The following is a 57,671-nucleotide window of genomic DNA, read 5'->3' on the forward strand; positions in this document are numbered from 1 at the left end:
CATTTCGATAAAAATAAAAACAATCCTGTTTTTTATTCAATACTCAAAGAAGAGATGGCTTTTAAACCAACATCATTTTCAAATAAACCACAACGATGTGAATTAATATACGATACTTATTTGCAATATGCGGATCATATAAAGAAGTTAGGTCATTTCAAGAGTACCCCTTTTTTTGAAAGTGCTACTAATCTGGATTTAACACTTTTTCATGAAAAAAATAATCAAGTGACTAATAATCTATTTAAATTGCCTAGAGAGACAATTTTTTCTTATGATTCTCGGTTTTTAGAAGTAACAGATAAACTTGGTTATTCAGTAGATCAGTTCCCTTCTAAAACAACATTTTTAGTAGGATGCTTTGGTATTAAATACAATGAAAATAAAGACACTGTTATGCATTGATCCCCTCCAGGATTATGAGCTAATTGATTGTGATCTACTAGTTCAGCTAGGAATTTCCCCGATTTTTTTGATTAAAGAAGAATCTAAGTTTGTTAAGGACAGAGAAAATGTATTAGTAAGCTCATTTTCATTTGAAGATCTGCTCGCTATTTGTGTTTCGATTCGCCCTAATTATATAGTCTGTTTTTCGGAAGATATGTTTGTTGATGTAGCAAGAGTCAGGGAAAAACTAAATATAGCAGGCATGGGTTTGAATACATCGATGCTATTAAGTCATAAAGATCTTATGTATCAAAAATTGGATGGTTTATTTTTATATCCTAAAACAACAACATTGATTGAATCTTCAAACCTAAAATCAATCAAAGAAAGGATAGGTGATCAAGAGATATTTATTAAACCTATTAATTCATCTGGCTCGTATGAGACATATCATATTAAAACCGAGAAGGATTTTTGTGATTTTTTGGCCAATAAAAAAGAGAGCGAGGAAAAGTATATCGTTCAAGCTTATGTTGCAGATGATTTATACCATTCAGAATTGGCAGTATTTGATGGGAATATATTGTTTGTAGAAGCCAGAAAATATACGCATCCAAATCATTTAATGGTCAGTAAAAATTTGCCTATATTTAGTCTGAATATTTTAGATGAGCATCAGCGACAATTAATTTTGGATGCTTCAGTTAAGATTTGCCAGTTATTAGAATTCAATAACGGGGTGCTTCACACCGAGTTTTTCATGAGTGAGGATAGTTGTATTCAGTTTATTGAAACTAATGCTAGACCTCCAGGTATTGGTCTAAATAAGTTATACCAAAAGAAATACTCCTTGAGTCTTGAAACAATTTTATGTTGTATTGTTTGTGAGGTTGACCCTCCTCGCTTGGTAAAGAATAAAAGCCATTACATTTGTGGTTATTTTCCTAGAAAGAACGGTGTTATAAAAAAAATTCACAAGCCAGAACTCCATGTACAAAACGAATGGACACTTTTTGTTAGGCCTGATGATACCAGTGAGGAAATGGCGCATATGTCTAAGTCAGCGATGGTGATTTGTTGGGATGACTGTATTACTGAAGTCAACCAAGCAGGTAGCTTTCTTGCAGAGCAAGATATTGTAGAAATATATTAATTCTAAAAATCGATTATAACCTCATTTTGGCTGCTGATGAGTTTTTAGTAAGGTCTTTAAACAGTTGTTCGTTCATATTTTCGTCACAATTGTTAAAAATATAAGTAAATTATATATGTCGTTTATACAAAAATCTACAGGTTATAAGAATGCATGAATATCAATTAATAGAGTTTAATTCAGATAGAAAACAAACCCAATTGGTTTCCAGTAAATCAAACTTGCAACAAGTATTAGCAGAATTTTATAAAGAAAATTTTGAAAAGATGTTTGACGACTTTGGTTGTTCAAAAGGATACATTTCCGTATTTGTTAACTCAGAACAGATATCATCCATTAAAGACATTATTCTTAACCCAAATGATGAAGTGTGTATTGTGACTTCTATTTCAGGAGGGTAGGAGAGTGGATAGATATAAACGTCAAATTTCCGTTATTGGAGAGCAAGGTCAAAAAATAATAAATAACGCAACAATTATGATCGTTGGACTCGGCGGGATAGGAAGTCCAGTAGCGCAATATCTTGCCGCAGCTGGTGTTGGAAAGTTAATTCTTGTCGACGATGATAAAGTAGACCTTTCTAATTTGCATAGACAGATCTTATTTAATGAATGCGATATAGGGTTCTATAAGGCAGAAAAAGCGAGAAATGTTTTAAGTAAAATTAATAAAAATATTGTCATAGAGGTTCACACTAAAAGGTTTGATGTGGATTTCGGATATTCCTTAGTATCTGATATTGACTTGATCATTGACGGAACAGATAATTTTGAAACAAGATACCTTATTAACGATATTTGTGTTTTAAAGAATAAAGTATTTATCAGCTGTAGTATTTTGGTCAATATCATTCAACTTGCTTTATTTGATACAAAGCACTTTTGTTATCGTTGTCTATACCCAAATCCACCACCTATAGGTGTAATACCTAATTGTTCGGAAGCGGGTGTTTTAGGCACTGTGACAGGAATGGCAGGAACCATGGCTGCTAATTTGGCATTAAATTATTTACTCAAGATAGAGAATGAAAAAGTACCACAGATACGAATAATAGATGCGAAAAACTTCAATATCTCTTCAATGCCTATAAAGCAAAATAATAACTGTTTTGCATGTAAACAAAGAAAAATCAGCTTAAGTTACCTGCAGAATCAGGGCGCTGATTATGGAATTTCCCTGGGGCAACTTGATAGAACCAAACATTTTCTAGTTGATATAAGGCAAAAAGAAGAACGAGAGATTACCAAATTAGAAGATGATCTATTTTTTCCTGTTAAAGAGAATACTGATTATTCATTTTTCTTATCCTATAAAGATAAGAAGTTGGTATTTTATTGTGCATCAGGATATCGAAGTAAATTGTTTGTATCAGAACTAAGAAATTTAGGTGTTAATGCCTATTATCTTAATGAAAGGCTTTCTAAATGATTTTTGAGCATCAAGAAACGTCTTTAAGAGCTCGCAATTACTGCGAAACACTAGGTTTATTGACTTCTTTAAAGAAACTGGCAGGAATTACACGCTTAGCCGATTTAACCCATTTAGATTACACCGCTCTACCTGTCTATACTGCAATAAGACCTAGAGCAAAATCGTTAACCACGAGTCAGGGAAAAGGATTAACAAAAGAGGCCGCTCAGTGCTCGGCATTGATGGAGTCCATTGAAGTATATTTTGCCGAAGAATTAATACCACAACTGACTAATAAGTCAGAGCTTGAGCTAGCTCAAGACAAAGCTATTTTTATACCGCTAAACGATCTTTCAAAGTCTGTACACTTTAGTGATTCTTCACGGCCAATGAATTGGGTACAAGCTGAATTAATATTTGCAGAAAAATCCATTCTTGTGCCTTTTGCTGAGTTCTCGCTAAATTCTTATTTGCCAGAAGTATTGATTTACTCTCCTGATACCACTGGACTTGCGGGGGGAAATAACTTTAAAGAGGCCCTTTTACACGGAATTCTAGAGGTAATAGAACGACAAAATGCTCTAAAAATATCCGAAACTGCTTTTGTTAATTGCGAAATGGTCAAAAATATAACAAAAAAATTTGATTGTCATATTTACTTTCATGAAAATATTTATGAAATTCCTTCGTTTGAGGTATGGATTAAATCAAAAAATCCTTTTGAAAATCAAATTCTATTTAAAGGCGGTGGATGTCATCTCGATAAACAAATAGCTTTAAATCGTGCACTGACTGAGGCTATTCAATCGCGAGTAACTACAATAGCAGGTTCCCGTGATGACTTGATTCATACAAAGTATGATTTTCAAACTAGTGAGTTTCCTGTCGTCAAAGATAAGAAGGATTTTTCTGAGTTGCCTAATTATTCGGTAAAGACAATAGAAGATGCACTTTCAGCTCTGTTTGAAAAGATTAAGGGAAACAATCAGGATATTTTAGTTTATAAATACTATGACAAAGAAATATGCATTTTAAAAGTAAAACTAATTTCTATGGATTTGATAAGTCATGTATGAAACAGTAGTTTTTTTAGAAACTTCGTTAACCCACCAAGAAGCGATGCATCTACTTCCCCATGCGGCGTATTTACCTTCAATCAAAAAGGGAGATGTGCTTAAAGCAATAAAATCAGGGTATAAACGGATAGTTATCATCGATGGAAATTTTTCCTGGGTTCCTTCTGTGTGGCATAAAGAAATATTAACAGCATTAGACTACGGTATTGAGGTTTGGGGTGCAGCTTCAATGGGGGCTTTGAGAGCAGCCGAGCTGGATTCTTTTGGCATGCGTGGACATGGGCGTATATATGAGATGTATAAGAATGAAGAAGTAGATGGTGACGATGAAGTGGCAATTGCTTATTCTAAATTCAATAACGTGCAAACTATTCCTTTAATCAATATCCGTCTAACGCTTGAACGACTAAATAGTATTAATAACGGAACTGTTTTAAATTCAATACGATCCATTTTTTATGCTGAAAGAACTTGGGAGAAAATTGCTCAACACGTGTCAGAAGATCTTTATCATTTGATTAAATCTAATTATATAGATGCAAAAAAAGAGGATGCAAAGTCGTTATTGTTTTCTTTAAATCAACAACACATTCTTTCTACGGTTTCTGATTTAAATAGAAAAAAAAGAGAGTTTACTCTTTTTGAAAAAAAATTAATTGAGTCCACTTTGTCTCCTGTTTGGTTGCGTGCCCCGGTGCATGAGCAGACAGAATGTTCAGTGTCTCTAAAGAGAGTGGAAAATATTCTTAAATTACTATCAATTCCTGAAACAAAAAAGAATAGGCTCCGTTATCAATACTTACTATCTCTTCTTGATCAACAAACGTATGCAATTACACAATGCGAGCTTATATATCAAGTCGAACAATTTAGAGAGGAGCATAACTTGTTAAAAGGAGAGGATTTTTTTAACTGGTTAAAGGACATGGGATTGCATGAGTCTAACCTGGAACAACTCTTTACCGATTATGTAAAGTTGATGAAATATTTGATAATTACCTACGATTTCAATAGTTATTTTAATTAGTCTATTCATTCTAAGAAAAAATTTTCACTTTTTTCTTATCCTTGCACCTAGGTGAATGCACCTTCACTTAAATAATGGTTCAATAACCTTATCGCTCATCAAAATAATCCATTATGAATGTAGAACAAGAAGTATTTGATATTTTAGAGAGTTGTATTTCCTGCTTGCAACAGGCGGCCCTGAACATAGGTGGCTTTGATTTTGATAAGAATGCACAAGCAGCAATATATGCTTATTCATTACTAAGAAGGCAGCAGTTGTTTTTAATGTATCCGATTGAGAATGAAACAGTGCATTAACTGATAAAAATAAGCCAATAGAAGAGGGGTACTTTATGAACGCAATTAAAACACTCATGCTATCGATGACCTTCATGGTCGTAAGTGGAATTATTTATGCAGAGCCCGTAACACTGCCTGAAAATAACGTTAAGCTCAATCAGATACTTGCAGTTGATGCAGCAATGAATAAGGAACATGATTTCGAATATTTTAAACACGTTCTGACTGGTGGAGGACTTTATGCACTTGTTTTAGCCCTGAATACCGAGGTTCCTGACGTAGCCAAATCAGTTGAGTATGTGGCTTTGTTCAAAAAACTGGATTTAGCAAATCACCTACTGACGCAAATTTTAGATGAACTGAAAAAGAGCAATCACCTATTAAGTCAAAACATGCCCAATAAAGGAGTAGCCATGGATGAGTAAGCACTCTTTTTAAAACCACAAAAACACGATTTATTAAATAAAAAGAATAAAAAATGAGCACAAATTGGGGCTCAGGGGATTTTTTTAACCAAAAAAGGAGAATGTGATGAACTATAGAACAGCAATGAACGATTTGAGCATTAAAGGATATCTGTATGCCAGGCAGCTGCTCCCTTTTTTAATGATTAGTTTGGCACTGTTGTGTTTGATGCCTGACTCTTGTTTCGCTGCTGAGAATCGGCTTTCTGGATTAAAAGAGGAAGTAAAGGCAACCTTTGGAGCGGATTCAGATCTTCCTTATTTTCTTTTGTTAGCAGAAGGGCTTGCAGGGGCTTATGCCTACATCAAAACCAAAAATATCGCAGTCCTTGCGGGTGTTCCGGTATTGATGGTGTTTACTCACTGGGCATTGAAATAATGGCTCGCAACTACCAAACCTTTATGCTCTCTGATGAACCAAAAATTGCGGGTATTCCTGTTACCACAGGCCTGCCCATTTTTTTACTCACGGGAATTGGGCTTTTAACAGGACTTGCCTATCAGCTTTTTATGATAGGCGCAGCCCTAAGCGTTGCGATGCATATCAAGTATGGCGGACTGCCTCTGCGGAGTCTGTTTGCCATCGTGTACTGGTCGCTGCCTCACAGGTTAACGTCCCTTTTATTTCGAGCTTTGCCCGATTCTGCCAACCGAATTTATATCAGGTGATTTAATGGATACTTCATTTCGTGATAATGCGATTGCAAAAAACAGACTGTTATTCAAGCTGACGCTGATTTGGGCGCTATCGAGTACGTTTGCAGTTATTGTTCTGTGCGCCTTAAATTTTTATACCTTACTGCATAAGCAGGTTCACTGGCTTCCAGTGTGTACTGGTCTAGAGTTTAGCATTGGCGATAAAGGTTATTCACCCGAGTACCTGAAAGAAATGACGCAGAAAGCTGCTGACTTACGCCTGACCTACAACCCTGAGACCATTGATGCACGCTACACCATGCTGTCTCATCTGATTCCAGCGAAATACCAGGAATCGTTTTCCAAACTATTGGATGCCGAGCGAAAAACAGTACATGAAAAAAATGTAAGCTCCGTTTTTTATGCTGAAAAAGTATCCGTGGATGTCTCTAAAAATCAAGGTCAAATCGAAGGGCAATTGTATCGCACAAGCCATGGGCTTCAATTAAAGCCACAACACAAAATGTATCGAGTGCAGTTTTCATATCAATCAGGCCTTTTAAATCTTGTGTCCATTCAGGAGATACACCATGACTAACTCAATTTATGATAAAGCTAAAAAAACCATTCTTCTTATAAGCTGTTTGTGCTCAGGAATTGTTGGTGCAAGCACCGCTCCTTCGGTCATCGCTTTTGAAGAAGGAGAGCAGTTTAATCTGACCTTATCGAGTATTAACTTTAATCGTGTGTTTGTTGAAGGGGAATCGATCACTAAATTAAGTTACCCAGAGCATGCTATTACAGTAGATAAAAGTGAGATGGATAACCCTGAAAGCACCGATTCTTCGGTGTATATAAAACCCAATTTTCAAGTTCCCATTACCCTGTTCCTAACTACAGATAAAGGACATCACGTATCACTTACCCTGACACCTGATGAATCGGTTGGAAAAACCTTAAGGCTTGTGCCGCGCGCTCAAACAAAATTGAAATTTGTGAAACTGGATACCCCTGATGCTAGTGAAGTAGATGAGGCAATCGCTGCCATGAAAGCAGGGGAGACTCCCAAAGAATTTAATGAAAAACGGGTTATTCCACGAACTTTTTACATTAAAAAAAACATAAAGGTAACCCTTGAAAAGCAATATCAGGGTAAGCGTTTCTCAGGCTTTATCTATCGGTTAGAAAATACATCAAATCATGAACTAGCGCTTACAACAGCCTTATTTGCCCATAAGGACGCAGAATCCCTTTCATTAAGTGAAGAGGAACTTCCTCCCAAAAAAATCGCTTATTTATATGGGTTATACAGCAATCAGGGATAAATCAGACGCTGCTTAAAAAGAGTTGGAAGGAGAGTAGGTAATGTTTAAAAAAATAAAACAATGGCTGACGCTAAAGCCTCAAAACGCCAATAAACTGGCTAAAAAGGAACAATTGAAGCACGCGGCCATTTTATTCCTAGTAGGTGGCGCATCCTATGGATTTTATTGTTACTCATCAGCTGAGAAAAAAAAACCAGTCCACCAGGAAGAAGCTCCGTTCGAGAGTATTTTTGAAAGTACTTTTAATCAGGGCAGTGACGAAGCACTCCTTCTGCAACAGCAGCAACAAATTGATTCTTTAAAAGAGTTAGTGGCAGAACATCATAAAAATCAGCAGAAAGCAGCACCTGTGAATACAGAAGATTCGGAAACAAAAGCCTTGGTACAGGCCATGAAAGAACAGCTTGCACACCTTGAAGAAGAAAATAAAAAAATGAACGAACAATTACAGGTTGCTCTGGTTTCTACCCGTCAGGCAAGCCTGGTCACTGTTAGGCCGCCAACTCGTGAAGAAATGGAAGCACAGCAAAAGAAAAAGCATCTGGCAGAGCGCGAACTGCTAGCAAAATCAGGTCTGGAAACAGTGCAATTTAACAACCGGAAGAAAAGAAACAAAGAAGTACGAACCGCTAAAAATTACGTTTGGGCGGGAACCTTTGTTGAAGGGGTGTTGCTGACTGGGGTTTTAGGTGATGCAGGAATAAACGGCTCAAAAAACATGGGAACTGCTTTAATCCGCCTTACCAGCGGAGGAATCATGCCCAACAACCAGCATTCTCATCTGGAAGATTGTGTCGCCCTGGTATCCACTTATGGTGATTTATCAGGAAGTTCCGTGGTGATGCATTTAGAAACACTGTCTTGCGCAGGAAACAACATCAATTTTGAACAAAAGGCCTACGGCTCTGTATTTGATTTGGATGCCATGCAGGATTTACGCGGAACTTCCATTTTAAAAACAAAACCTCTGTTAACCTATTCGGCAGCGGCAGGCATGCTGGCAGGATTTGGTGATGGGTTAAAGAATTTAAATACCGCTCAAACAATCAATCCCGGGGCTGGCACCATTACAACCTACGGGCAGGCATCAACCCTTGCTCAATCGGCTGCTGGTGGCGCGCTTAGTAATCCTGCCAACCGTATTTCAGATTATGTAATGCGCATTGCTGATATTTATCATCCACTGGTTGTGGCACGTGCTGGTCGTCGTGTTTCAGTTTTATTTACTAAAGGCTTTTGGATAGACAAAGAACATCAGGTGTACGAGTCAGGACGCGCTATCAACGAAGGACATGCCCAAAACGAGTCTGGGGTTACAACCACTGTAAGCCGTGCCTATGAATTAAATACACACCCTGTGAATGGCACTTCATTGAAGCAGCCCAATAATCAAGAGCCCATGGTTCAAACCGTTAATCCTGTTGAGAATCCCCTCTTAAATCAACCAGGACAACCCTCTACCCCATTATTTTCAACCGTACAAAATGAGGAGCCACTTCATGACTAAACCTCTATTTTTATTGAGTACCCTTTTCTTAGTGTCGCAGTTATGTGCCTGCTCGAAATCCATCCTCGACAATCAGGATGCAAGATGTCCTTTTTCTGACAGGGGTGGTTGTCAAAGTATGGAAATGGTGAATCGTATGGTGCAGGAAAAACGCTATACACCCGATGGTCAATTCGTGCAGCAGGCAAGAATTCAAGATCTGTATTCAGATTATAAATAGGCGCTGGCACGAATACAGGAGAGAAGCAATGCTTACAAACGCTATAGAATGGGTTCAAGATACTTATCAGTTGCTAAAGGAGACCTGGAATGACAAAGGGCTAGCCGATAACGGAGCCGCTTTTGACCTCAAGGCGCATCAATATCCTTCTTTTACTGAGGAGCTATTACCTTATCAATATTTTGATGAGGAATCGAAGCTGTTTTTTAATGAACACAATGCGGGTTTAATTTATCGCATTGTCCCTTTAACGGGTGCGAATGAACACATAGCAGAGCAGCTGGATGCGCTGCTTCAATCTAAAGTGTCTCATGAGTTCACCTTGCAGTTGATTTGCGTCAAACACAATCAGGTAGGGAAAGATATTGAGGCATTTACTTCGCAGTTCACAAAAAGCGAATTTGAAAATTTAAGCCTGTTAGGAGAGAACCTTAAGGCATTTTATCAAAAAGCCGCCATACACGGTTTTAAAACCAACACGATGCTTGCACCTCGATTAACGCATACGGATTGCTATATCGTCATTGATAAAATCAAAAAAGAATCTGAGAACGATTTAAAAGCCTGTTTTGGCCAGTTTCGCGTTTCATTTGAAGCATCCTTAAGTGCTGCAAAAATTGGATTTAAGCAAGCAGATGCGACTGATTTTTTGCATTTGCTTCAGTTTTATCTGGATAATTGCCCTGATGCAATTACCCCACGCCCTGTTATATACGACAAAACCAAATTACTTAAAGAGCAGGCACTGTCTCATGACTTTGATATTGAAATTAAAAACAATGAAGTAGTAATTCAAGGGGCTAATGAAACTGGACATGCTTATGAAACAGCTGTATCTGTTCTGACCATTGATCGCCTCCCTCGTCAGTATTGTTTATGGGAGAACATCAATAATACCAGCAACATTTTTCATCCTGATAAAAGAATATCCTGTAATCACATCATCTCGGTCATCTATCTGGTTGAAGAGCAGGGACGTGCTCAGGGTAGAGCGAACCGCAAGACCCGTGATTTGGATAAAAAATCTAAAAGTGATTATGCCTTGAATGTAGCGGGAACTGAGGAGCAGGCAAGAGTATGGCGTACTTTTCGAGATGATTTATCCTCACAGAAGACTCGTTCTGTAAAGATGCTTTATAACGTGGTTCTTTTTTCAAGACCTCATGAAAAAGAGCGTGATGTGGAGGCTGCTCGCACGGTATTTGCGTTCAATGACATTAAATTGGCATTGTGTAAACGTATGCAATGTCCGTATTTTTTAGTCTCGATGCCGTTTTTTTTCACAGGAAATCTGGCTAAGGATTTTTCTCTTCCAACCATGATGTGGCCAATTTCTTCATGGAATGCAACCCAATACATGCCAATTCTTTCTGACTGGCGCGGGGTGGGCAAGGGTATTTTGTTGCCCACCATGCGCGATCAGTTTGCCTGCATCGATCCTTTCTCGGGTGCATTTGGCAGCAATTACAATATGGCTGTAACCGGAACATCGGGCGGTGGTAAAAGTTTTTTCATTCAGATGCTGATGCTCAATATTTTATTTAATGGCGGGGATATTTTTATTATTGATGTAGGTGGAAGCTACAGAAAACTGTGTGAGGCGCTTGGTGGGACTTATCTTGAATACAGCAATTTGGCGATGAATCCCTTTACCCATGTTACGGACATTTTACGAGAGATTGATGACATTATTGCCTTGTTTGAATTATTAACTTGCCCGACCAGCGGTGCTACAGATGACGACAGAGGCACTTTAAGAGAAGCCATTTTAACCGCTTTTGGAACAACTCAGAATCAAACGCGCATTGATGAGGTTGCAGGAGTCTTATTGTCATTGTACGAGCACGACCGCGAAACCTATCCTACAGCGCGCATTTTGTCTAAAAACCTTCAGCGTTACTGTTCTGCCTCAGAGCATGGAAAGGCGTTTAATGAACCATCCCAGTTATCGCCTGATGCCCGCATAATTGTAGTTGATTTGAAGGAAATTGAAGACAATCAAAGCATTCGCGCACCGGTTCTCCTGTCCGTTATTTCTCAGTTTCAAAGACGTATGTTCAACTCGGACAGGAACAAACAAAAGATGTGCATCATTGATGAAGCCTGGTCTTTTTTTACAGGGGATTTAATTGCAGTGAACTTTATTACCAAAGGCTTTCGTACTGGTCGGCGGCATAAAGCATCATTTGTCACGATTACTCAGGGGATTGAGGATTATTTTGAATTTTCAGAAGCTCGTGCCGCATGGGAGAACTCCGCTTTAAAGCTTGTTTTTTTACAAGAAGAATCACCGCTTTTAGAGCATCAAAAAAAGCATGAGACTTTTTCGGACTACGAGATGACTATTCTGAAATCATTCCCAATAGCGAAAGAAGCTGGTTTTTCGCAAGTTTTGTTGCGCGCCAACGGTATTTCCTCCTTTCATCGCTTGTTCGTTGATCCATTTACTCGCGTGCTTTTATCTTCTGATGGAGATGATTATCAGGCGGTCATTAATTATGTGGCACAAGGGATTGCATTTCTTGATGCGGTATCGCATGTCGCAGAACTGCATTATGGGAGGGGTTATGCCATTTAATCGCTTAAACACCACATATTGGGTCATTGCAGGAGTTTGTGGGTTCATTGGAGTCCTGGCGGGTATGTTTATGATGTGGCCTAAGCCGTTACCTCTTTTGGTGGTTGATATGAATCGTGCCATAGAGGCACCTTCGGTGCTGCTTGCCCGTTCTAAACTGACTCATGAAGAACAATTAAACATTATGGATCGCTTTTCACGAGCCCTTCCAGAAGTCATCAAGGACTATGGAAGGTCTCACCGGGTAACCTTAGTCAGTGCACCTGTATTGACTGGTTACAAACCCTCCCAAGTGGATGTAACAGACGAGCTCATTGCTTTGACCATAGCAAGGATAAAGCATGAAGCGCACTAACAAACGGTTTTTAGCCCTGATTCTTGGTCTGGCCTTCTTATTAGAGCCTGTAAGTCATGCAAAAAATATTGGTCAGTATGGCCAGACATTCCCTGTTAGAGAAGAGGATATAAGAAAAGTCATTATGAACAAACTCAATGCATTACAGCAAAGTGGTGATTTAGAGCATGTTCAGCGTGATTTAGAGCAGAAAGCAGCGCGTCAGGCGATGAGACCACACCCTTTGGCATTGAGCACGACTCGCACGCCTAAGACGTTTCGCATCTCACCGGCAGTGACTGTATCTCATGATATCTGGACTCCTGATGGGTATTTAATTGCAAAAGCAGGAACGCGGATAAACCCATTTGAGCGCGTTCACTTCCTCAAAACCCTGATTTTCTTTAATGCGGATGATGCAAGACAGGTTGCCTGGGTTAAGAACCATTACACCGATTTTAAGCACGTTAAGTTCATTTTAACCGGTGGTGATGTTCGAGTTGCTGCAGAGCTTTTTGGTCGAATTTATTTTGATGTGAACGGCATCATTTCATCTCGGCTGCAGCTTCAACACGTTCCAAGCATAGTCAGTCAGGTAGGTCTTGATTGGCAAATTAAAGAAATTGGAGTGAATGATGAATAAACGACTTTTCTGTTCAATTGCTGCAGGCTTATTCTTCATCTGTTCATTGCACGCATCGCAGTGTAAAGGGCATTTTGTCAATCCTATTACCGACATTTGCTGGGATTGTTTGTTCCCTTTAACCATTGGTTCCTCCGAAGTAGTAAAAAGCCAGTATCCTGATACTAAAAATCCTGGGAACCCTATCTGTTCCTGCCCAAACAAATTACAACTTTTAGGAGTTACTATAGGTTATTGGGAACCCTTTGCGTTAGTCGATGTGACACGAAAGCCATATTGCATGGTGAATCTTGGGGTGCAACTACATATTAAAGACCAGGGTCTTGGTGGTTCACAAATGCCCGATACGGATGGGCGAGGCGCATTTTATTACGTGCATTGGTACAAATACCCTCTGATGTATTGGCTGCAGGTACTTACATCCATCGGCTGTATGGAGACAGAAGATTTTGATGTGATGTATTTGAGTGAACTTGATCCAACATGGAATGACTCTGAGTTTGCTTTTGTTCTTAATCCAGAGGCCACCTTATTTACCACATCGCCAGTACGGGCGTCTTGTGCAGCAGATGCAACCAAAGCATTGGCAGGAACGGCCATGGATTCTCTATTCTGGTGCCAGGGCGCTCAAGGATCTACCTATCCGCTCAATGGTTTTGTGGCAAATCAGGCAAGTCCCATCAGTGCCGCAACGCTCCTGGCAGAACGCACCGACTTTAAGCTTCATCGCCTTGGAGCAATTAAAGATTCGGTCGGTAAAGATTGGCCTGCACTTTGTCGCACCTATCACTCTTCCATTTTGCCTAAAAGCCGGTATCGCTATCAGTTAGTCAATACATTACCTGATGCGAAACGCTGCCAGCCCTTTGGCCGTTCAGTCATTACCTGGGAGGCCGGACATACCTACCCTGGAGATGGGGATAATTTTGGCTTCATGATTTGGCGCAAGAGAAATTGTTGTTTTTTATAAGGAGGCCTTTAATGGCGCACTACATTAAAATCATTATCCTGTTTCTGACCGGGATTGGCGGATGTTTTGCAAACACTAATGATGAATTAAGGCAGTATCAAGAGGAGGGGGCTCACCAAGTATCAACCATTTCGAGTAAGACAATCGAAATGCTAAATCGTACGTCCTCACGGAATCAATCAGAGCACCAATCATTGATTGATACACTCATGCAACGCAGCGCGGACGGTTTACAAAGCAATCAAAAACCGCAGAGAGTAGAAGGTGCCATTTTATTTGTATCCTTTTCCATGCCCGACTCACTTCTATTTGCATTGAGCGATGAAGCAGCACGGTTTCATATTCCCGTGGTCATTAATGGCTTAGTGGATGGTGATTTTAAACAAACCATAGAAACATTTAAACGCCTTAATAGCGAAGCTCAAAAGCAGCATTTAAACTTTAAGGGAATTTCTATTGATCCGGTCTGGTTTAGTCAATTCCACATTACAACGGTTCCAGCGCTTGTAGTCACAGAGCCCTCCAAGTCTTGCGGTTCAGGGCAGTTCTGTGCCAATCAACCCTTTGATGTAGTCTATGGCAATGCAAGCATAAAAAAAGGACTGGAGCTCATCGCCCAGAAAGGAGATGCAGGAGCCACATTAGCGGCCACCATATTGGAGAAAGGCCATGTTTAGATGCATGTTGGCCATCGTCTGTATTTTTGGATTTGGCACGTTCTCAGCTGCCAATACAACAGCGCAGGACTTTCAGAAATTAAAAGAATACGCAAAATCTTTGGGGAATCAGCCACTGAGCGCCATGAATGAATTTAAGCCCCAGAATACCTTCAAAGACTATACGGAAAATCCCTCGCAATCGCTTCATTATCAGGGGGTTGAAACTGAAAAAACGGATTTAAGTACCTTGGCTGCGAATGCCTTAAAAAATGATGCCGGTGGACATACTGTGACCGAGCATTTTGGTCAGCGCCAGTTTGAAATCAATACTAAAAATGAAGCGATTAAAAACGCCAAATTAATTGAAGAAGAAAGTTATGCGATTACCCATGGACAATCTAATGAGCGGATTAAATGCGATGAAAAGCCACAGGCTTGTGAGATTAAGTCGCATGAGGAAATCTGTCATACATCAAGGCAATTACCAGAACAACAGTGTTTAAAAAAACGCAAAGTAACCGTGAACACAGAACGATGGAGTCAAAGAGCTGACTTTGAGGTATGGGTTCATAAAAAATGGACTGGACTCATAGCGGTTAATCTTATAACGGGTGCGATGACCAATAGCGCAGGAGGACATTTAACCAATCCTGTTAAATTAAATCATCCCTGCGAGGAGATGAAAGCCACAGTACACTCCATTCTAAATAATGGTGGTTCTGCTCATTGGGTGCGTGTTGTGGGACTTCCAACCTGCCAGAATGGAGGAGTAATCACCCTGTATATTTCAGATAAGTTCAGTCGCTATTACCCAATTCAAGTGGCATTGACGATTAATGCTCATTCTAAATCCTATGTGGAAGAAGAGCACTGGGATAATGAATGCGCTGCTCTTGAGACAAACAACCTATGTCAAAAAACACAAGAGCAGTGTACTGATTCCAATCCAACCCGTGTCATTAATGGCCTGCCCGTCACCCGCGATTGCTGGGAGCTTAATGCACGATATCAATGCGCATCCGCTGCAGCTGATGAATGTAAAACGCAACGTGAAAAAGGATGCTTACAGGCAAGCTCGCGCTGTACATTAATGAACAATAATGCCTGTTCACTCTATGAGCAGGTATATCGTTGCGATGAGACAGTCTGCCCACAGCCTGTGGCTTGTGTGCGTGATCTCTTTTGTGCCGATGGAGACTGCACGGAACATGCTGCGACTCAGAATGATGGTTTTGGAGAGGCCATGGCACCCATGGCCGTTGCAGGAGCTGCTGGCGCTGAGTTTGGTAAAACGCAGGCCACCTTATTTTCAGGCCATCCCGTTCAGTGCAAAATCTGGGTTTGGGACATTATTGATTGTTGTTCGAATGAAGGCTGGGCTGACAAACTCCATATCGATTTGTGTCGTGAAGAAGATAAGGCTTTAGGCAAAGCCAAACTCAATTATCTGGCTCATTACGTAGGCGAATTCTGCAGTCAGAAAGATCCCATTTTTGGCACCTGTCTGGAGCACAAACGCACCTATTGTGTCTTTGACAGCAAAATGGCGCGCATTATCCAGGCCGAAGGACGTTTAAGACAATTAAATCCCAATGCTTTAGGAGATGCGGAGCATACACGCTGCGCGGGGCTCAGTGTGAATGAATTACAAAGCCTTGACATGGGGCGCATCGATTTTTTAAACCCTGTCTATCCATTTCCCCAAGGACAACCAACAAAAGAAGCAGGAATTGTAGGCGATGTCGTTTTAAATAGCCCCGACGCTTCAAAAGCAATGGATGAAATCAAACGGCGAGTCCAGAAAAAGGCAGAACAAAAATGAGATTATTTACTATTATTTTAATGTTACTTTCCATGCCGGCCATGGCTGATTTAGTAAGTCCACCTGCTCATGGGTTTCATTGGTACAGTACAGAAAACAAAGAACCTCAGATGAAACCTGTTCAAATTCCAAAGGTGTCAAAGCCTGCGCTGACTCCATATGAAGAGCTCATGGAAGTCCGCAAAGCCACCATGAATAAGCTCGCAACGGCATTAATTGCCCCATCATTTGATGCAACCTATGAGTACATGAAAGCCCAGCAGGTGTATGCCAAAAACAATCAGAAATTTGTCCAGTACTGGCAACAGGTGCTGTTGTCTCATCCTGAGCTGGATCATTCCTTAAATTTTCCAACTGACAATACGGCTGTGGCCATTCGCAATGATTCAATGAATCTTTTAATGGAGAGGGTAGTCCGAGAAGGGGCTAAACGTTATGGATTAATCCTTTTTTACAAAGGGAACAGTTCCATTTCGCAAAAATTCATCACTCATCTTGTGCCATTCGTCAATCAGACCCACTTTTCAATGATTTCGGTCACAACAGATGGACAACCCATTGAAGGTTTGCCTAATCCTAAAAACATACCTCTTCATGAAATACAAAAAACAATGAATTTACAGTCACGCTACATGCCCGCACTGTTTCTTGTTGATTTAAAAACACAAAAAATGTCGCCTTTATCTTATGGTTTCGTCTCCACAACCGAGTTAAAAGAACGCCTGCTGGATGTGGCGACTCATTACAAACGATACAGCTATGAGGGGTTTGAAGCATGATTGTCCGCATCATTTTTTTACTGCTTTGTTCTGTAATTAATCCATTGCACGCCAATGTGGCAGTTGAAGAACTCAATGCACTGTTATTGAAAAAGCAAGCCCCTAAAGCTTTTGCACAGAAGGAATCAGCTGAAGCTAAAGATTTATCCCAAAATTATTATTTTGCATTTATTTATCGAAGCACCTGCCCACATTGTAAAAAATTCTCCCCTGTTTTAAAGGATTTTTCAGAAACATTCCATATTAAGGTTCGTGCTTTTAGCCTGGATGGAGAGTCCCTGGATGGACTCGATACCACACCATTAACACCTGAGCTTTTTCAAACATTCTATGTATCAGGAGGGTATAAGCCTACGGTTCCCGCCTTGTTTTTAGTCAATCGACATACCCTGGAGGCCTACGCTGTCTTGTTTGGAGAAGCAACTCCTTATCAGCTGGCACAAAGAGTACATGAATTAAAGCAACACATTGAGGAGAAATTTAATGATTAGAGCTCTTGTGCTAACCGTTGTTGCGTCTTTTACTTGCGTGACAGGAAATGGTGTTCATGCATCAGCCAGTGCCGATTTAAATCATTTTTTTAATAATCTTGGTTATTCTGCGAATGTCACGGGTAGCCATTCCTATGAATCACAGGCAGCAGGATTTGCATCATTAGGCTCTGTCTATGCCAGAAATCAGGTGCGTTCCATTCAGATAGCTCACGTTGATGTACCTGGGTTTCGCTCAGGATGTGGCGGAATTGATATTTTTGCAGGTGGTTTTTCCTTTATTAAATCAGAGCAGATTGTTTCCTTCATGCAGAATATTTTAAGTAACGGGGCAGGCTATGCAATGAACCTTGCACTGGAGACCGAGCTGCCTGAAATTGCTCATGCCATGCAATACATGCAAAAGCTGGCAAATGACATTAATGGGACAAATTTTAATTCGTGTGAGATGGGAGAAAACCTGACTGCAGCGCTTTATCCCAAAAATAGAGCGGCACATCAGCGTTTGTGTGAGGACATCGGGCGTAATCGTAATGTATACACCGATTGGGCAGAAGCCCGACATAAATGTTCGACAGGAGGGGAGATTGAAAAGCGATTGGAACAGGCAAAAAACGATTCAGAATATAAAGACAGGGCTCTTTTGAATACCAACGTAGTTTGGGATGCATTACAACTGAATGAATTCATCAAATCAGATACAGAAATTTCAGAAGTCTATATGTCGATTTCAGGAACACTGGTATTTGATGCCAAAGGAGGGATGCAAACGTATCCCTCTTTAGCGACTAATCAGGATTTTGTAAAAGCCTTGCTCTATGGAGGCAAATTACCCAGCTATAAGTGCACTGATTCAAACAAACCCATAAAATGTGTTGCCATCAATGTGAAAGGAAGCCAGGAGATCAGCAGCAAAGATGCTCTGGTTTCTCAGGTACAAGCCATCCTGCAGGGAGTTTATGAGAATATCAAATCAGGGACGGCCTTAACGCCACAACAAAAAGGGTTAATTGAACTAACCCAGCCGTCTGTATTTCAGCTCATTTCAGCCAGTGCACAACAGAATATCGGCATACAAAGCAGTTATGAACTTGCTCAGAGTGTAGCAACGGATTTGCTTGCCCAGTATCTTGCAAATTCACTTGAAGTGATTCGAGCATCCCTTGCAGGGCGTGATTTAGGTAGTGATCATGAAGAGAAATTATTTAAAAACCTGCAGGTAGCCCAACAATTTGTAGATAATTTTAATAGCGAATCACGAGCACGTTTTAATGCCGCACTGACCACCAATCAATTGGTTCAAAACAACGTGAAGCAGGCGCTTAATGCCCTTAATCCCATCTTAAGAAAATCATATACCGGAGGGGCACAATGAGCCCATTATTAATCTACACCCCACAAAATGGGATTTATTTAAAAGAGTTGCTTGATGGTATGGCCGCTTTGCTTACTGAATCTACCTTTAGTACGGCGTGTGACATTATCATGATTCTATCCGTTGGTATGGTCGGTTATCAGTACGTGATGGGGAAAAAGCTCGAATCATTAACTCGCTTTGTGCTGACCACCTTTTTAGTCATGTATTGCGTGCTAGGCATTAAAGTGCCTGTGGCTATAATTGACATGCAGACAGCCGAAGGAGCAGGAGAGGCCTTAACAGTTGATCATGTGCCTTTAGGTGTTGCATTACCTGCAGCAGTCATTAGTGGCATGGGGTACGGAATAACAACTGCTTTTAGTGATGTATTTCACATGCCAGATAGCCTGGAGTACAACAAAACCGGAATGATTTTTGGTGCAAGAACCTGGCTTGCGGCAACCCAGACAAGGCTCTCCATGTCGCCTGATTTGGCACAAGACCTATCGTCCTATATCCGTCAATGCGTGTTTACGGCAAAACTTTTGGCAAGTCACCAATTAAGCCCTCAGGAGCTTACCCAAAGTGCTCATCTATCTAAAACCTATTTTGAGAGCCCATCGCCTATTTATCGGGTGATTCTGCACAATGGAGACAATTTAAGTTGTGCTGATGCAGCAGCCAATTTAAAAACTCGATTGCCCGTTGCAGCCAAATTAGAGTTGGAGCGTCTTAATCATCTGGTAACCACAGGTGCTTTAGGATCACGCAACACGGACAGCAGTTCTTTACCAGGCGAAAAGACTTTTGGTGACCGGCTGCAAGCTGCTCACAAATATTACATGAACATTACCGAAGATGCGGCTGAAACACTTACGCAGAATATCTTAATTAATGCGACCCGAGATGCTGCTGCCGATGCTTTTGCTTTTTCAGGAGCTGATGCGGCACTCATGAATTACACCAATACGGACAGCACTCAAAAAATGCACATTGCCGAAGCCAATAGCTTTTGGCTTGCAGGATTTCGCCTGCCTTACTATATGACCGTGATGTGGATGCTAACGCTGTGTATTTTTCCATTAGTTGTTTTAATTTCATTTTTCCCGACCCTGAGTAACGCTTATTTCTTGTGGGTACAATCTCAAATCTACCTTTGGTCATGGCCGCCGATGTTTATTATTTTTCATTGGTTTGTTTCTATGGCCTCAAGTACTACCATTACTTTGTTTGGTCAAAAAACCGGAGGTGTGACCTTCTCTAATATCGATTCATTAGCGAGCATGCACAGTAATTTCGCCTATACGGCAGGCGCATTGGCGGCAAGTGTTCCTGTTATTGCCCTGTACATCACGAAAGGATTGGGACAGATTTTAAGTACCTCCTCCCAGCATTTTGGTGGTATGGCACAATCTTTGTCAGTCAGTGAAGCACAATCTGCAGCTGCAGGTAACATCTCAATGGCAAGTTACAGCGGTTGGAATATGAACTATGAAAATACCAGCGCCAATAATGTTTCGGCTAACAAGCACGATACCAATTGGACGAACATGCATGGGATGCACACGGAACAATTGGGAAGTGGAGTGCTTAAGACGACCACAGGCCATGGAGATGCTGTTTTTGATGTAAGTCCTGGGATGTCACGAGGACCCGTACACATTTCAGATACAAAGGCCTTAAGTGGCTCTTTAAATCAGGCTTTTGAGGAATCCAGGCAGGCTGCAGCCAATGAAAGCCAGCATTATCAAACGTCCTTATCCAGTTTTGCGCACAGTGCCGTACAATTATCGAAAATGCAGGGACATGATATGCGTTTAGGCGATGGAGTATCTGAAAGCGAATCCGGTCAATACAGCCAGGCCTTATCGACCATGACGCATATTGCCTCGGATGTAGCTAAGCGCGAAGGGATAAGCCAAGAGGATGCGCTGGCTCATATGACCTCAGCTGGATTAAATGCCCACGTCGGAGTCGCAAGTGAAAAAAGTATGCTGGGAAGTATTGGGCGATTTGCTTTTGGAGCAACAGGAGGTGCTGATAGTCATGCCAAGTTCGATAGGTCATCAACGAGTAGTGATCGTTACCATGAGGGTACGGACAGCAGCATGTCAGCGAAGGAAGCAGAAGACTTTAATCAGGCGCTTAATTACGTGAGCCAGTTTGCACAAAACCATCATTTTGATAACAGCCATTCGGAAGGGGCAAGCCTTTCGAATCAAATGGGTACTGACTTGCGGGAAGCACAAACGGCAAGTCAAAACTACGATGCCTCGATGTCTAAAGCCGCTCGCATTAGCACGGCCAGGAGTTATGTGGAATCAAACTCCGATCAGATTACAACCGATCTTAATCAGGCATTTCCTGGCTTTGTGGCACACCGCATTGGAGAAAAGGCACGAGATGAATTGTATTCTAATCCTTCAGATCTGGCTTCATTAAAACAATTACAAATGCTAGCTAATGAGTTTATCAGTGAACAACGAGAAGGTTTAATCGCACGATACGGCAATGCTTCTAAAAATGCTCGGATTGACTCCTTTTATCAGGATGCAGCAAATCCATTAAGTACCAAAGAGTCACAAATGAGAGCGGACTACCACAAAAACAGTAATGCATTGGAGGATTCTGGAAGGACTCTGGGAGTTGGCATGGATGCATCAAGAGCCGAAAGCATGCAGCAAAAAATTAATAATCAGGTCGATGCGGCGGTAAATAAAACAAGCAGTGGAGGAGGGCGTTTAAAGAGTCAATACCAGCAAGCGGTTGAAACAACGAACAACGATGTAGGCGAGGGGAAAAAACTGGGGCAAAGTAACGTCAACGCAGTTATACCTCGCCTATTTTACTAAATGGGTTGATCATCATGATAAATCAGCCCCAAAGAAGGAGCTTATCCATGAATAATGAAGAAATGAATTCACAAGAATTAAAAGAGGCCATCGCCTTGGATATAGAAACATTAAAAACATTGGACGTGGATATTATGCCGGCCAAGGAGTATTACCAGGCGAACAGGCGTTTGTTTTTGCATGTTTTTTTTAAACTATATGGAACAATACTTCTAGGATTTTTACTTCCACTCCCTTTTTATTGGAACGTATTGATGGTGGAGATTTCAACGCACGAGCTCATCTACATGTTTTTCTGGCTGCCATTAATGGCTCTAGGACTATGCCTTTTTGTTTTTCTATTCATTTACAGCACATTAAATCAATACATTTTGATTGACTATCAATTGAAACACAAACTAAGAACAGGCTCATTGATTGTAAAACAAATAAGAAGGGCTGGAACTATAGCCTATCGAATATTTGCGGGGATTGTTTTGATTCCTTCACTGTTCTTGTTTCCCAGTGCTGCCTTCTTCATATCCTTTGGCGCGTTTTTCATCAGCGGGATTTTAACGAGCATCCTTGTTGAAATGGAGCTCAATAGGATAGGCATCAGCGTGCTGTTTACTCTCATAAAGAATTATTTTGATAAGGACAAAAATGCCAGTGCGGCAATACCCTTAAAATAAACAAAACACATCAAAAAGAATAATTTTTAACCACAAATACAAGCAGTGGAAGCCGCTGCTTTGCCCAAAACAAGCTGGAGGAAGATATAATGCGCCATGAATCCAATTACAAACATTATACACGGGGCGGCCAGATCTCATTCCATAATCTGCGGATGTGGTTTCAGATTAACAAAGCGCTCTTTCATGTTTACTTATTCATTTGGGCAGGGTTAAGCATTGTAATGACCTGTATCTTTGCGCCACATGGAATGATAAGACAGACTGTGTCCTATCATGCGGCTCATTTTTATCACCTGGCAGGGGTGCCACATGTATTTTCTATCCCTGTTAAAGGGGGGTATGCATCACAAACTGTCGAACAGCTTCTCCACAATCACTATTTTTCTGCTACCTCCGATCGTTTACTGACACTCCTGTTACAGTCAACTCTATGGAGTTTTCCCCTATCGTTGATTGTGGCACTTTTGGTGAGCCGATATTTCATTTATCGAGGAAAGGTACAAACACAAAACCAATTTATACGAGGGGCTAGTTTAGTCCCATCAGAAACACTTAAAAAACAGATCATAAAGCAAAGAAAAGCATCTGATTTACATCTTGATGGATTTCCCCTGTTGCAAGGTGCAGAGGTGCAGCATTTATTGGTTCATGGCACGGTTGGGATGGGGAAAAGTCAGTTCATTATGAAATTGATGGATTGTTTACGTGCACGAGGCGACCGAGTCATTGTCTATGACAAGGGATGCACGTTTACTCAGGCTTATTTTCAGGAAGATCATGATGTTTTACTTAATCCTTTTGATGCACGCTGTGCTAATTGGGATTTATGGCTGGAAGCCCCAAAAGATGAATTACTGGAAAACATGGCAGAAAGCCTCATCCCCATGCATGGAGAAAACGATCCATTTTGGGTTAATGCAGCACGCACCGTGTTTGCCTGTCTTGCAAGTCAAATGCGTGAGGATAAGGAACGTTCCCTATCCAAGCTGTTAGGGTTACTGGTAACGGGCGAGTTTAGTGAGTTGGAACCTTATCTCAACGGCACGGCTGCAGCGACTTTGGTCAGTAATAAAATAGAAAAAACAGCCATCTCCATTCGCTCCGTCATCACAACCTACCTTAAATCAATGCAGTCGTTAAGTGGGCTTGATGAATCTGGTAAGCCTTCCTTTTCCATTCGTGATTATCTGTTAAATAAAGATTTGGAGGGCTGGCTTTTTATATCAAGCAATGGGGAACAGCATAAATCTTTAAAACCATTGATTTCGATGTGGATTGCCATGGCATCCCTGACACTTTTGAGCTTGCCAGAAGATGCGAACAGGCGAATTTGGTTTATTTGTGATGAATTACCAAGCCTGCACAAATTACCCTTATTGGGTGAAACCATTGCTGAAGTCAGGAAATTTGGCGGCTGTTTTCTGCTGGGAATGCAGAGCTTTAGTCAATTGGAGAAGGTATATGGGCGTAGTGGGGCGGCTGAAATTTTTGACTTGCTGAATACCCGAGCCTTTTTTGCAAGTCCAAGTCATGAAATGGCGCAACTTGTCAGTAAGGAACTTGGGGATGAGGAAATTGATGATACCCGAGAAAATTATTCTTATGGAGCTAACTCCATTCGTGATGGGATTTCCTTAGGAAAAAACCGTATTACACGACCCTTGGTGACTTATCCTGAAATTATGGGGCTTGATCCGCTTACTTGTTATCTGCGATTGCCAGGTCAATATCCTATAACAAAATTGGAGCTTCATTATCAAAAAAGAAGCGCGAAGGCTTCAGGTTTTCTACCTCGTGCCATACCGTCTCTTCCTGTTTCTAATACCAGCATTAAACATGTGCCTGTTGTTAATGAGTCCTCAGACAGTCGCTTTAATGCGCAAGAGTCGACTAATTCCAAGCGTTTCCAAGGTGAATACGAGATTGAATCTATTTTTTGATAGAGGAATAAATTATGTTAAGTCTGCGAGTTAAACCGATTAAAATGCCAGGTTATTATTTTGATAAGGAAAATTATTACTTTTCAAATCAATTGACCACCGAATGGGTGGGGTTAAGTGCTGAGCGACAAAACCTTTCTGGAGAGGTTAACGTACTATCCCTTGAGGCCGTTGTTCGTGGTGCATTACCGAGCGGCGATGTCATTGGCCTCAAAACCCAATCCGGCGAAATCAAGCATCGTGGCGGATATGATCTGACCTTCTCCGCGCCTAAATCGGTGTCCTATCTTGGTTTGGTTTGTGGCCATAAAGAGTTTATTGATTTGCATTTAAATGCCGTAAAAACGGTATTAAAACTCATTGAGAAGGAAGCTGCCGAAGCACGCAAATCAGGAAAAGAGGGTATGGAGTATGAAAAGACTGGCAATCTGTGTTTTGCGACCATCCTCCATGACACCTCCCGAGAGCTTGATCCTCAGCTCCATGTGCATGCACTTTTGATGAATTTTACTGAACGTCTTGATGGCAAGTGGCGTGCTTTAGCCTCTGATATCAGTCGTAATCACGGCACTATGGAATGGATTATGGACAACCAAATCTTTTTAGGGCTTGTGTACCGGTCTGAAATTGCTCTTGGTTTAAAAGAAATGGGGCTCGAAATAGAACATACAGGCGATGCCCATGGTTTATTTGAAATCAAACATTTTGATAAGACATTGCTGGAACGAATGTCTAAACGCCGTACCCAGGTTGAAGAACACATTAAAGGGATGCACTCAAATTCGTTAAAAGCATATGACAGAGCAACTCTGGATTCAAGAAAGTCAAAGGAAGTGGTTTCCCCAGAGGAATTACGCATGCGATGGAAAGCAGAAAGTGAAGCGCTGGGAGTAAATCCTGCCACCTATCTGGCCACTTTAAAGGATAAAACCAAAGAATCGCATACGCCTAAAGAAGCCATGTCCAATAATCAAGAACTCGATAGAAGTGTTCTTGATGCAATTGCGCATTTAGAAGAGAAAAAACTTACATTTACCTATCAGGAAGTGTTACAGACAAGTCTCTATTTTTCCTTAGGTGAACAGGGCTTTGAAGCGCTGATGTCACGGATTGATCAAGAAATTGATGCACAAAATCTGATTGCTCTTAATGCAGAAAACTCCTCTTTTACAACGAGTAAGCTCATTAACAAAGAACAAGAGCTCATAAAAAAAATCGTGAACTTCACACACCAAAAAAAAGGCATCGAACGAAATATGGATAAAGTGTGCAAACTCACCGATAATGAGTCCATTCAAAAGGCAGTAACTCAAGCCTTATTTAATAAAGATGGAGTTGTACGCATCAAGCAGCAAAGCGCTACCTCGCGTGAGCTTTTAAGTACTTTAATTGATTATTCACAGGATTCCAAAATAATTCGTATCCTTTGTCCCTCTGCTTTTTCTGCCAATACAATCAATAAGGATATGGCCAAATCAGCGCCTACACTGTGGCAATGGATTTTATCTATTGGGAAACAGGATTTGTGTGAAACAGTAGCAGGCTTTAATTATCGTCATGGTTCAGAACATAAATTGCCCTTTTTTCATAGTAAAAAGGAGCGCGAAGTACTGATTGTGGATGAAGCACAGCGCCTGGCTCCTGACGAGATGAATACTTTATTATCTATTGCCGATAAGCGATGTGCCAAGGTCATTTTTCTGGAAAAATCACAATCTCTGTCTGGCTTTAAATCCGATATTCCCGACTTGCTTGATAAAGCCTGTATAAAATCATTTGAGGTTGATGACAGAAAGGTGCCGGCCACCAGCATCAATCTTATAGAAGCCCAAACCGTTGAGGGACGTATTCTTAAAACAGCGCAAATGTACTGTAACTTGCCAGTAATCCAGAGGCAAAATACAAAAGTCTTTACTGTCTCAAAGCTCGAAGCTAAAGAAGTCAATGAAGCAATCCGTACTCAGTTAAAAGAGCAGGGAGAGATTTCATCAGATGAAAAGACTATAAATACATTAACCCGTATTCCCTTGACCCTCAGTGAAAAAAAACTGGCTAAAAGTTATCAGTCCAATTGGATATTAATCCATAACACCCGTACGGAATCAAAAAAATTCACGGTACTCGGTATTAATGAAAAAGACAATCAATTGATTGTTCGTAATTCCAATGGGGCAAGATCACTACTTGCTGCTAAAAATATTACAGATTCCATGCAGATTTATGAACAAACACCTTTATCGGTAGGAATCGGGGATCAATTAGTGGCCACTGCCAGTTTATCCTTTGAAGGATTAAAAATAGGAAACCAATATGAGGTTACTGCATTTACCCGACATGGAATAAAAATAAGAGATGGGAAAAGAAGCATTCATCTTATCACGAGTAACGAAAAGCATTTCCCATTGAGCCATGCCTATGCCAAAACCATGTATTCCGATGATCTTAAACCCGTGAAACAAACCATTATGACACTGCCAGCCTATGCGCTCAAACAAAATACCATGTCGCTTTTATGCGAATCCAGTAAAGAAAACGTAATGATTATTACGGATAATGTGGACAAGGCAAATCGATTTGCCATGAAAAGTGCGACAAAATCCTCCGCGATATCGCTGACTTTGGATGCCGCCAAAACAAATCATGGTGCACAGATTATTGACCATAGAACCACGAGTGATCTACTCAGTTCACTAGAGCAGGCCTTAACCCTATTAACCGCTAAAAAACCCCAAAAAAGTGATGCGGAAAAAGCGCTGCACTTTGCAATTGCTCACCTTTCAGAACGAGAGGCAGCCTTTACTCGATCAGATTTACTTGAAGTGGCCGTTCATCAGGCTATTGGAAAAGCAGGTCTTAATGAAATAGATAACGTCCTGGGTAATGCCATAAACAGTGGCGACTTAATATCTGGAGGGAACGAGTTTTTGACCACCAAAGAAGCGGTGGCATTTGAAGAATCGATTATAAAGAATGTTAAAGCGGGTATTAACATTCTTAAGCCATTGATGAGCAGTGATGAAGCGCAAAAACAACTAGAACTGACAGATCTTACCAAAGGCCAAAAAGAAGCTTGTGAGTTAATCACGACTACATCCGATCAGTTTATTATGATTCAGGGGTATGCAGGAACTGGAAAAACAACCATGACTCGCAGTGCTATTGATACCATCAAGCATGCCCAATCAATGACTCATGAAGAGGTTGAACTAATTGCGGTTGCGCCCACTCACCAGGCTGTAAAAGAAATGAGGGCTCTGGGAATTGAAGCCCAAACATTAAAGAGTTTCCTTATTGAACAAGAACAGGAATCGACATTAAGCAAAAAAACACTTGTTCTTATCGATGAATCATCCATGGTCTCTAATCGAGATTGCGCAAACCTCATGCAAAAAATTCATCATTCTGGCGCTCGTTGTGCAATGCTTGGCGATATTAGCCAACATCAAAGTATTGAAAGCGGTAAGCCAAGTAAGATATTAATTCAAGAGGGAAGCATCAGGGTGGCCTGTATGGATGATTTGGTAAGACAACAAGTTATCGAATACAAAAAAGCAATCGAAACATTAATCGCCGGTGATATTGACAAGGCCTTAGCTCAGTTAGCCAATCAACCCTTAGACTCAATCACCCGCACTAAAGCGGATAGTCCTTACCATAGCATTACCTCTTCAATTATTGAAACAGGCGATTCGACCAAAGACTACCTGCAACTGGAAAACACACAACAGCAATCAATAGATCCATTCCAGGAAGAATTAAAGCAAAAGAACCCCATCGAAATGGCTGTAGGAGATTATTTATCTCGTACACCATCATGCCGTGATAACACGATTGTTATCATTCATGAAAATAAAAAACGGGAAGTTGCAAATGGTTTGATAAGAGATGCCCTTATGAAAGAATCTACTTTAGGCTCCGAAAACAAAGAATTTCCGAGACTGTTAAGCACTAATTACACTACTGCAGAGCTTTATTATTGCGAAACATATCGGGATTGCTTAAAAAAGCAAGAGGAGTATTTTTTAAAGAAAGCGGAGCACTATTTCAAAGTGGTTTCAGTAGATGAATCAGCGAAAGTGGTAGTATTAAACGATGCGAAAGGAAATAAATGCCTCTTTGTTCCTGAAAAAGAAAATAAAGACTGGAAAATTGAATTGTTTCAATCGATGCCAGGAAGGGTTTCAGTTGGTGAAAAAATTCATTTTAAAAAATCCGATAAGACTCTAGGTCGATTCGCTAATGAAAGGGTACAGGTGACGGCGGTAAATAATGAGTCATTTACCGTAAAAGACAGTAGTGGTGTGGAACACGTGCTGCAAAAAAAATTGATGAGCGACTCCCATTGGGATTATAGTTATACGGCTACCAGCTATTCAATTCAAGGAGCTTCATCCCCATTTGTTATTGGGGTTGCTGAGACTAAAAATGCGCAAGTAAATCACCTGCGGTCGTTTTATATTATGGTAACGCGAGGCTCCTTGCAGGCAATGATTTATACAGACGATCATAAAAAGCTGCAAAAACAACTTCGCGTTACTCCTGAGAAAACTTCTGCATTGGAATCACTTAACCATCTGAATGTCCAAACAAAGCCCCCAATACCCAATGCACCATCAACATCACTCAAAGCAGCGCAAAGAATGCCCATAATGAAGAACCAGGAGCCTCGTTATGATGCGAATATGCTGTCACAACACTTATCCGAGCAGGCAGAGCTGGTAATAGAATCATTGCTAGGGCAGCCTAATCAAGCGCTTTCTTCCAAAACAGAATATCGATATGGTACTCACGGCAGCTTAAGCCTCTGTTTAAGCGGAGAAAAAAGAGGAGTTTGGCATAACTTTGAAACACAAGAAAAAGGAAACATGCTTCATTTGATCCAAAAAACATTGAATCTAAATTTTAAAGAAAGCCTTGAATATGCCGCCAAATTAACAGGTGATGACCTAAAGGAACGTATTAAAATAGCAAACAAAAACCCCAATAATTTTCAAGTGAAAGACACTGATAAGAAAAGAAAAACATCAGATTATGGTTTGCAATTGGTGCGAGAATCCAAACCTATATCAGGCACTATAGCAGAAAGGTATTTAAAAGAAATTAGAAAGATACATAATGTATCTGGGGAAAATATTCGATTTCATCCTAATGTCTATACCAAAGATACTGAGGAAGTACGCTACAGGCCAGCACTGTTAAATATTGCACGAGACAAAGACAATAAAGTGGCCTGCGTTGAAGTGGTATACCTGGATAATGAAACAGCAAATAAAGCAATAATGAAGATAAAACCCAAGAAATCTTATGGCTCAAAAGCAGGCGTTGGCGTCGTTTTAAGCGAGGGTAAAGGACATGAAAGTGTCACCTACATTACAGAAGGGGTGGAAACCGGATTAAGCGTTAGAGATGCAGTTCAAAATGAACGGGTTATAGCGACTCTTGGGAAAGAAAATTTTGTAAATATCGATATGGCATTACTTACAGATAAAATAGTCATTTGTATGGATAATGATGGCAAATCAATTAAAGAAGATAAGGTAATCATTCAAACCATTGAACGATTAAAACAGCATGGAAAAACTGTAGAAATTGCCATTCCGTTACATCAAAAAGACTTTAATGATGTGAATAAAAGCAGTGGGGTTCAAGGAGTGGTAGATATATTAAATAAAGCAACGAATGTCGATAAATTTATTGGCTGCCCTAATAAAATAGATATGAATCAAGATCAAATTAAGAAGTGTCTTGAGAGCATTTCTCGACAAATGAATCTCGAACTTCCTGAAAATAAAAATAATCCAATTGAGAAACTGAAAACCCTGCAGCGAGGAGAAATGGAAATATATTAATTACTTGAACGCAGTGCATCTAGGAATTTTATATGAAAAAAATGTTTGGAGTAATTTCTCTTTTATTGATAAATGGATCATCGGTCTACCTCATTTATCTCTATGTTTCAATAGCGTGCTCCACCAAAGTGAATAACCTGCTTCAGGTTGCTTATGAGCCATCTGGAATGCAAATGATTTTTTACTTTATATCGTTTCCAATTTTTATGGTTTTAGCAATATTAAGTCGTATTCATTGCTATTATTTTAATGTAAAAAATGGATTGACTTTATGTTTATTTTTAATCTGGTTCTTGTATTTTATGTTTATCATATACATTGATCGAATAGTTCATTTTCCTAAAGGGAATGAACTATTTTATTATGGTAGTTTGGCTATTTCATTAGTGGCATTTGCTTTAATTGGATTGACAACATATTTCCAGATGAAACAATTAATGACTTATTCAGAGTAAAATTTGAAGCTTAAAATAAGCCATATTATTTTTAAATTTAACTGGTAAATACCATTAATACTAACTTAATTATTGATATATCCTTCAATGAAATTATCTACTTTCTTCTTAAGTTCTGCGATATGTTCTTCGGCATTATTTGATTCACCTGAAAGTTTATTTTTATCATAAACACAGCGAAAAATATCAGCACTTATTCCCAGTAATCTTAAAAGATGAGTCGTGTGTTGACGATTCAATTCCTCCTCTTTTTCTAAGCGTCTTTTTTCATCTTCGCTGATTACTGGATTATCTTTATTGTGTAGGTATACCTTAATTCCTAATTCGATCATTTCTTTCATGGTTTGGGATGATGAATCATGTCCTTCATCTTTTTTAATTGTTTCGAGCTGATCAATGATTCTTTGATTTAGATAACAATAAGCCTTGGGCATACAATCCTCTTTTAAATTTATAATGCAGGTTCTGTGCATTGTTTTTACCTGGTTTAGAATAATTGTATCATTTAATAATGGGTGTCGAATAGGTGTGTATATTCGTTCAATAGATATTTTTTACTCATTCAATAGGTGTGGATTAGGTGTTGATATTTTATAACTTATTGATTATTATTAAAGAGTGGATGCACACCTATATAAAATAGGGGTGTTAGCAGATCTTAAAATGCCAATCCGCACGTAAGCTACTGAATAATAATAAAATGTTTTAAGCAATAAACATTGCGAGGGGTGTGTTCTTTTTTATTTGGTTTTGCTTTTTTTGTGTGTGTTTCACTGGCCATTTTAGTATAGTTTATTTAAATTAATATTTTGGGAAGCGCATAATAATTGCGTACTTGTGATTCACGGATTCTCTTATCTATAATCGTGTCACTGAACAGGGATATTTATATCATGGGCATATTAAAAAAAATTCTGAAAAAAATTGCTAAAATCATTCATTTTCGACCATATAGCGAATGGACTGAAAATGAAAAAGCAAAGTATGCTAAACAGAATTCTTTTCGTTCTTGCTCCAAATCAAATAATACAGAAATTAATCCTGCTACAGGATTACCAATGATTGGAGCTTTAGACAGCATGGGAAATTCTTTTGGTTCCAGTGCATCCGATAGAGACAATTATTGGAATAATGATTATCATCATTATTCAACGTACAATAGCAGCAATTATGATCCATTTAACAATCGTTATTAAAAGACACTAATTTTTATATTAAATTGAGGATTTATTATGGCTTTAATCAGCGCAAGAAAAGCACCTGAAACTGAAAAAATTAAGATCGAAATCAGTAAAGATATTTACTCAGAAATAAAAGAATACTGCTTATGGGCTGGTATTGATAACATTAGCCATTTTTTTGAAGAATCATCTACGATGATTTTCTCTAAAGACAAAGAATGGAAGCAATACAGAAAAGAGAAAAAATTAACTTTAGCATAATCAATTTAAAAAAGGATATTCAAGTGAAAAACAGTATTAAAAAAACGTGTAAATACATAGTACCCATAGCTATTATTAGCATATTTGTTTTTCACTCTTATTCAGTCCAATCAAAACTAGAGCAGAAAGAAAAACAAACCTATATTACTATAAAAGAGTTATCCGAACTTGCCGCGAAAAATCGAGGTGTTGAGCCAACTTTTCTGGATAAGGCAGTAATTGCTATTATGGATTGGCTCATCCCTGTCGCTTTTATTAATAAGAATGAATATCTCAAATTACTGTCTGAACATAAAAAAGAAATTACCTCAGAATCAAAAAAAATTTATGTGCCATCAAGCAAGATGGGGGAAGTTGTAGTCATCAAAAAATTTAAATTTTCAACACCGGAGATTAAGGAATCAAAATCCATACCTATGGGCAAAATTTTTAGTGCATTTGTCATCGCTCCCTTTCATGATTCTGATAGTCCTAATCAATTACAGTTTAAAATAAATATCAACCCCATTTCGTGCACCGCAATCTCTGATTCCATTTTAAAAACTGATTATAAATCAGGGAAAATAGTCGCAAAAATTAGCGAGATAAAGTGTGCTGATGATGAGTCGAAAATCATACCTTTAGAAGCAGTCGCACTTGTGTCAGGTAGGGTATTATCCTAAAAATGAATATTCGATCTCTTCAAATAAAAGCACATTCTATAGTCTTATGTTTTTCTTTAATTAAACGGAAGTTGGCGTTTCTTTTATTCATTGTTTTTCTGATAAATAGTAAAGCTATTTTTTCTTACATAAAGAGCTCTTTAACTGTAATCATTAACAAATTGGATGTTCTTATTTTAGATCACCAAATTTTTTATTATTTGGTGATCTTATCAATCAACATTCTATTAATTATCAAAGCATATTCAAGGTATAAAACTAACAAGATGAGGCATAAAGACTAGCAAAAAACACCTCTTGCAATTCAAAGTAATTCCCAATCTCCAAAGTATCCCTCTTTGGTTTTGATTAAATCCTCATAAACGCACATTTCTAAACCATTCCCTAATTCATCCCACCCCGTTAAATCCATGGCCTCCTTCAATGCGCTCTCAGTAACAAAAAAGATCCTTGGTACTCCATAAGTCCATATAATCACATCAACATCATTAAGGGTTGCGCCTTCAAATCCCCAATCATCCATTTCTTGTTCTGGGGTATTGCGTCCATGATATAATCTTAATTTCATAATTGTCCTTTAAAATTGATTGATTTGCTTGTCATCCGTAGAATGATGAACAAAGGAATACTCCTTTGCTCATCAATGCCTGCTTATCTTTTTATTTCCATCATTTTTTCAGTAAGAGTCCATAACGCACGATTTAATTTCACATTTTGATCAATGGCTTTTACTTCTCTGGTTTTGGTTCGAGTGGTGTAACCGTATTTATTTAAACGATGGCCACGGATCCCACCTTTAATTAAGTTTTCTTGCAGGACATTAAACACGGTAAACAAATCATTATCTTTTTGATCTACATAACGCCTTGGTTGCAATAAACTCTTAGGATTAACGATAATACCCCCCTCTGTATCAGAGAATTTTAGTGAGTGAGCAGCTTCTGCAAAAATCATTTTTTCATCGTCATTCAAGTGAATGGAAGCCATATCATCGGATACATCAAGCATGTTATTTGCTGTCTCAATCACTTTGTAGGTGCCTTCAATGACATTCCCAAGAACATCCCCCTGATGTTTAATTCTAATTTCGTTATACGCTTGTCCAGCGATCATTCCATTACTGCACACAACCCGAAAAAGACCCGCCATTAAGCGATAAGAAGACAAACCATCATGAGAGTTAATAAGAACCAATTCGGGATAAAGCCCCTGATTATTTTGCAGGACATCATGGCGTTGAAAACGGAGCATGTGTTTTGCAAATACTTTCGCTTCTTGGTTCTGGCTTTTGGTCTGGGTTGCCCAAGTGGGGAAAAAACCTTCTGACATTAATTTATCAATGATTTGCTCGGTTGAAATGGGCGAGTACTTGGTACTCGTTTTATAAGAGCTGGCTTGTGTGAATATGGATGGCGCTAATTTGAATAATTTATCTTTTGATAATACTGGTAACATGTTGTTCTCCTATGTTTTTACTATTGTTCTCAAGGAACAAATACAGTATCGCAAAAAACCGACCCAAGGTCAAAATTATTTATAAATTTTCTTTATAAACTTTATTTATTACAAATGTTGATATTTTAAGATGCACTTGTTATACTGTTCTTGTCTTAGTGACCAATAGTAAAAACATAGGAGAACAGCATGACTATTCCAGAAATTATCCAACGCCAATTACTGCACACAAATAAAGCGATCGTCTGGTCGTGGGGTGTGTCCAAATGGTATAAAGTATCCAATACAATGCTTGCAATACGAGTTCATGCACACCGCCTCAATGGGTTTGTATGCATCACATTGGATGAGGCACATGATTTGTATAACATTACTTTTTATTCAAATAAAACAGTTCCAGAGATGCTTAAGCATCCTGTTTCTGCATATGAGGCGATAGAAGGGGTTTATTGCGATCAACTCGTTGAGTTCATTGATAATATAATCGAAAGAATACCAAACTATAAATATTAAACCTTATCCAGCCTCCAATCGCTGGGGGCTAGAAATCATTTGAGGTGATTTAATGAAAAAATTATCATTTGCCGTTAAGGCAAACATGAATAAACCCCCTAGAGTTCATGTGCAATCAGCAGATAAAAAAACAACCTATGGTTCATTTCAAGCCAATAACTGTGATGAATTTGATGCCTGGAATAAATTAAGCCCAGAAGAAACCATTGAATTAAAGCATTATATGAACAATATGTCGGCTATTGAGCATTACTTTTCTACAAAGGCTCTGTCCGAACAAAAAGATTTTAGAATCAAATTACCCAACAGTTTTATAGGTACTATAGATGAAATAAGCAAGCTATGCTCTGAGGAAGACATCAACTTAAATGTTTATGATGCCATGATTAGTGCAGCCATTGGGCAGCTTAAAATCAAGACAGCAAGCCTTCCTGATGACAAAAAGCAGCAAGCCCTGATGCTCCTTAATCAACTCGGACTATCTGAAAATGTAAAATCGGATGTTTCCTTAAAAATACAAGCGGTATTCTCTGAATTATTGTCCATTCATAATAAATCAGAAAAACTGCACCAAAAATCCATAGTCCTTTTTAATAAAGATAAAAGTATTTCTCCGAAAACCATTGAAGAAATCGCAAAAGGTGATTTATCAACCTCCAAATGGTTAGTATCTTGTGCCATAGAGATTTTACTGGAAGAAAAACCAGATATTGTGCAAAAAATATTATCTGATAACGATATCTTGTTTTTGTGGGCGACTCCTTCACTAAAAAATAATAGGCCAATCAAGGAATTACTCGATAAATTAGGGTCTTTGAATAACTCCGAAATGTTAAGCAGCAAACTAAATTCCATGACAGACTTTAGTTAAAGACTTTCCAAAATATCACATTTATGCTATAAATTACTATGAGAATAAAATTTTACCAAAAACAATCAGGCAAAAACCCTGTGGCGGAATTCCTAAATGATTTGCCATCCGATGAAATCGCGCGACTTGCCGGTTGTTTAAAGAATGTTGAAGAGCTTGGTTTTGATAGCCCAAGGGTACAATTCAGGCAAATAAAAGGCTCGCTTTGGGAAATTAAGATTAAAACATCACGCAGTGGTTATCGTTTTTTTTATGTGTGTATTCAAAAGGAAATCATTGTTCTTTTACATGCTTACAAAAAGCAGTCACAAAAAGCGCCAAAGCAAGAAATTGAACTGGCTGAAAAACGAATGATGGAGGTATACGACCATGAAAGCACTTACCTTAAATGAGTTTATTGACGACAAAATCAATAAGGACGAAGAATTTGCCAAGCACTATGAGCGTGAGCAAATCATTAATAACATTGCCGTCATGATTGTGAATGCCCGTAAAAAGCGGCATATGACTCAATCCGAGTTGGCCAATAAAATTGGAACCAAGCAATCGGTTATTTCTCGTCTTGAAAGCGGCAATAGCTCCTTTATTCCCTCATTAGAAACGTTGGTAAAGGTCGCTGATGCGCTCAACATGCACTTAAAATTGCAATTACAAGCCTAATAAACATTTGGCCAACATCAAATAACAGTACTTTTTAAAGGATATAAAATGGCATTAGATTTTTCCAAACTGAGTACAGGACAAACTGTTGATACAGTCTTAAAGCCAAGAGAAATTTTTAGCGCCTTACCAAATAAAAAACCAAACAAATTCCATTACCCCCGCGATGTGCAATCTCAAGTATGGAGCAAATGGTTTGACCGCAAAGAAGAACGCAACCTGGTTATAAAAATGAATACTGGTGGCGGTAAAACAGTGGTTGGCCTTTTAATTTTAAAAAGTTGCTTGAATGAGAAGAAAGGGCCTGTAGTTTATATAGTTCCAGATAATTTTTTAGTAGAACAAGTGTTATCCGAAGCCAAAGATCTTGGATTAAATGCCGTTGATAACCCTGAAAATGAGAGTTTTTTAAAAGGAAAAGCAATTCTAGTAACTAATATATATAAATTAATTAACGGGAAATCAGTATTTGGTGTTGGCGATGAGGGAGCAAAAATACCCATTAAGACACTCCTTATTGATGATGCTCATGCGTGCGTAAACACAGTCGAAGAACAATTCACTTTGAACGTGTCATCATCTAACCCAGCATATAAAAAATTATTTAGTCTTTTTGAAGAAGCAATGAAAAGGCAGTCGGAAGCAAAATATTTGGAGATTGAAGCGGGAGACCCCTTTGCTTACATTCTGATCCCATATTGGAACTGGCAAGAAAATCTAAGTAAGGTAATGCAGGTTTTAATTGAAAACAAAAATCATGAAGACATAAAATTTAAATGGCCATTAATAAAAGAAAATTTAGAGCGATGCAGTTGCGTTATTAGTAAGCATTCCATTGAAATTACTAGTAATTGTATTCCAATTGATGTGATTCCTTCTATTAGTAATGCATCAAGAAAAATATTTATGACCGCGACATTATCAGACGATAGCGTCTTAACGACCCATTTTGGTGTTAGCTCTCAATATCTTAATAACCCTATCACTCCAGATTCAGCGGGAGATGTAGGTGATCGATTAATCCTATTACCACAAGCTCTCAACACAAATATGTTTGATAGTGATGTTAAAGAATTATGTTTGAAATTATCCAAAGAATATAACGTGGTAGTTATTGTCCCATCTAACAAACGATTGGAGTTTTGGGAGGATGCAGCTGATCTCATTTTAAAAAAAGACACTATCCTTCAAGGAGTTGAACAACTTAAAACAACTCATATTGGCTTAACAATTTTAGTTAACAAATATGATGGGATTGATTTGCCCGAAAATGCTTGTCGATTGTTAGTTATAGATGGATTACCAGCCGCTCGAAATAATATTGATAAAATTCGCCAGAGCGAGCTTGCGGGTAGTTCGAACAAAGTAAATCAAATCGTTCATAAAGTAGAACAGGGGATGGGGAGAGGTGTTAGATCTAATGATGATTATTGCGTCATTTTTCTTATGGGAAAAGATCTTACTTCTCAGCTTTATACGGGCGAAACTTTAGAACTATTTTCACCGGCGACAAAGGCTCAACTAGAATTGTCAGAAAGGGTAGCAGATCAAATAAAAGATAAAGGAGTTGAGGAAATTAGATCCGTAATAAACTACTGTCTAAAAAGAGACCCGCAATGGGTTGAGTTAAGTAGAGGTATTATGGCTAACCTAAATTACTCCAATAAAAATACATCTGACTCAATAAAAATCGCTTTAAGAGAAGCTTACGATTTAGATCGCTCAGGGAAACCACAAGAAGCAGCAAACAGAATTTTACATGAAATCAATAACTCAACCGATGATCTTTTATTAAAAGGCGTATTAAAACAATACATGTCGGAGTATATAAACAAGTACGATAAGGTGGAATCGCAAAAAACCCAACTATCCGCTATTTCTGATAATTTGAGAGTTCTTAAACCAATCGAAGGCATCAGTTATAAACCATTAAAAACCCATACAGGATCACAAGCAATACGATGTTCTACCTATTTAAAAGACAAATTTAAAGATGGAAACAAACTTATTATCTATACAGAGGGAGTATTTTCAAAACTTATATTTAGTGAAGGTACTGCAAATATATTTGAGGATGCTTTTAACGAGTTAGCATACCTTCTTGGCTTTATAGGCCAACGCCCCGAAAATGATTATGGAAAAGGACCAGATAATCTCTGGCTGTTGGATGATTTAAAATTTTTAGTTATTGAATGTAAAAATGGTGCAACCACCGATTTTATTTGCAAACACGATTGTAATCAGCTGAATGGTTCTGAAATTTGGTTTAATAATAATTATGGCAATGGTGCTAAATGTGTACCTATTATGATTCATTTATCTACTTGTTTTGAGTATGCGTGTCCTCCAAGTAACAATATAAAAATAATAAATAAGAGCTTATTAGAAAAGCTAGTTAATAACGCCCGTAAATTTATACGATCTATAGCCACTGAAAATAAGTTTGAAGACAGTCAAGCTGTCAAACAACATCTGGCACAATACAAGTTAGAGGCTAATGATATTATCGCCAACTATACAACTGCTTTTAAAACAAAAAAAACCTGAGCACTACATACTAGGTAAAAAGATAAAAATCAGCATTTCGATAGAATACTTGTTGGGATTATTTTACTAACCTTTGAATTGGTTGAACAAGTATCGGCTTATCTCAAAATAAAGATCATCTCGATTAATTCGTATTCCATAGAGATCGGTATTGCGACAGAGAGTAACACCTTTAGAACTCACCCAAACAAATCACTATGTGATCCTGTTCGTGATAATCGCAGCAATTGTATGCGATCATCTTTAATGGTCTTATAAATTAATAACCAATCGGGGGTAATGTGACATTCACGATAACCATCCCAATTTACGGAAAGACTGTGATCCTTATGCTTTGGATCCAGGGGTTCTTCCTTTTGCAATTGCTCTACAATAGAGTCTAAGAGCGTCCTTCTTTTCCCTTGCTTCGTAATCTTTTTCAAATCACGCTTAAACTGTGTCGCCAACTCTAATTCAAGCATTATCTACAGAATCCCATACATCCTTCATTGTTTTAAATCGCTCGCCTTTTCCTGATTCCAGCTCTGCCATGGCCTCTCTTGTCTCTTTGTTCGGTATTTTTACCTCAAAAGGCAGGCCATTTTGGAGACAGACCTGGCTATAGAACAGTCGAATCGCCTCGGCTGTAGATAAGCCTACCTTATGCAAAATCGCTTCTGCCTGCATTTTAAGAGCAGGCTCAATACGAGCATTAATTGTTGCCGCCTTATTCATCTTAGTAACTCCCAAAATACTGATATTTTAATTGTATAACAAATGCATTACATTTTCAATTTTTCTATTTTATATGGGCTATCAATAAAGTACACCCTTGTGATGCCTGTCGTGATCTTGAAGCACCTACACTTTTAGCTATCAAAAGATACCGATTGTATAATTTGATAGAACCAAATCACATAGTCTAAAATCTATTGATAGACTCTCTCGGCTTCCTAACTTTCAAATAATTCTTCTATGGTCGACTGCATCTCTTCTTGACTGGGTTTTGCATAACGAAAAATTTCCTTAATGGACACATTCCCACTAAGCTCCTGTGCAAAATGCACTCCATGTTTATCAGTCACTTTCTTCAAGAAAGTATGCCGAAGCTTATGGGGTGTAAATTCAAATCGCTCGTTCTCTGGTAATAGTGCTAACACTTGTTTTAAGACACGCTGACATATTCTAAAAATATTCCGAGTATTAATACGATTCCCAGCCCTATTAATAAATAATGGTTCGTCAGGTTCTGAAACTCGACTCTTTAAATAATTATCCAAATGTTCTCTGGCTTCTTGGGGTAAAGGAATTTTTATAGTCACCCTTTTACTCTTATGTCGTACTACAGAATGAAGTCCTTTCGAGTGATACTGGTGTACATTTAATGAAACCAACTCAGATTCTCGCAAGCCTGTTCCCAGCAAGACATAAAACACTGCCGTTTCCAGTAATGCATTTTGATTTTTTCGGGTACATATTTTAGCGCGTTGTTCACAGGCTGCTTTTAAGCGCATAAGTTGTTTTGAATTTAAGCCATTCCATTCTGGCGCGTCAGTTTGTAAATCCTTAACCCCTGATAAGGGATCCCCAGCAATTAAGGGTCTTTGCTGGTAGAGCCATCGGCCTGCATGACGAATGGTTGCCATGGTCCGATTAATTGAAGTCGCTTTGTATGCTTTTCCAGTTTTCTCCGAAATGGTATTGCATAAGGAACGTTGAAATTGTTTGCTTACTGCTGGTGTCCAATTATCTACCTGGTCATGTCCTACTTCGACCTGAAAAAAATTTAAAAACTTAGATAAGTCTTTTTGTTTCGCCTGGACTGTTTTATCAGGTGCACCTTTGACATGAACCTGAAAATAAAATGACAACCAGGCAGACAAAGAATTGGTATCAAAACGAACATCTAAAGGATGAAAAACCTTATCTACCCCAAACTTTCGATTTTTACTATTTTGGTGATCCAATACGTTCAAGACATTCTCCATGAGTGTTTTTTTCATTTTACCTCATTTGGGGTAGATAAGGTACGTTATCTACCCCAAAAGCATCAAATCATTTTTTTCATTAAATTTTTATAACGTGGCCTTTTTGTGCTACAATTAAATCATCATGATTTTTCGAGATAAAAATGAAAACGGCAACTGTAAGAGCACGAGTAGAACCAGCATTGAAACTGGAAGTAGAGTCCGTATTAAATGAATTGGGTTTATCAGTATCAGAAGCTATTGAAATTTACTTACGTCAAATTAAATTAGTACATGGGATCCCTTTTGATATCTGTATCCCAAATAAAACAACCCAAGAAACATTTGAGCATACTGATCATGGTGAGAATCTTAATTATTATAAGAATGCCAAAGATATGTTTGATAAGTTGGAAAGCTAATGCTTAAACCCATAACCACGAACCAATTTGAAAGGGATATTAGGGGTTCTAAACGCTAACCCCAGAAATTTCCGACCGATTTTTAGTCATCTTAGATGCTTATAAAACATGGCTAGCTTTACTTGATAGTTTGTTGTAACCAGTCCAACATATATTTTCGAGTCTCTTGAGGTGCTTGGTCAATGCTCTGCATACAGACGAAGGAAATTTGATGATTATGTTGTACACTGTGCAAACGAGCCTTTATTTTTTTAAAGGAGTGGCAAGCTCCGTTGACCATGATTGACTGATGATTAGAGTCATATAGTACTCTTTTATGTTTAATGTCCAAATGCACCATCAGTGGAATACTGGATACTTGCTCTGGATCACGAAATGGGTAGTGGAGATTATCTACAAATAATTCTGGTTTTTGTATCATATAATCGTCAAAGGTTTCTTTGATCAATGGGAATGGGGCATGAGGCAATAGATAAAAATGTTTATCTAGTCCTGCAAGTCTGGCGCTTTTTTCCTGCCAAGACCGATGAGGATTTGTATTGGGTTGCACCTTATCTTCTCCAATCAAAACGCTGAAATATTTTTTAATTCGGTATGATATTTTTTGTTCCGCTTGTATTTTCCACTTACCGCGAAGAACGATGCATTCATTGCGAAAAAAATCATTGGGGGTTACGTCGCGAATAATGAAAAAATCATCGTTAAAATAAAGAAACTGATTGGATAATCCTTTGATACGCCAAATTAGCCATTCAATACTAAGGCTGTTAAATACAGGGGATGTTATATTAAATTCATTGAGCAAATCATTTTGATCGATTACCTTAATTTTATTTCCAAAGGCGCTTCCTTGTAAATCTAAAACAGCTTGAGGTGTTTGCTGGTTAGTAATTATATAAATAGTTCTTATCCACGGAGCAAAACGATACAATGAATGCAAGCAATAATGAATTTCATTACATTGTTGAATACGAGTGGGTTCCACCGCAATGTCCTGTTCAATCCCCTTCTGAATACAGAAAGAACTTAATTTTTGTTGATACTTAGGATCGTAACCATCAACCCATGAGATAACTGCATCAATAGAACTCATTGTTAATCCTTTAGAAATAGTGCAACCAATATTTTGTATTTGTACTTAGATTCGGGAATCACCCATATTAAAATATTTTGATTCACAATCAAATAATTCAGGCATTGATGACTTTTTTTAATCACTCCAGAATCCTTTGAATCGAGTTGCAGACATTTCAGTATACCGCACTGTATTCTGAATATTTTTATGCCCTAAATAATGCTGAATGCTTCTTGTGTCTCGTCCATCATTAGCAAGCTTATACCCTGTAGAATGCCTAAGCATATGAGGATGTACGGACAGACCTAATTTGGCAACCTCACCTGCTCGTGTAACAATCTTTCGAAATGTATCCCCAGTTATTGGTGCTTTTCGCTCAGTCATGAATACATAGTCAGTTTCAGGATAATCACGTTTCAATTGCCGAAGTGCGCGAAGTTCTGCGCCAAACAGCGGATGATGGGTAGATAAACCATTTTTACGACGAATAACGTGAAACACCCCTTGTTCCAAATCAATTTGTGTCCAACAAAGAGAAATCAATTCGGAAACTCGCAATCCATGTCGATAGGCGAGCAGTATCATTGTTGCATCGCGCTGACCGTGTCTACCAGTATGCCTTGCTGCCGCGATTAACTTGTCAATCTCTGTTGGTGTTAAGTATTCACGTGCTCTAAGCAGGCTATTTTTAATTTTTTTAGGTGGCATCATTATACTATTGTAGCAAACTTTCCGTAAAACAGTGTTTGGTGAGCCATTATAAAATAATCGATAGAGCTTAACCACACTGGATCTGTATTTCTTATCTTTCCGATAAATAGCCACTGTTCAGAATGTTTGGTAGAATCCACTGCCCCGTTTATAGAGTAAAATTTATTCATGCGAGCAAGCAATAATAACCTAACTATTTTATCTGAAGCGGAGCAAGCCGCTTTGTATGAGATCCCTGATTTTGATGATGTTCAGCGTTCGAACTACCTCAATCTCACCCCTGAAGAGCAAGTCTTGATGTGCAGCCGTGATGATTTATCAGCCCAAATCCATTGCGCCATTCAAATAGGTTACTTCAAGGCGAAACATCGGTTCTTTCCATTTAAGTGGGAAGAGGTGCAGGAAGACATTGATTTCATTATGGAAGAGTATTTCCCAGAACAACAGTTTCATCCAACCCCTATTAGTAAACACCAATATTATGCACAATGCACCGTGATTACAGCGCATTTTGGTTATCAGTCTTGGTCAAAAGAATTTGAACCATTATTAATTGCTCAGGCACAACAGATTTTGCGCCGTGATGTTAGCCCACAATTTATCGTCATCGAATTACTCGCATTTATGCAAAAAAAGAAAATATTGCGTCCCGGATATACAACTTTGCAAACGATTGTGAGCAAAGTCTTAAATACGGAACGTAATCGGTTAGAATCAATTCTTGGAGAATCCCTGACGATAGAGGATAAATCCGCTTTGCAAAAATTGTTACTGGAAAAAGAGGACCAAACACTCTCTGAATTAGCGGATCTCAAGCAGGATACAAAAGATTTTAAAGCACGCATGATAAGTGCTGAGCGCGAAAAGTTGCTTTCAATAAAAGCCCTCTTTCAGTTAGCTAAATCGCTCTTGCCTAAACTCAACCTCTCGCAGCAAAATATTCACTACTATGCAAGTCTTGTTGATTATTATGATGCCTATGAATTACGGAAGAAATTAAAATCTGAGCAGACTTATCTTTATCTTCTATGTTATCTCTCCCAGAGATACCTTAAATTGAATGATAATTTAATTGACGCTTTTTCCTTGAGCTTAAAACAATTTGAAGCCGACCTTAAAGAAAAAACAAAAGATGCTTATACGGACTATGCGGTAAGCAAACAAATTGATTCTTTTGTTATGAGGAAATTTGCATGGTTATTCATCAATCAAGAGCTTCCGGATCAGCTCAGTTTTGGCGATGTACGCAAAAAAGCATTCGAAACAATCATCCCTGAAAAAGAGTTACGCAATAAAATACCTGACGAAAATGAAGAGGAATTAAAGCCCATCGATTTTCAATGGAAACTGGTTGATACCTTATTCCATCGATGTCAGCTGCAGTTACGACCATTAATGATGGCCATTGATTTTTCAAGCACTGTAGCTGACAGTCCTTGGCTTGCAGCCATTACCTGGCTTAAGGAGCTATTTGGTGCCAACAAAACGATAAACCAATATCCAGTCACCGCAAGCCCCGAAAAAACCAGGCCAAAACGCTTGGAAAAATACTTGTTTGATACGAATGCCAAGGGTGAGAAAAAATTCCATGCCGAGCGCTATGAATTTTGGATTTATCGCCAACTGAAGAAACGGCTTAAAGCAGGAGAACTCTATTTGGCAGACAGTGTACAGAATCGCTCGCTTCAACAAGAGCTTAATTCAGCCAATGACAAAGGGGCGCTAGTGGAACCCTTAGATATTCCAGCATTGAGAAAGCCTATTAAGGACTTACTGGACGAACGTTGTGCTGAATTGCGATCAGAATGGTTGAAATTTAATACTGATTTTACTCAAGGTAAGCTCAAGCATCTGTACTATGATGAACAAACCAAAACGCTCCATCTAAAAAAATCCAGTGATGAGAAAACCGATGAAGAGAGACAACAGCGTTTTTATGAGCAATTGCCTTTGTGTGATATTACGGATGTACTTCGATTTGTTAATGAACGGAGTCGTTATTCATCTGCTTTTACTCTCATACAACCTCGCTATGTTAAATTGCTTGCCGATGAAAACACTCTGAATGCTGTGATTATCGCTCAAGCGTTGAATAACGGCAATCTTAATATGGCAGAAATTTCTGATATTCCTTATGCCAGTTTGTTGGACGTTTACCAATCCCGTGTGCGATTGCAAACATTAAAAAAAGCCAACGATATGATTGGGGATGATATTGCACAAATGCCTATTTTTCCTGATTACTCGTTGGATATAGCAATTCTTTATGGCGGGGTGGATGGACAAAAATTTGAAGTAGCAAGACCAACACTTAAAGCAAGGCGATCCAAAAAATACTTTAAAAAAGGTAAAGGAGTTGTGGCTTATACGCTGCTAGTCAACCATATCCCGCTTCAAACTGAATTGATTGGTGCTCATGAGCATGAAAGCTATTTCGCTTTTGACATTTGGTATAACAACACCAGCAGCATCATGCCTGAGGCCATTACAGGCGACATGCACCTTATTAATAAAGCTAATTTTGCTGTGATGGACTGGTTTGGTGGTAAACTGTGCCCTAGATTTACCAATTTGCAAGCCCAGATGAAGCATCTTTATTGTGATGATGATTTATCGCAGTACGCAGATTGGTTAATCAAGCCTGTAGACAAAATTGATCGCCAACTCATTGAGGATGAATGGCCTAATATCGAGCCGATTATCAAGGCGTTAGGCTGTAAAGAAATTACCCAAAGTATTCTGATTAAAAAATTATGTACGTACAGCGCCTCAAACAAAACCAGAAAGGCGATATTTGAATACGATAAATTGATCCGTAGCATCTATACCCTGAACTATTTACAAGACAGAAAATTGCAACGAGACATACATCGTTCCCAAAATCGGGTAGAATCCTATCATCAACTGCGTATGGCTATTGCAACTGCTTATGGAAAAAAGCAATTATCAGGCAGAGGAGACCGTGAAATTGAGATTAGCAATCAATGCGCTAGACTTATTGCCAATGCTATTATTTATTATAATTCGGCAATCTTATCCAAGCTCAAACTAAAATATGAAGCTGATGGAGATCACAAGGCATTGGCACTGCTAAGGAAAATTTCACCTGTAGCTTGGCAACACATCCATTTTCAGGGGCACTTCATTTTTTCTGGTGATAAAATCATTGATCTTGATGCAATAATAAACAAGGTTTTCTTGCATGGAGTAAAAAAGAAAAAAGTGGTTGAATTTAGTCCAGAAATTTCTGGGGTTAGCGTTTAGAACCCCTATTAGACTTATAAAAAAACGCGGCAAAGACCTTAATAAGGTTTTTAAGATCATGCAATTACTTTTAAACCAAGAAAAATTACCATCAAAAAATCGAGATCACGCATTAACAGGTAATTATGCTAATCGCCGTGAATGCCATGTAGAACCTGATTGGCTTTTAATTTACAAACTAGAATCTGATGCGATTATTTTTGAAAGAACAGGAACGCATTCTGATCTGTTTAGATAAAATTAATATCCTTTATGATTAGCCTCTAAGGCACTCGGTTTTAACAAAACCACTCTCACCACTATCTAGCACTTTAACCAGCCTCACTGTTACGGCCATTCTCCTCAAACATGCCTCCATATACTCCACCAGAGATAACAAAGCCTCAGGAATTAGGGCTTATCAAAAGCAAATTTTAATGAATGCTGTAAAAATACTGATTTGTTCTGAATGGCCTCAGAAAATCTTATTGATAGCAGCATACAGTAGAGACCCGAACGAAACTTACCATCTTTATTAAGTATTCTTTTTTCACGTTCAGTCAAAAAATTAACAGGCGCATCTTTTCCTATACAGCCATCATTTTTCTTAAAATAATTAACTGCTTGAATTAAGTCGTTGTCCGAATGCTCTTCATCTAGATCCAGTATTTTTAATACTTCAAATAAAGAGTCCTCTTTTGCCTGCTTATATTGTTTTTCAAGTCCGTCACAATAAATAGCATATTCAATATCATCATACTGTTGATTATTGCCACTATGTAAATTATCTCGTTTAGTTGTCATGGAACCCCTTTCAAATAAAAATAGGCTGCTAATTGTAGCAACCGATGTCTTCCCACTACTGGGTTAGGGGTCTTTATCAAAGTGTATCGTTTTCCATTGGGCAAGAACGTCAAAGATTGACAAAGACTTCTGGCTATTGCCATTAATTTCTGATCAAAAACCATTCAAAACCCTGAACCGAACTGTTAAAAATTATCGCCATAAGCTTATTGTAAAAGATTATCTCATAAAAAGCCCCAGATGTTTAGCTAAAATACAAAGAGGATTTTGTAAATACTCTATATCTTATAAATGAACTTTAAACAGTCCTATTCATCATTTGAATTCAATCTTGGTTTCTATATCCCAAAAAATCCATATAAAAAATAGACTATTATTTTAATAAATATACAAATATAAGATTTAAAAATGGCAACTAATACAAGAAATCAATTAACGGATCTGATTGTAGATAGATTAAGCGAAACTAAAGAACAGTCGAAACAACAGTTTTTTCTTGAGCATTCTATAAAAGTTGCCCGTTATTTTACACTAGACAACCTTCTTCCAACTGAAATTGCTGAAAAAATATATGCTAACTTTCCTAAACCAAGTGACATGCATCTATTAAATATTCCTGGAAAGTTAAAACTAAAATACAGCCACCTAAAAGATGTATCCAGTTTATTGCAAGATATTAATTTTGCAATTCAAGATCCTCGAGTTGTCGCTTTGATTGAAGAAATAACCGAGATTAAAAACCAAATTCCTGATCCATCAGAGTACGCAGGTGGAATTAGTACATTACTCAAAGGATTTCGTCTTAACCCTCATTTGGATAATTCGCATGCTGTAGACAGAAAACACTATCGAACAGTAAATGTACTTTATTATGTGTCCCCTAATTGGCGACTCGAAAATGGTGGAAATTATGAACTATGGGATAAAGAAATAAAAAATTGCATTGTTGTTCCTAGTCTTTTTAATCGCCTGCTTGTGATGGAAACAAATCGATCCTCTTGGCATGCTGTGAATCCGGTTTTATGTGACGCCCCTCGGTGTTGTGTGTTTAATTACTTTTTTTCTAAGCAATCTCCTGAAGGTGAGGAATATTTTTTCAATGGGAATTCATTTAGCGCTCGACCTGAACAAAAAATTCGTCGTGCAGTTGAACGTATTAAAAAAACATTCCTAAGAAGAAGATGATGATGATTTATCAATGCAACTGGGTAACACATTAGGAAGCATTGAACGAAGTTGAGAAAAGGATCAGATAAATGTTATTTGCTTTAGTTGTTCTCTTCGGTGTTGTTATGGTTCTTTTTTCAGAGGAGTTTAGCAAATCCTTCAAGAAGCTATGGGCAATAAAAGGATCTAAATTACTTCTACCACTGTTTGCTGCTTCTTGGTTTATCTATACTTTTGATTTTTTGTTTGTTGGGGTAATCTTTTATCTACATCAATTTTTGCACGATACACTGGCCTTTTTGATAAGGATTATGCCTTTTCAGCAAGGTGCAGAATCCGTAGCATTAGTCATCTTATTAACGTTTTTTTCTGTTGTCCCTGTGCTAATTATTGATTTTTTTACTCGAAAGAAAAACTATAAGGGTTATCAATACCCTTATATAACAAGTACAATAATTTGGATATTGTGCGTTGCTCTATTAATAATCATCTAATTGTTTATACCATTCACAGCACAGAACAATTTTTAAAAAAGTGAATAAACAAGAGAACGTTAGCCGATTTTAATCTATTTTAATCGAGCCATCGCATTCTCTTTGACCTAAAACATTTAATACATAGTCCCAAATGATACTTGGCACATTGATTCGCGTTCCATCAGAGGGATTAAGATGCAAGTCGATATAGGGAAAGCTATTATTTTCAATAATGCCAAATTGTTGCTTATGCCATGGAAGAGAAATATCCTGACAAATAAAATCAAGACCCGTAAGGGGTATATTGAGTACTTTATGTACTCGTTCCAATAACAGTTTATTCTCTGGATGGATCAGATCAATAACATTACTAATTTTTGCACCACTACCTATAGTCACTTTTTTTGAAATAAAGATTTGTTGTCCTTTGTTTATTACTGTGTTAAATGCAACTCCCTGAGCCTCTAGTATTTTCTTCAAATAACTATTGAGATTAATTTTGCGTGAATCACTACCACCTGCAGCTTTATTCTTTTTATCGATTAATTCAGCCAAAGTACTGAGACCATCACCGATCACGCTTCCAGGCAGTCGCATCACACAAGCGACTAATGAGTCATCAATAATTAATGACCGATAAACATTGCCAGGAATATGTTGTTCAACCAATACACGAAAATCAACTTGTTTTACTATTTTAATTGCCTCTTTTAATTCATTTGGCGTTTGAATAGTACACAAGGCATGAATACTTAGCGATTCGGATACGGGTTTCACAGCAAGAGGGAATCCTAATTCAATGCCATATTGATAAGCGCTTTTACTGGAAATAAAAACCTTTCCTACGGGACAGGGGATTTTTTGGTTTAATAATTTCTTTTTGAGAATCCATTTATTATCGTATTTGGTATCCTCATCAAAGTACGTATTTTTTTGATAAAGAAGAGAAATAGGGGTTTGCGTAAAATAATATTTTTTGTTATTGAATACCAACATAAAATACAACGTATGTAATTGGGACTCTTTAAAATTATACAGTTCTAATCCCCTTCGTTGCGCCTCATCCCATAATGCAAGTACACTATTATTAAATTGGTTCCTATCAATGATATTGGTTTTGGTAAATAATTTTAATTTTTGAAAAATAGTAATGGACGTCCTATTTAATAGATTATCAAAACGTAAAAAATCTTGCTCTGAGAGGAGAAACGCTTTAGATAAAGCATAGATAAATGGATTGAATATAAAATAATCGAATAAACTAAAAATTTTCCTTCTAACATGACAGCGTTTTTCAGGATAGCAATGCTCACAAATTTTATCATCCATCACCGTATACTCCCTTATAGGTATGGTGTCATCTCAAAGTAATAACGCTTTTATTTAAATCCGTCTGCTCGACCTTTTCTATATTCCTAATCTTAGTTTCTTCGTAACCTCAAAGCTACCCCCCAAGGCACGAAGCAATTAGTTTAAAAAGACTTACCTATGAGAAACCCTGATTTAAATCCACAATAACTATCCTGTTGATTTTTTTCTTTGCTCTTTTCCGGTGTCAAAAATCCTAAAGTTAACGTTTTTGCTTTGGGTAAAGAGGCAGTGAGTCGTTCTGATTCTTCACTCACAGTAGTTCCTTTTGCTAATTCTTTTGGTGTATCTGGTTTTTCTTCAATTTTAGCCGAAGTTTTCTTTAAGCTACTGGGGTTTACCCCATGAAAATTAGTTATCCCTCCTAGCTCATCAAAACTCCTTGCAAATCCATAGGTTTGAAAAAAGTAATTAAATACGTTACCTATCTCTACTTCTGGAGAGATGATTGAATCTGCTAGAATATGTCCATTATGTGAATTGGCAAAATAAACTACAGCCGACTTATCTTCTAAATTCATTGCCACCCACGCTCTGTATTCATTCATATCACCGGAATGATAGGCTCTGCTTGCACGATGGATATGGCCTGTTACAGCGGTAATCCATTTTAATTCATCCCCTTGGGCTAATTTATAGGACTCGGTACATTTTGTTTTCAGCCTGTTAAAATCATCCTGATTACTCTCAGTCAATTCAATCCTACTAACCGTTCGACTGGTTTGATCTGCATAAAAAAGCGCATCATTAAATAAAATGACCGCATTTCTATCATCCAATAAGCCTTCGATACAATCAAATGAAGATTGGCTTGGATCGGTTGTCATTTTAATAAGACCGCACCCACATTGCTTATCGGTTTGTAATCCAAAACCTAAACCCCATGCTACATTGTTTTTATCCTGTTCTAATCCATTGACTTCGATTGGCCAATTGCCAGGTAAATAATCATTGTTCATGGAGACCATGGGTTGAAATGCATACTGTAGCTCTTCGTCATTCATCCAGGCTACTATAAATTTGGCATAATCACTTGGCGTTGTATAGAGGCTATTTGCTGCCTGAGGCGGCTTGCTTTTATCGAAATGATAGCTGCTGTGCTTCATGTTTAAGGCTTTTTCCCCAAAGATGTGTTCTTGGGCAAGTGATTCAAGATTTGAGCCTGTTACTGCCTCGATGACTTCTTGCAAGTAAGCAATCCCTGGGCCTGAATAGGCATATTTTGTGCCAGGGTCAAACTGAAATTCAATGAGCCCTTTGCTCTCATCATGCGTAATGGGTAACCCTGTCGTATGGGATAATACCATCTCTGCGGTCAAAAGCTTGGCCTTATCTTCATCTTCTTTACGGAATTTTTTTAGTATCTCTGGAAAAACTTCATAAAGCGGGGTATTTAAATCAAATTTAGCGTTAAATTTTCCTAGACCAGGTTGGGCTTCATTCGCGTTATTGGCTGCTATTAATTTTAATACCAAATAGGCAAATACAGGTTTACTCAGTGATGCAGCTCCAAAAACTGTTTCAGGAGTTACGTCCATGGACGGACTTGAATGAAGATGGTCTGTAATTGAGGTAATCTCACTTAATTGATCATCGGACAAGATATCTATTTGTTCGTCTTTGGCGAAACTCTTACGAAAGTCTTTTAACTGATATTCATCCAGCTCAAGCTTATGAAGCTTATCCTTTGATTTGTTATAATAAAGTACACCTTCTTCAGTAAGGATGTAATACGATTTATAAAATTTGCTTTGTTCTTCCTTAGTTTTAGCCACAGGCATCTTCAATAACCCACATTGGGTTGATCTGACAGTGCCTTTAACGAGTGGCGGAGAAATAATTCCTTCATGATTGACCGTGACAACCGATATGCCTGGAATATCGGCTTTTTTCATCACCTCTTCCAATGTCATTTTTGATGAGGGGGCAGTTGCTTTTTGTTTCTTCTCTATAATGGGCTGAAATGCTAAATCGAGAAAGTGATAAGCAACGTGCCCTTGTTCTTTATCGAATTCAAGGCGAAAATTGAGATTGTTTTCTGGTGAAAAAATGTGGTCACCAACAGGAATAAGCTTATAACTTTGTCCGAATGACTTGAGCTTAAGTGACTCTCCTTCAATGCTTAATTCATGAGGTCCATACTTGCCCGTATATTCTTGTAATTTTTCTTTACTTACCTCAATTGGGTTATCCAAATCAGTTAACCACGCAAGATGTTTTTTGATCTGTTGTTCAGATTCTAAATCTTGAAGCAGTGCTTGATTGAATTTGATTAGGGCAGTTTTATAATCACCCTTTAATTCAGCTTTTATGCCTTCCTGTTGCTCTTTCCAACCAGGCCTATCATAACACTCAATATGTTTCGTCAGTTCAGTAGTGTATTTAGGATCCAATTCAATGGCCTTGAGTAATTGGATTTTTGCAGTGACATAATCGCCTTTCGATTCAGCGATTAATCCTTCATGTCGTTCTTTGTAACCGGGTTTATCATAGGGCGTATAATCATATTTGCCACAAAGGTAATCGAGACCTTTTGTTACACCAACAACAGGAGTAACTAGCTCTTTGGCAAGAGACAAGCCATTTTGGCTGTTCGCAAAATAACAAATTGCAGAACCATTATCAGGATTTATTGCAACAAATGCCTTCGCGCCTGATGTATCTCCCCAATGAAATGCCAATGTTCCTTCCTCTGTTTTTTCTAAACCCCATCCTAATCCCCAAAATACAGAGTGTACTATTTCTTGAGGAATCTCTTTCTTTCTTGCTGTTTCATCTTTTTCTGTTGAGACGATTTCTTTCATTACTGTCTTTCTCAGCATTTGCTCTTTGAGTAGTGCCATGACAAATTGTGCATAATCATATGCTGTAGTTTGTAACGACCCAGCAGCAGTGACCTCGTCTCTATACGATTGGGGCTGCATCAGTTCATTATGACGGGAGGCAAATTGTGTTCCTGGCTTAAAACGAGCACGTTCAAAGTGACTGTTTTTCATTCCAAGTGGTGTAAATACATATTCTTGTGCCAGCGTTTCAAGGCTTTTACCTATTTTTGCTTCAATTACTCTCTGTAAATAGTGATACCCTTCACCCGAATAATGGTATTGGTCACCCGGTTTGAATTGGAACTCAAGTTGATTATTAGCAGGCTCCCAGTTAGGCAAACCTGTTTGATGCGACAAAATCATTTGTGGCGTTAAAGATGCTACTTTTTCTTTATCCTCACTCTTAAAGCGTCCATATTCTATTTCAGGCAAGGATTGTGTCAGGAAATCTGGTGGCAGTTGGTCTTTTTCTATCAGTTTTAATACTAAATAAGCAAACAGTGGCTTGCTCAAGGAGCACGCCTCAAATACAGTAGACTCATCAACACAATCTCCTGAATCCATATCAGAAATACCAAGCGCACCGCTCCAAGAAAGTGTTCCATCAGAAATAGTAGCAATGGATAGTCCAGGAATGTAGGCTTTTTTCATCAAATCGTGCAACATTTCTTTTTTTGGTAAATCAACGGGTATTAAAGAGGGTTGCTCTTTTGCCCCAACTGTTTTTTCATGATCCGTTTCGAGTTGAGGTTTTGGTAAAGGATGTTTCAATAAAAAGGTTTTTTCCCCATGGATAGAAAGGATTTCCACGAGATCGCTTTTGAAACTTAGCTTAAACGAGGGATCCTCTTCCGGCAGAAATTCGGTTTCTGATATGCGTACAAGCTTTGTTTCAACATTAAAACGCCTGCAGATTAAGCTGCCCTCTTTTAAGTAGATTTCTGCTTCATTGTTATAATTTCCTACAAAAGTTTCCAATGGAGCGGTAAATACTGTTTTTTCTAGAGAGGAAATTTGATGAACTGCATTCGACCATTCCAAATGCCTTAGCTTAAGCGCTTTTTCAAAATAAATTCTTGCCTCTTCAAGTCTGCCCTCTTCTTCACACATCTTACCCGCAATTGTTTCTTGCCATCCGGCCTCATCACTTTGACTAAAACTCATATAGTTAAAGAGTTCTTGCATATCCCCGATAGGAGGTAAAATAGGAGAATTCAAAATTTGAGTGGCGATACTCATCCCATTTTCTGAATTCGTAAAAAATACTGCACCCTTTTTTTCTGTAACATTTATGGCAATAAACGATCGTGTATTAGGGTTTGCACCCCATTGATAGGCGATGACTGCATCTTTATTTTTATAAATATGCCAACCTAACCCACAGGTTTTCGCAATACTGTAATCACTTCTTGGCTCAAATGCTTGTTTTATGATGGGATCATCCATACTATCCAACCAAGCACTCATCAATTTTGAAAAATCATTAGCTGTTGTAAGCAGTGATGCGGCAGAATGAAGTGGTGGCTCTATTGCTAAAATGGAAGTCGATTTTTCCAGCTGAGTATGAACAACTACAATATTTGTATCGTCTTCTGATTGAGGCTGGAACGTAGAGCGACTCATTTTTAAAGGATCAAACACATACTCTTTAGCCAACTTTTCTAAATTTTTACCCGTTTTTGTCTCGATGACTGTTTGTAAAAAAAGAAACGCTTCACCTGAATACGAATATCCACTACCTAGCTCTGACTTAGGATCAAATGCTAGTGGTGAAGATAAATTGGGAGCCCAATTGGGCAAGCCTGTGGTATGTGACAATACATGTCGAGCAGTTAATTTTTTAGCCTTTTCAGGATAGTCACCATCCACCTTGAATCGTTCATATTCATGGCCTTCTTGTTGAAGAATAGAAAGTAATGGCTCATCCAAATCGATTTGCTTCTCTTTGACCAGCTGTAACACCAAATAAGTAAATACAATTTTACTCAGTGAAGAGGCTGGAAAGCTCGTATTACCATCTACGGAATTTTCAGTACCTGTGGATTGAACATTTTTTTTGCCAAGAGCAAGAGAAGTTTTTGCAAGTCCGTGTTGGTGTTGTTCATTAGATTCAACATAAGCATAACTTACAGCGGGAGTATGAGCAGAATCAATTATTTTTTGTAGTTGCCCTTTATTACGTACAAAAGTTGTGAGTTCTTGATGAAGCATCATTTTTTTATCATGCATGTTTTTTCGGTCTATAATGGTTTTTTTTGTGTCTTCTACTCGTTTTGCATCCTCCTCGTTTTCAGGCAAGATAACAGGCAGTTGACTCACCGTATCTAGATAACTTTTAAGTGCTGTTGGTGGCTGCCCATGCTTGATGTATTCATCAGCGATGAGAGAGTATGTCCAGAAATCTCTGAGATTAAAACTAAGCTCACCCTGATTATCTTGGAAAATTTTATTTATTTTTTCAAAATCACCATGCCGTGCGTAGGCAAGCATTCGTTCTCCTACTGATAATTCTTGAGATATTCTCAATAAATCTTTTGAATCGATGGTGACATCATGAATCACAGGCTCTAAACCAAGTTTCATGGCACAAACATTGACTGCTCTAATGTTTGCCGGTGAAAAATAGGCATGAGTAAAATTAACAAAACTTGTTAAATCGACTTCTTTTCCAGAATGTAATGCATCAAACAACTCCTGCGTGTATTTTCCAGTATCATGCTTTATCGCACTTCCTATTTTAAATTGCCAATCACCTTTTTCATCTTTAAAAAACAGAATGTTTTCAAATCCCATGGCATCCAGGATGATATTAGTCCTTTGATAAAAATCACGATAATGATTTAAAAATTCAATCATGACTTCCCGAAGCTTGGGATCGCTATCCAAACGTTGCAAAATGGCACCGATTCGTTCATCAATGAACGCATAATCATTAAGCTCAAAATCTACTCCAGTATCGTCTTTATGAGTAAGCGTTTTATGTGCCTTATCAAACAAATCCTGGTTATGCTCCATCAAATAAATATCAAGTTCTGCGGGTTCTATTTTAAAATCAAATTTTACTTTAGATTTGAAGCATTTTTCATAGGGAACAATGGATAACGCAGCACTTTGAGACTCTTTTCCAGGAAGTTGTACTTGACATGTAACATGTTGCTCCCGGATGCAGCGTTGTTTTCCATCTTTATCAAAGCACTCGTATAAAACAGCATATTTTTTCTCTAATTCTTCAAGCTCTGTAGGATTGGGATTTTGTTTCATTAACTTAATAACAAAAGGCGCATCTGAAAATCGATAAAGTATGTGAGTCCCACCTTCAGCTATGCGCTCCGCTTGTGCTAAATCAATTGCACCCGATTCAGTCTTTGGTACTGAATGAATGAACTCTTGTTGTGCCAATTCACCAGACATTTTGTTCACTGATAGAATTTGAGCAATTTCTTTATTGGATGTAGACATAATAGAAAAACAAAAATAGAAGTGTTGCGCACATTTTAAACTAAAAAAATTACACGCCCTTTGGGTGAGCCTTTTTTTACGTTTTTTTTACAGCTCAAATTGCTTTTTTATGATAGGTTACTATGAATTTTTGGCTCATCGACTAAGAGGGACATTAAACTGACGCCTTACCTAACAAAAAATTATTATCTTGCATCCGCAAACACATTAATTCTTTATTTGCTATATCAATAGCGCGAGATAGAGCCCCAAAAATTAAATTTGACCCGAATAGAAGGATGTATAGCGTGTCTACGCGTCATGACCCATAGAGTGTGTTATTAATCATCTCAAGAGTACCTATAATGTTAACCGCTAGAATTCCACCAAATACATGGATTAAACCCTTTCCAGTAGCTCCTGGTTGACTACCCGAACCTGCAGCGCGTGCAATTAATACCCACCCTCTTACAAAAGCAATGAGACCGATGACTTGAATAATAATCGTCAATGGCCTTCCCACAACACTTCCACTACCAAATAAGGTATCAAGAGTCGAATTACCGCTATTAACCGGTGCATACTGAAGAACATTTTGATAACCAAAAGAAGATTGCATGAATGTCGCAAAAGTCGTTGGAAAATAAATCAGCATTGTACCCACTAACAAATAGGTTATTGGTTCTTTAGCATTGGTATTACTCGACATCATTGTTCGTTGTTCACCATATTGCTTTAAACAATAAACTCCCTTAAATAAAAAGGCGCAACCGATAAGATACGCTGCTCCTGTAATTAAGCGCTCTACAGGAAGCAAGTTATTTGCAATATTATTTAATATATTGACCTGACTTGATATCCAGCATGCCACTGTCCCGCCTGTACATGTATCAGCCATATAAAACCTCAACTATTTTCTTATCTAATCACTCGTACTGGGTGTAGATGGCTATCAATACCCATCACCCCTTCACCGAATGAATTAATTTCACCCCATACCTTGCAATTTTTATTTCTTTTCTTACAGTTAAGTTTAGAATATTTATGCCAATTTGTTTTGCACAACGATATAAATACTATTTAACACTAATTTTGCACCAAAATAAGACAAATCACTTAAATAGTGGCGTATTTTTACATAAATTTTGCAGATAATT

Annotated in this window: 53 protein-coding genes (1 of these 53 running past the window's edge); 41 read left to right on the forward strand and 12 right to left on the reverse strand. The window is 38.3% G+C overall.

The annotated features are described in order from the left end of the window. The 28 genes from OQJ13_RS16650 to OQJ13_RS16785 all read left to right on the forward strand — a co-directional run. A protein-coding gene (locus OQJ13_RS16650; RefSeq protein WP_265712035.1) for a hypothetical protein crosses the window boundary here: on the forward strand, nt 1-405 show its 3' end. The gene continues 858 nt to the left of window position 1, outside the view; 405 of the gene's 1,263 nt are visible here — the last part of the coding sequence; the start codon falls outside the window, past its left edge; the stop codon is at nt 403-405. Then, on the forward strand, nt 377-1,540 hold the full coding sequence (locus OQJ13_RS16655) for an ATP-grasp domain-containing protein (protein WP_265712036.1): 1,164 nt from the start codon (nt 377-379) through the stop codon (nt 1,538-1,540). The genes OQJ13_RS16650 and OQJ13_RS16655 overlap by 29 nt, the downstream gene beginning before the upstream one ends. A gap of 149 nt (nt 1,541-1,689) precedes the next feature. Beyond that, nucleotides 1,690-1,941, forward strand: coding sequence for a MoaD/ThiS family protein (locus OQJ13_RS16660; RefSeq protein ID WP_019235296.1), 252 nt, complete (start codon nt 1,690-1,692; stop codon nt 1,939-1,941). A 4-nt stretch (nt 1,942-1,945) separates the two neighbouring features. Beyond that, complete coding sequence (locus tag OQJ13_RS16665; protein WP_265712037.1) at nt 1,946-2,968, forward strand: HesA/MoeB/ThiF family protein; 1,023 nt, start codon at nt 1,946-1,948, stop codon at nt 2,966-2,968. Beyond that, a complete protein-coding gene (locus OQJ13_RS16670; protein WP_265712038.1) occupies nt 2,965-4,026 on the forward strand; it encodes a YcaO-like family protein in 1,062 nt (353 codons plus the stop codon). Before OQJ13_RS16665 ends, OQJ13_RS16670 begins: the two co-directional genes overlap by 4 nt. Next, nucleotides 4,019-5,053, forward strand: a complete 1,035-nt coding sequence (locus tag OQJ13_RS16675) for a TfuA-like protein (RefSeq protein WP_265712039.1) — start codon at nt 4,019-4,021, stop codon at nt 5,051-5,053. Before OQJ13_RS16670 ends, OQJ13_RS16675 begins: the two co-directional genes overlap by 8 nt. Before the next feature lie 113 nt (nt 5,054-5,166). Next, complete coding sequence (locus tag OQJ13_RS16680) at nt 5,167-5,352, forward strand: hypothetical protein (RefSeq protein ID WP_058393350.1); 186 nt, start codon at nt 5,167-5,169, stop codon at nt 5,350-5,352. A 35-nt stretch (nt 5,353-5,387) separates the two neighbouring features. After that, the gene (locus tag OQJ13_RS16685; protein WP_058464699.1) at nt 5,388-5,759 is read left to right on the forward strand and encodes a hypothetical protein; all 372 of its coding nucleotides are present in this window, start codon (nt 5,388-5,390) and stop codon (nt 5,757-5,759) included. 106 nt (nt 5,760-5,865) lie between these two features. Then, nucleotides 5,866-6,177 (forward strand): type IV conjugative transfer system pilin TraA, encoded by a 312-nt coding sequence (locus tag OQJ13_RS16690; RefSeq protein WP_058464700.1) that lies wholly within the window; start codon nt 5,866-5,868, stop codon nt 6,175-6,177. Beyond that, nucleotides 6,177-6,467 carry a type IV conjugative transfer system protein TraL gene (gene traL, locus OQJ13_RS16695; RefSeq protein ID WP_021460416.1) on the forward strand — a complete coding sequence of 97 codons (291 nt, stop codon included), beginning with the start codon at nt 6,177-6,179 and terminating at the stop codon, nt 6,465-6,467. Before OQJ13_RS16690 ends, traL begins: the two co-directional genes overlap by 1 nt. 4 nt (nt 6,468-6,471) lie before the next feature. Then, nucleotides 6,472-7,032 carry a TraE/TraK family type IV conjugative transfer system protein gene (locus OQJ13_RS16700; protein WP_265712040.1) on the forward strand — a complete coding sequence of 187 codons (561 nt, stop codon included), beginning with the start codon at nt 6,472-6,474 and terminating at the stop codon, nt 7,030-7,032. Further along, complete coding sequence (gene traK, locus OQJ13_RS16705; RefSeq protein WP_265712041.1) at nt 7,025-7,759, forward strand: type-F conjugative transfer system secretin TraK; 735 nt, start codon at nt 7,025-7,027, stop codon at nt 7,757-7,759. The genes OQJ13_RS16700 and traK overlap by 8 nt, the downstream gene beginning before the upstream one ends. 40 nt (nt 7,760-7,799) lie before the next feature. Beyond that, nucleotides 7,800-9,266 (forward strand): TraB/VirB10 family protein, encoded by a 1,467-nt coding sequence (locus OQJ13_RS16710; RefSeq protein ID WP_265712042.1) that lies wholly within the window; start codon nt 7,800-7,802, stop codon nt 9,264-9,266. After that, a complete protein-coding gene (locus OQJ13_RS16715; protein ID WP_014845147.1) occupies nt 9,259-9,486 on the forward strand; it encodes a hypothetical protein in 228 nt (75 codons plus the stop codon). Before OQJ13_RS16710 ends, OQJ13_RS16715 begins: the two co-directional genes overlap by 8 nt. A 28-nt stretch (nt 9,487-9,514) precedes the next feature. Continuing rightward, a complete protein-coding gene (traC, locus tag OQJ13_RS16720) occupies nt 9,515-12,064 on the forward strand; it encodes a type IV secretion system protein TraC (RefSeq protein WP_014845146.1) in 2,550 nt (849 codons plus the stop codon). Then, nucleotides 12,054-12,419, forward strand: coding sequence for a TrbI F-type domain-containing protein (locus tag OQJ13_RS16725; protein ID WP_014845145.1), 366 nt, complete (start codon nt 12,054-12,056; stop codon nt 12,417-12,419). The genes traC and OQJ13_RS16725 overlap by 11 nt, the downstream gene beginning before the upstream one ends. Next, on the forward strand, nt 12,406-13,041 hold the full coding sequence (traW, locus tag OQJ13_RS16730; RefSeq protein ID WP_014845144.1) for a type-F conjugative transfer system protein TraW: 636 nt from the start codon (nt 12,406-12,408) through the stop codon (nt 13,039-13,041). The genes OQJ13_RS16725 and traW overlap by 14 nt, the downstream gene beginning before the upstream one ends. Then, on the forward strand, nt 13,034-14,011 hold the full coding sequence (gene traU / locus OQJ13_RS16735) for a conjugal transfer pilus assembly protein TraU (protein WP_014845143.1): 978 nt from the start codon (nt 13,034-13,036) through the stop codon (nt 14,009-14,011). Before traW ends, traU begins: the two co-directional genes overlap by 8 nt. 11 nt (nt 14,012-14,022) lie before the next feature. Further along, nucleotides 14,023-14,688, forward strand: coding sequence for a type-F conjugative transfer system pilin assembly protein TrbC (trbC, locus tag OQJ13_RS16740; RefSeq protein WP_101901819.1), 666 nt, complete (start codon nt 14,023-14,025; stop codon nt 14,686-14,688). After that, nucleotides 14,681-16,492: a type-F conjugative transfer system mating-pair stabilization protein TraN gene (gene traN / locus OQJ13_RS16745; protein ID WP_014845141.1), complete on the forward strand. Its 1,812-nt coding sequence runs from the start codon at nt 14,681-14,683 to the stop codon at nt 16,490-16,492. The genes trbC and traN overlap by 8 nt, the downstream gene beginning before the upstream one ends. Next, nucleotides 16,489-17,271, forward strand: a complete 783-nt coding sequence (gene traF / locus OQJ13_RS16750) for a type-F conjugative transfer system pilin assembly protein TraF (RefSeq protein ID WP_014845140.1) — start codon at nt 16,489-16,491, stop codon at nt 17,269-17,271. Before traN ends, traF begins: the two co-directional genes overlap by 4 nt. After that, nucleotides 17,268-17,762 carry a type-F conjugative transfer system pilin assembly thiol-disulfide isomerase TrbB gene (gene trbB / locus OQJ13_RS16755; protein ID WP_014845139.1) on the forward strand — a complete coding sequence of 165 codons (495 nt, stop codon included), beginning with the start codon at nt 17,268-17,270 and terminating at the stop codon, nt 17,760-17,762. The genes traF and trbB overlap by 4 nt, the downstream gene beginning before the upstream one ends. Beyond that, nucleotides 17,755-19,137 (forward strand): conjugal transfer protein TraH, encoded by a 1,383-nt coding sequence (locus tag OQJ13_RS16760; RefSeq protein ID WP_014845138.1) that lies wholly within the window; start codon nt 17,755-17,757, stop codon nt 19,135-19,137. The genes trbB and OQJ13_RS16760 overlap by 8 nt, the downstream gene beginning before the upstream one ends. Beyond that, on the forward strand, nt 19,134-21,971 hold the full coding sequence (locus OQJ13_RS16765) for a conjugal transfer protein TraG N-terminal domain-containing protein (protein ID WP_014845137.1): 2,838 nt from the start codon (nt 19,134-19,136) through the stop codon (nt 21,969-21,971). The genes OQJ13_RS16760 and OQJ13_RS16765 overlap by 4 nt, the downstream gene beginning before the upstream one ends. Nucleotides 21,972-22,018: 47 nt before the next feature. Further along, a complete protein-coding gene (locus OQJ13_RS16770) occupies nt 22,019-22,642 on the forward strand; it encodes a hypothetical protein (protein WP_014845136.1) in 624 nt (207 codons plus the stop codon). Between the two features lie 89 nt (nt 22,643-22,731). Next, nucleotides 22,732-24,585 (forward strand): type IV conjugative transfer system coupling protein TraD, encoded by a 1,854-nt coding sequence (traD, locus tag OQJ13_RS16775; protein WP_014845135.1) that lies wholly within the window; start codon nt 22,732-22,734, stop codon nt 24,583-24,585. A gap of 14 nt (nt 24,586-24,599) precedes the next feature. Next, a complete protein-coding gene (gene traI, locus OQJ13_RS16780) occupies nt 24,600-30,434 on the forward strand; it encodes a conjugative transfer relaxase/helicase TraI (protein ID WP_014845134.1) in 5,835 nt (1,944 codons plus the stop codon). 32 nt (nt 30,435-30,466) lie between these two features. Next, nucleotides 30,467-30,889 (forward strand): hypothetical protein, encoded by a 423-nt coding sequence (locus tag OQJ13_RS16785; protein ID WP_019350439.1) that lies wholly within the window; start codon nt 30,467-30,469, stop codon nt 30,887-30,889. Between the two features lie 65 nt (nt 30,890-30,954). On the opposite strand, the gene OQJ13_RS16790 is transcribed toward OQJ13_RS16785, so the two are convergent. Then, on the reverse strand, nt 30,955-31,323 hold the full coding sequence (locus tag OQJ13_RS16790; protein WP_014845133.1) for a hypothetical protein: 369 nt from the start codon (nt 31,321-31,323) through the stop codon (nt 30,955-30,957). A gap of 393 nt (nt 31,324-31,716) precedes the next feature. Between OQJ13_RS16790 and OQJ13_RS16795 the strand changes: the two genes are divergently transcribed. The 3 genes from OQJ13_RS16795 to OQJ13_RS16805 are packed head-to-tail and all read left to right on the forward strand — an operon-like array spanning nt 31,717 to nt 32,993. Next, nucleotides 31,717-32,085: a hypothetical protein gene (locus OQJ13_RS16795; protein WP_255464430.1), complete on the forward strand. Its 369-nt coding sequence runs from the start codon at nt 31,717-31,719 to the stop codon at nt 32,083-32,085. A gap of 36 nt (nt 32,086-32,121) precedes the next feature. Continuing rightward, nucleotides 32,122-32,331, forward strand: a complete 210-nt coding sequence (locus tag OQJ13_RS16800) for a hypothetical protein (RefSeq protein WP_014845131.1) — start codon at nt 32,122-32,124, stop codon at nt 32,329-32,331. A gap of 23 nt (nt 32,332-32,354) precedes the next feature. Beyond that, nucleotides 32,355-32,993, forward strand: coding sequence for a hypothetical protein (locus tag OQJ13_RS16805; protein ID WP_014845130.1), 639 nt, complete (start codon nt 32,355-32,357; stop codon nt 32,991-32,993). A gap of 304 nt (nt 32,994-33,297) precedes the next feature. Here the strand turns inward: OQJ13_RS16805 and OQJ13_RS16810 are convergent, their stop codons facing one another. Beyond that, a complete protein-coding gene (locus tag OQJ13_RS16810; protein ID WP_014845129.1) occupies nt 33,298-33,561 on the reverse strand; it encodes a hypothetical protein in 264 nt (87 codons plus the stop codon). Between the two features lie 83 nt (nt 33,562-33,644). Continuing rightward, the gene (locus tag OQJ13_RS16815) at nt 33,645-34,448 is read right to left on the reverse strand and encodes a DUF932 domain-containing protein (protein WP_014845128.1); all 804 of its coding nucleotides are present in this window, start codon (nt 34,446-34,448) and stop codon (nt 33,645-33,647) included. Nucleotides 34,449-34,637: 189 nt separating this feature from the next. On the opposite strand from OQJ13_RS16815, the gene OQJ13_RS16820 reads away from it, so the two are divergent. Genes OQJ13_RS16820 through OQJ13_RS16840 form a run of 5 tightly spaced genes read left to right on the forward strand, consistent with a single transcriptional unit; the run spans nt 34,638 to nt 39,039 of the window. After that, nucleotides 34,638-34,961: a hypothetical protein gene (locus tag OQJ13_RS16820; RefSeq protein WP_014845127.1), complete on the forward strand. Its 324-nt coding sequence runs from the start codon at nt 34,638-34,640 to the stop codon at nt 34,959-34,961. A gap of 52 nt (nt 34,962-35,013) precedes the next feature. Beyond that, a complete protein-coding gene (locus tag OQJ13_RS16825; RefSeq protein ID WP_014845126.1) occupies nt 35,014-35,832 on the forward strand; it encodes a hypothetical protein in 819 nt (272 codons plus the stop codon). A gap of 38 nt (nt 35,833-35,870) precedes the next feature. Then, on the forward strand, nt 35,871-36,224 hold the full coding sequence (locus OQJ13_RS16830; RefSeq protein ID WP_014845125.1) for a type II toxin-antitoxin system RelE/ParE family toxin: 354 nt from the start codon (nt 35,871-35,873) through the stop codon (nt 36,222-36,224). Further along, nucleotides 36,202-36,492: a helix-turn-helix domain-containing protein gene (locus OQJ13_RS16835; RefSeq protein WP_014845124.1), complete on the forward strand. Its 291-nt coding sequence runs from the start codon at nt 36,202-36,204 to the stop codon at nt 36,490-36,492. The genes OQJ13_RS16830 and OQJ13_RS16835 overlap by 23 nt, the downstream gene beginning before the upstream one ends. A 48-nt stretch (nt 36,493-36,540) precedes the next feature. Beyond that, complete coding sequence (locus OQJ13_RS16840; protein ID WP_014845123.1) at nt 36,541-39,039, forward strand: DEAD/DEAH box helicase family protein; 2,499 nt, start codon at nt 36,541-36,543, stop codon at nt 39,037-39,039. A 179-nt stretch (nt 39,040-39,218) separates the two neighbouring features. Here OQJ13_RS16840 and OQJ13_RS16845 read toward each other — a convergent pair whose 3' ends face one another. The 3 genes from OQJ13_RS16845 to OQJ13_RS16855 form a co-directional block, all read right to left on the reverse strand. Further along, the gene (locus OQJ13_RS16845; protein ID WP_014845122.1) at nt 39,219-39,500 is read right to left on the reverse strand and encodes a type II toxin-antitoxin system mRNA interferase toxin, RelE/StbE family; all 282 of its coding nucleotides are present in this window, start codon (nt 39,498-39,500) and stop codon (nt 39,219-39,221) included. After that, nucleotides 39,493-39,753: a type II toxin-antitoxin system RelB/DinJ family antitoxin gene (locus OQJ13_RS16850; protein ID WP_014845121.1), complete on the reverse strand. Its 261-nt coding sequence runs from the start codon at nt 39,751-39,753 to the stop codon at nt 39,493-39,495. The genes OQJ13_RS16845 and OQJ13_RS16850 overlap by 8 nt, the downstream gene beginning before the upstream one ends. Before the next feature lie 218 nt (nt 39,754-39,971). Beyond that, the gene (locus OQJ13_RS16855; RefSeq protein ID WP_265712043.1) at nt 39,972-41,021 is read right to left on the reverse strand and encodes a tyrosine-type recombinase/integrase; all 1,050 of its coding nucleotides are present in this window, start codon (nt 41,019-41,021) and stop codon (nt 39,972-39,974) included. Nucleotides 41,022-41,149: 128 nt separating this feature from the next. Here OQJ13_RS16855 and OQJ13_RS16860 point away from each other — a divergent pair, with 128 nt between their 5' ends. Then, complete coding sequence (locus OQJ13_RS16860) at nt 41,150-41,407, forward strand: type II toxin-antitoxin system RelB/DinJ family antitoxin (protein WP_058509167.1); 258 nt, start codon at nt 41,150-41,152, stop codon at nt 41,405-41,407. A gap of 118 nt (nt 41,408-41,525) precedes the next feature. Here OQJ13_RS16860 and OQJ13_RS16865 read toward each other — a convergent pair whose 3' ends face one another. Both OQJ13_RS16865 and OQJ13_RS16870 read right to left on the reverse strand, forming a co-directional pair. After that, nucleotides 41,526-42,500, reverse strand: coding sequence for a hypothetical protein (locus tag OQJ13_RS16865; protein WP_058511957.1), 975 nt, complete (start codon nt 42,498-42,500; stop codon nt 41,526-41,528). A 117-nt stretch (nt 42,501-42,617) separates the two neighbouring features. Then, nucleotides 42,618-43,193 carry a tyrosine-type recombinase/integrase gene (locus OQJ13_RS16870; RefSeq protein ID WP_058511958.1) on the reverse strand — a complete coding sequence of 192 codons (576 nt, stop codon included), beginning with the start codon at nt 43,191-43,193 and terminating at the stop codon, nt 42,618-42,620. Between the two features lie 168 nt (nt 43,194-43,361). Between OQJ13_RS16870 and OQJ13_RS16875 the strand changes: the two genes are divergently transcribed. Together OQJ13_RS16875 and OQJ13_RS16880 are read left to right on the forward strand one after the other, a co-directional pair. Next, nucleotides 43,362-46,457 (forward strand): Tn3 family transposase, encoded by a 3,096-nt coding sequence (locus OQJ13_RS16875; protein WP_416209929.1) that lies wholly within the window; start codon nt 43,362-43,364, stop codon nt 46,455-46,457. Further along, nucleotides 46,420-46,695, forward strand: a complete 276-nt coding sequence (locus OQJ13_RS16880) for a type II toxin-antitoxin system YafQ family toxin (protein WP_265712044.1) — start codon at nt 46,420-46,422, stop codon at nt 46,693-46,695. The genes OQJ13_RS16875 and OQJ13_RS16880 overlap by 38 nt, the downstream gene beginning before the upstream one ends. A gap of 152 nt (nt 46,696-46,847) precedes the next feature. On the opposite strand, the gene OQJ13_RS16885 is transcribed toward OQJ13_RS16880, so the two are convergent. Further along, entirely contained in the window at nt 46,848-47,240 is a 393-nt protein-coding gene (locus OQJ13_RS16885; RefSeq protein ID WP_058509169.1) for a hypothetical protein, read from the reverse strand. Nucleotides 47,241-47,648: 408 nt separating this feature from the next. On the opposite strand from OQJ13_RS16885, the gene OQJ13_RS16890 reads away from it, so the two are divergent. Both OQJ13_RS16890 and OQJ13_RS16895 read left to right on the forward strand, forming a co-directional pair. Beyond that, complete coding sequence (locus OQJ13_RS16890; RefSeq protein WP_058509170.1) at nt 47,649-48,425, forward strand: 2OG-Fe(II) oxygenase; 777 nt, start codon at nt 47,649-47,651, stop codon at nt 48,423-48,425. Between the two features lie 71 nt (nt 48,426-48,496). Then, on the forward strand, nt 48,497-48,901 hold the full coding sequence (locus OQJ13_RS16895; protein WP_058509171.1) for a hypothetical protein: 405 nt from the start codon (nt 48,497-48,499) through the stop codon (nt 48,899-48,901). Between the two features lie 69 nt (nt 48,902-48,970). Here the strand turns inward: OQJ13_RS16895 and OQJ13_RS16900 are convergent, their stop codons facing one another. The 3 genes from OQJ13_RS16900 to OQJ13_RS16910 form a co-directional block, all read right to left on the reverse strand. Then, a complete protein-coding gene (locus OQJ13_RS16900; RefSeq protein WP_058509172.1) occupies nt 48,971-50,212 on the reverse strand; it encodes a hypothetical protein in 1,242 nt (413 codons plus the stop codon). A 143-nt stretch (nt 50,213-50,355) separates the two neighbouring features. Next, a complete protein-coding gene (locus OQJ13_RS16905; RefSeq protein ID WP_058509173.1) occupies nt 50,356-56,535 on the reverse strand; it encodes a serine hydrolase domain-containing protein in 6,180 nt (2,059 codons plus the stop codon). Nucleotides 56,536-56,833: 298 nt separating this feature from the next. Continuing rightward, nucleotides 56,834-57,412 carry a hypothetical protein gene (locus OQJ13_RS16910; protein WP_058509174.1) on the reverse strand — a complete coding sequence of 193 codons (579 nt, stop codon included), beginning with the start codon at nt 57,410-57,412 and terminating at the stop codon, nt 56,834-56,836. Between the last annotated feature and the right edge of the window lie 259 nt (nt 57,413-57,671).

This window comes from Legionella sp. PATHC035 (assembly GCF_026191115.1).
Lineage (GTDB): Bacteria > Pseudomonadota > Gammaproteobacteria > Legionellales > Legionellaceae > Legionella.

Coding starts and splice junctions, on each gene's coding strand:
- OQJ13_RS16895 (WP_058509171.1), top strand. CDS start 48,497: ATGTTATTTGCTTTAGTTGTTCTCTTCGGTGTTGTTATGGTTCTTTTT.
- OQJ13_RS16725 (WP_014845145.1), top strand. CDS start 12,054: ATGCCATTTAATCGCTTAAACACCACATATTGGGTCATTGCAGGAGTT.
- traC (WP_014845146.1), top strand. CDS start 9,515: ATGCTTACAAACGCTATAGAATGGGTTCAAGATACTTATCAGTTGCTA.
- OQJ13_RS16870 (WP_058511958.1), bottom strand. CDS start 43,193: ATGATGCCACCTAAAAAAATTAAAAATAGCCTGCTTAGAGCACGTGAA.
- OQJ13_RS16690 (WP_058464700.1), top strand. CDS start 5,866: ATGAACTATAGAACAGCAATGAACGATTTGAGCATTAAAGGATATCTG.
- OQJ13_RS16675 (WP_265712039.1), top strand. CDS start 4,019: ATGTATGAAACAGTAGTTTTTTTAGAAACTTCGTTAACCCACCAAGAA.
- trbB (WP_014845139.1), top strand. CDS start 17,268: ATGATTGTCCGCATCATTTTTTTACTGCTTTGTTCTGTAATTAATCCA.
- traU (WP_014845143.1), top strand. CDS start 13,034: ATGAATAAACGACTTTTCTGTTCAATTGCTGCAGGCTTATTCTTCATC.
- OQJ13_RS16840 (WP_014845123.1), top strand. CDS start 36,541: ATGGCATTAGATTTTTCCAAACTGAGTACAGGACAAACTGTTGATACA.
- OQJ13_RS16685 (WP_058464699.1), top strand. CDS start 5,388: ATGAACGCAATTAAAACACTCATGCTATCGATGACCTTCATGGTCGTA.
- OQJ13_RS16885 (WP_058509169.1), bottom strand. CDS start 47,240: ATGACAACTAAACGAGATAATTTACATAGTGGCAATAATCAACAGTAT.
- OQJ13_RS16760 (WP_014845138.1), top strand. CDS start 17,755: ATGATTAGAGCTCTTGTGCTAACCGTTGTTGCGTCTTTTACTTGCGTG.
- traL (WP_021460416.1), top strand. CDS start 6,177: ATGGCTCGCAACTACCAAACCTTTATGCTCTCTGATGAACCAAAAATT.
- OQJ13_RS16820 (WP_014845127.1), top strand. CDS start 34,638: ATGACTATTCCAGAAATTATCCAACGCCAATTACTGCACACAAATAAA.
- traK (WP_265712041.1), top strand. CDS start 7,025: ATGACTAACTCAATTTATGATAAAGCTAAAAAAACCATTCTTCTTATA.
- OQJ13_RS16710 (WP_265712042.1), top strand. CDS start 7,800: ATGTTTAAAAAAATAAAACAATGGCTGACGCTAAAGCCTCAAAACGCC.
- OQJ13_RS16835 (WP_014845124.1), top strand. CDS start 36,202: ATGAAAGCACTTACCTTAAATGAGTTTATTGACGACAAAATCAATAAG.
- OQJ13_RS16800 (WP_014845131.1), top strand. CDS start 32,122: ATGGCTTTAATCAGCGCAAGAAAAGCACCTGAAACTGAAAAAATTAAG.
- OQJ13_RS16680 (WP_058393350.1), top strand. CDS start 5,167: ATGAATGTAGAACAAGAAGTATTTGATATTTTAGAGAGTTGTATTTCC.
- OQJ13_RS16770 (WP_014845136.1), top strand. CDS start 22,019: ATGAATAATGAAGAAATGAATTCACAAGAATTAAAAGAGGCCATCGCC.
- OQJ13_RS16715 (WP_014845147.1), top strand. CDS start 9,259: ATGACTAAACCTCTATTTTTATTGAGTACCCTTTTCTTAGTGTCGCAG.
- traI (WP_014845134.1), top strand. CDS start 24,600: ATGTTAAGTCTGCGAGTTAAACCGATTAAAATGCCAGGTTATTATTTT.
- traD (WP_014845135.1), top strand. CDS start 22,732: ATGCGCCATGAATCCAATTACAAACATTATACACGGGGCGGCCAGATC.
- OQJ13_RS16655 (WP_265712036.1), top strand. CDS start 377: ATGAAAATAAAGACACTGTTATGCATTGATCCCCTCCAGGATTATGAG.
- OQJ13_RS16670 (WP_265712038.1), top strand. CDS start 2,965: ATGATTTTTGAGCATCAAGAAACGTCTTTAAGAGCTCGCAATTACTGC.
- OQJ13_RS16855 (WP_265712043.1), bottom strand. CDS start 41,021: ATGAAAAAAACACTCATGGAGAATGTCTTGAACGTATTGGATCACCAA.
- OQJ13_RS16860 (WP_058509167.1), top strand. CDS start 41,150: ATGAAAACGGCAACTGTAAGAGCACGAGTAGAACCAGCATTGAAACTG.
- OQJ13_RS16875 (WP_416209929.1), top strand. CDS start 43,362: ATGCGAGCAAGCAATAATAACCTAACTATTTTATCTGAAGCGGAGCAA.
- OQJ13_RS16900 (WP_058509172.1), bottom strand. CDS start 50,212: ATGGATGATAAAATTTGTGAGCATTGCTATCCTGAAAAACGCTGTCAT.
- trbC (WP_101901819.1), top strand. CDS start 14,023: ATGGCGCACTACATTAAAATCATTATCCTGTTTCTGACCGGGATTGGC.
- OQJ13_RS16660 (WP_019235296.1), top strand. CDS start 1,690: ATGCATGAATATCAATTAATAGAGTTTAATTCAGATAGAAAACAAACC.
- traW (WP_014845144.1), top strand. CDS start 12,406: ATGAAGCGCACTAACAAACGGTTTTTAGCCCTGATTCTTGGTCTGGCC.
- OQJ13_RS16850 (WP_014845121.1), bottom strand. CDS start 39,753: ATGAATAAGGCGGCAACAATTAATGCTCGTATTGAGCCTGCTCTTAAA.
- OQJ13_RS16825 (WP_014845126.1), top strand. CDS start 35,014: ATGAAAAAATTATCATTTGCCGTTAAGGCAAACATGAATAAACCCCCT.
- OQJ13_RS16865 (WP_058511957.1), bottom strand. CDS start 42,500: ATGAGTTCTATTGATGCAGTTATCTCATGGGTTGATGGTTACGATCCT.
- OQJ13_RS16890 (WP_058509170.1), top strand. CDS start 47,649: ATGGCAACTAATACAAGAAATCAATTAACGGATCTGATTGTAGATAGA.
- OQJ13_RS16815 (WP_014845128.1), bottom strand. CDS start 34,448: ATGTTACCAGTATTATCAAAAGATAAATTATTCAAATTAGCGCCATCC.
- OQJ13_RS16700 (WP_265712040.1), top strand. CDS start 6,472: ATGGATACTTCATTTCGTGATAATGCGATTGCAAAAAACAGACTGTTA.
- traF (WP_014845140.1), top strand. CDS start 16,489: ATGAGATTATTTACTATTATTTTAATGTTACTTTCCATGCCGGCCATG.
- OQJ13_RS16790 (WP_014845133.1), bottom strand. CDS start 31,323: ATGCCCAAGGCTTATTGTTATCTAAATCAAAGAATCATTGATCAGCTC.
- OQJ13_RS16810 (WP_014845129.1), bottom strand. CDS start 33,561: ATGAAATTAAGATTATATCATGGACGCAATACCCCAGAACAAGAAATG.
- OQJ13_RS16845 (WP_014845122.1), bottom strand. CDS start 39,500: ATGCTTGAATTAGAGTTGGCGACACAGTTTAAGCGTGATTTGAAAAAG.
- OQJ13_RS16785 (WP_019350439.1), top strand. CDS start 30,467: ATGAAAAAAATGTTTGGAGTAATTTCTCTTTTATTGATAAATGGATCA.
- OQJ13_RS16905 (WP_058509173.1), bottom strand. CDS start 56,535: ATGTCTACATCCAATAAAGAAATTGCTCAAATTCTATCAGTGAACAAA.
- OQJ13_RS16830 (WP_014845125.1), top strand. CDS start 35,871: ATGAGAATAAAATTTTACCAAAAACAATCAGGCAAAAACCCTGTGGCG.
- traN (WP_014845141.1), top strand. CDS start 14,681: ATGTTTAGATGCATGTTGGCCATCGTCTGTATTTTTGGATTTGGCACG.
- OQJ13_RS16910 (WP_058509174.1), bottom strand. CDS start 57,412: ATGGCTGATACATGTACAGGCGGGACAGTGGCATGCTGGATATCAAGT.
- OQJ13_RS16765 (WP_014845137.1), top strand. CDS start 19,134: ATGAGCCCATTATTAATCTACACCCCACAAAATGGGATTTATTTAAAA.